At 69.4% G+C, this 57671-nt stretch carries 39 protein-coding genes and 5 pseudogenes (1 of these 44 running past the window's edge); 29 read left to right on the top strand and 15 right to left on the bottom strand.

Translation table 11 applies throughout. The features are described 5' to 3' along the window. The 10 genes and pseudogenes from Q8A52_RS27795 to Q8A52_RS49130 form a co-directional block, all read left to right on the top strand. Positions 1 to 37 carry the final stretch of an FAD binding domain-containing protein gene (locus tag Q8A52_RS27795; protein ID WP_316756340.1) on the top strand. 836 nt of this gene lie to the left of the window's left edge, so the window shows 37 of its 873 coding nt (coding positions 837-873); its start codon lies off the left edge, out of view; its stop codon occupies positions 35 to 37. Position 38: 1 nt separating this feature from the next. Beyond that, positions 39 to 581, top strand: coding sequence for a (2Fe-2S)-binding protein (locus tag Q8A52_RS27790; RefSeq protein ID WP_316756338.1), 543 nt, complete (start codon positions 39 to 41; stop codon positions 579 to 581). Beyond that, a complete protein-coding gene (locus tag Q8A52_RS27785; RefSeq protein WP_316756336.1) occupies positions 578 to 2950 on the top strand; it encodes an aerobic carbon-monoxide dehydrogenase large subunit in 2373 nt (790 codons plus the stop codon). The genes Q8A52_RS27790 and Q8A52_RS27785 overlap by 4 nt, the downstream gene beginning before the upstream one ends. 10 nt (positions 2951 to 2960) lie before the next feature. Beyond that, positions 2961 to 3887 carry an XdhC family protein gene (locus Q8A52_RS27780; protein WP_316756334.1) on the top strand — a complete coding sequence of 309 codons (927 nt, stop codon included), beginning with the start codon at positions 2961 to 2963 and terminating at the stop codon, positions 3885 to 3887. Beyond that, the gene (locus Q8A52_RS27775) at positions 3880 to 4788 is read left to right on the top strand and encodes an AAA family ATPase (protein ID WP_316756332.1); all 909 of its coding nucleotides are present in this window, start codon (positions 3880 to 3882) and stop codon (positions 4786 to 4788) included. The genes Q8A52_RS27780 and Q8A52_RS27775 overlap by 8 nt, the downstream gene beginning before the upstream one ends. Beyond that, positions 4781 to 5929 (top strand): vWA domain-containing protein, encoded by a 1149-nt coding sequence (locus tag Q8A52_RS27770; RefSeq protein WP_316756330.1) that lies wholly within the window; start codon positions 4781 to 4783, stop codon positions 5927 to 5929. The genes Q8A52_RS27775 and Q8A52_RS27770 overlap by 8 nt, the downstream gene beginning before the upstream one ends. 301 nt (positions 5930 to 6230) lie before the next feature. After that, entirely contained in the window at positions 6231 to 6644 is a 414-nt protein-coding gene (locus Q8A52_RS27765; RefSeq protein ID WP_316756328.1) for a hypothetical protein, read from the top strand. A gap of 226 nt (positions 6645 to 6870) precedes the next feature. Then, positions 6871 to 7563: a GAF and ANTAR domain-containing protein gene (locus Q8A52_RS27760; protein ID WP_316756326.1), complete on the top strand. Its 693-nt coding sequence runs from the start codon at positions 6871 to 6873 to the stop codon at positions 7561 to 7563. A gap of 476 nt (positions 7564 to 8039) precedes the next feature. Further along, positions 8040 to 8488: pseudogene (locus tag Q8A52_RS27755) on the top strand (glycosyltransferase); the annotation flags it as partial. 193 nt (positions 8489 to 8681) lie between these two features. Beyond that, positions 8682 to 8900: pseudogene (locus Q8A52_RS49130) on the top strand (AAA family ATPase); the annotation flags it as partial. 99 nt (positions 8901 to 8999) lie between these two features. Here Q8A52_RS49130 and Q8A52_RS27750 read toward each other — a convergent pair. Next, positions 9000 to 9671 carry a maltokinase N-terminal cap-like domain-containing protein gene (locus Q8A52_RS27750; protein ID WP_316756324.1) on the bottom strand — a complete coding sequence of 224 codons (672 nt, stop codon included), beginning with the start codon at positions 9669 to 9671 and terminating at the stop codon, positions 9000 to 9002. 539 nt (positions 9672 to 10210) lie between these two features. Between Q8A52_RS27750 and Q8A52_RS27745 the strand changes: the two are divergent. Beyond that, positions 10211 to 10940: pseudogene (locus tag Q8A52_RS27745) on the top strand (dienelactone hydrolase family protein). A 159-nt stretch (positions 10941 to 11099) separates the two neighbouring features. After that, positions 11100 to 13805 (top strand): NACHT domain-containing protein, encoded by a 2706-nt coding sequence (locus Q8A52_RS27740; protein WP_361616613.1) that lies wholly within the window; start codon positions 11100 to 11102, stop codon positions 13803 to 13805. A 51-nt stretch (positions 13806 to 13856) separates the two neighbouring features. On the opposite strand, the gene Q8A52_RS27735 is transcribed toward Q8A52_RS27740, so the two are convergent. Next, entirely contained in the window at positions 13857 to 14594 is a 738-nt protein-coding gene (locus tag Q8A52_RS27735) for a flavodoxin family protein (RefSeq protein WP_316756321.1), read from the bottom strand. Between the two features lie 210 nt (positions 14595 to 14804). On the opposite strand from Q8A52_RS27735, the gene Q8A52_RS27730 reads away from it, so the two are divergent. Continuing rightward, positions 14805 to 16490: an acetolactate synthase large subunit gene (locus Q8A52_RS27730; protein WP_316756319.1), complete on the top strand. Its 1686-nt coding sequence runs from the start codon at positions 14805 to 14807 to the stop codon at positions 16488 to 16490. 800 nt (positions 16491 to 17290) lie between these two features. On the opposite strand, the gene Q8A52_RS27725 is transcribed toward Q8A52_RS27730, so the two are convergent. Together Q8A52_RS27725 and Q8A52_RS27720 are read right to left on the bottom strand one after the other, a co-directional pair. Then, positions 17291 to 17740, bottom strand: a complete 450-nt coding sequence (locus Q8A52_RS27725; protein ID WP_316756317.1) for an SRPBCC family protein — start codon at positions 17738 to 17740, stop codon at positions 17291 to 17293. A gap of 160 nt (positions 17741 to 17900) precedes the next feature. Then, a complete protein-coding gene (locus tag Q8A52_RS27720) occupies positions 17901 to 18584 on the bottom strand; it encodes a class I SAM-dependent methyltransferase (RefSeq protein WP_316756315.1) in 684 nt (227 codons plus the stop codon). A 93-nt stretch (positions 18585 to 18677) separates the two neighbouring features. Between Q8A52_RS27720 and Q8A52_RS27715 the strand changes: the two genes are divergently transcribed. The 3 genes from Q8A52_RS27715 (at position 18678) to Q8A52_RS27705 (ending at position 22650) form a co-directional block, all read left to right on the top strand. Next, a complete protein-coding gene (locus Q8A52_RS27715) occupies positions 18678 to 19319 on the top strand; it encodes a TetR/AcrR family transcriptional regulator (RefSeq protein ID WP_316756313.1) in 642 nt (213 codons plus the stop codon). Between the two features lie 105 nt (positions 19320 to 19424). Then, positions 19425 to 19604, top strand: a complete 180-nt coding sequence (locus tag Q8A52_RS27710) for a hypothetical protein (RefSeq protein ID WP_316756311.1) — start codon at positions 19425 to 19427, stop codon at positions 19602 to 19604. 922 nt (positions 19605 to 20526) lie between these two features. Continuing rightward, on the top strand, positions 20527 to 22650 hold the full coding sequence (locus Q8A52_RS27705; protein ID WP_316756310.1) for a SpoIIE family protein phosphatase: 2124 nt from the start codon (positions 20527 to 20529) through the stop codon (positions 22648 to 22650). Positions 22651 to 22874: 224 nt separating this feature from the next. Here the strand turns inward: Q8A52_RS27705 and Q8A52_RS27700 are convergent, their stop codons facing one another. Beyond that, a complete protein-coding gene (locus Q8A52_RS27700) occupies positions 22875 to 23465 on the bottom strand; it encodes a TetR/AcrR family transcriptional regulator (RefSeq protein WP_316756308.1) in 591 nt (196 codons plus the stop codon). Between the two features lie 156 nt (positions 23466 to 23621). On the opposite strand from Q8A52_RS27700, the gene Q8A52_RS27695 reads away from it, so the two are divergent. Further along, positions 23622 to 24641: an aldo/keto reductase gene (locus tag Q8A52_RS27695; protein ID WP_316756306.1), complete on the top strand. Its 1020-nt coding sequence runs from the start codon at positions 23622 to 23624 to the stop codon at positions 24639 to 24641. A gap of 79 nt (positions 24642 to 24720) precedes the next feature. Continuing rightward, entirely contained in the window at positions 24721 to 25563 is an 843-nt protein-coding gene (locus Q8A52_RS27690) for an LLM class flavin-dependent oxidoreductase (RefSeq protein ID WP_408649263.1), read from the top strand. A 6-nt stretch (positions 25564 to 25569) separates the two neighbouring features. Here Q8A52_RS27690 and Q8A52_RS27685 read toward each other — a convergent pair whose 3' ends face one another. Together Q8A52_RS27685 and Q8A52_RS27680 are read right to left on the bottom strand one after the other, a co-directional pair. Continuing rightward, positions 25570 to 27450, bottom strand: a complete 1881-nt coding sequence (locus tag Q8A52_RS27685) for a propionyl-CoA synthetase (protein WP_316756302.1) — start codon at positions 27448 to 27450, stop codon at positions 25570 to 25572. Between the two features lie 124 nt (positions 27451 to 27574). Next, positions 27575 to 28183, bottom strand: a complete 609-nt coding sequence (locus Q8A52_RS27680) for a TetR/AcrR family transcriptional regulator (protein ID WP_316756300.1) — start codon at positions 28181 to 28183, stop codon at positions 27575 to 27577. An 81-nt stretch (positions 28184 to 28264) separates the two neighbouring features. Between Q8A52_RS27680 and Q8A52_RS27675 the strand changes: the two genes are divergently transcribed. The 4 genes and pseudogenes from Q8A52_RS27675 to Q8A52_RS27660 all read left to right on the top strand — a co-directional run bounded on the left by Q8A52_RS27675 (position 28265) and on the right by Q8A52_RS27660 (position 32559). Further along, on the top strand, positions 28265 to 28690 hold the full coding sequence (locus Q8A52_RS27675; RefSeq protein WP_316756298.1) for a DUF4345 domain-containing protein: 426 nt from the start codon (positions 28265 to 28267) through the stop codon (positions 28688 to 28690). Positions 28691 to 28888: 198 nt separating this feature from the next. Next, positions 28889 to 30523, top strand: a pseudogene (locus Q8A52_RS27670) (NPCBM/NEW2 domain-containing protein); the annotation flags it as partial. Between the two features lie 33 nt (positions 30524 to 30556). After that, positions 30557 to 30982, top strand: a pseudogene (locus Q8A52_RS27665) (NPCBM/NEW2 domain-containing protein); the annotation flags it as partial. A gap of 104 nt (positions 30983 to 31086) precedes the next feature. Further along, positions 31087 to 32559, top strand: a complete 1473-nt coding sequence (locus Q8A52_RS27660) for a phosphatidylinositol-specific phospholipase C domain-containing protein (RefSeq protein ID WP_316756296.1) — start codon at positions 31087 to 31089, stop codon at positions 32557 to 32559. Between the two features lie 21 nt (positions 32560 to 32580). Here the strand turns inward: Q8A52_RS27660 and sbnB are convergent, their stop codons facing one another. From sbnB to Q8A52_RS27640, 4 genes are read right to left on the bottom strand one after another with little or no spacing between them, the layout of a single operon-like run. Next, entirely contained in the window at positions 32581 to 33615 is a 1035-nt protein-coding gene (gene sbnB / locus Q8A52_RS27655; RefSeq protein WP_408649262.1) for a 2,3-diaminopropionate biosynthesis protein SbnB, read from the bottom strand. 32 nt (positions 33616 to 33647) lie between these two features. Further along, positions 33648 to 34652, bottom strand: coding sequence for a TauD/TfdA family dioxygenase (locus Q8A52_RS27650; protein ID WP_316756293.1), 1005 nt, complete (start codon positions 34650 to 34652; stop codon positions 33648 to 33650). A gap of 23 nt (positions 34653 to 34675) precedes the next feature. Then, positions 34676 to 37189 carry a non-ribosomal peptide synthetase gene (locus tag Q8A52_RS27645; protein ID WP_408649261.1) on the bottom strand — a complete coding sequence of 838 codons (2514 nt, stop codon included), beginning with the start codon at positions 37187 to 37189 and terminating at the stop codon, positions 34676 to 34678. A gap of 36 nt (positions 37190 to 37225) precedes the next feature. After that, entirely contained in the window at positions 37226 to 39790 is a 2565-nt protein-coding gene (locus Q8A52_RS27640) for a Pls/PosA family non-ribosomal peptide synthetase (RefSeq protein WP_316756291.1), read from the bottom strand. Positions 39791 to 40144: 354 nt separating this feature from the next. On the opposite strand from Q8A52_RS27640, the gene sbnA reads away from it, so the two are divergent. Then, positions 40145 to 41131, top strand: coding sequence for a 2,3-diaminopropionate biosynthesis protein SbnA (sbnA, locus tag Q8A52_RS27635; RefSeq protein WP_316756288.1), 987 nt, complete (start codon positions 40145 to 40147; stop codon positions 41129 to 41131). Between the two features lie 58 nt (positions 41132 to 41189). Here sbnA and Q8A52_RS27630 read toward each other — a convergent pair whose 3' ends face one another. The 3 genes from Q8A52_RS27630 to Q8A52_RS27620 are packed head-to-tail and all read right to left on the bottom strand — an operon-like array spanning position 41190 to position 44955. Continuing rightward, positions 41190 to 43160 (bottom strand): phosphocholine-specific phospholipase C, encoded by a 1971-nt coding sequence (locus Q8A52_RS27630; RefSeq protein ID WP_316756286.1) that lies wholly within the window; start codon positions 43158 to 43160, stop codon positions 41190 to 41192. A gap of 29 nt (positions 43161 to 43189) precedes the next feature. Then, positions 43190 to 43630 carry an exonuclease/endonuclease/phosphatase family protein gene (locus Q8A52_RS27625; RefSeq protein WP_316756285.1) on the bottom strand — a complete coding sequence of 147 codons (441 nt, stop codon included), beginning with the start codon at positions 43628 to 43630 and terminating at the stop codon, positions 43190 to 43192. Further along, positions 43615 to 44955 carry an endonuclease/exonuclease/phosphatase family protein gene (locus tag Q8A52_RS27620; protein WP_316756283.1) on the bottom strand — a complete coding sequence of 447 codons (1341 nt, stop codon included), beginning with the start codon at positions 44953 to 44955 and terminating at the stop codon, positions 43615 to 43617. Before Q8A52_RS27620 ends, Q8A52_RS27625 begins: the two co-directional genes overlap by 16 nt. 892 nt (positions 44956 to 45847) lie before the next feature. Between Q8A52_RS27620 and Q8A52_RS27615 the strand changes: the two genes are divergently transcribed. The 5 genes from Q8A52_RS27615 to Q8A52_RS27595 all read left to right on the top strand — a co-directional run bounded on the left by Q8A52_RS27615 (position 45848) and on the right by Q8A52_RS27595 (position 52727). Next, positions 45848 to 47497, top strand: a complete 1650-nt coding sequence (locus Q8A52_RS27615) for a serine/threonine-protein kinase (RefSeq protein ID WP_316756281.1) — start codon at positions 45848 to 45850, stop codon at positions 47495 to 47497. After that, positions 47494 to 48282 carry a hypothetical protein gene (locus tag Q8A52_RS27610; RefSeq protein WP_316756279.1) on the top strand — a complete coding sequence of 263 codons (789 nt, stop codon included), beginning with the start codon at positions 47494 to 47496 and terminating at the stop codon, positions 48280 to 48282. The genes Q8A52_RS27615 and Q8A52_RS27610 overlap by 4 nt, the downstream gene beginning before the upstream one ends. 533 nt (positions 48283 to 48815) lie before the next feature. Further along, positions 48816 to 49421 (top strand): DUF3455 domain-containing protein, encoded by a 606-nt coding sequence (locus Q8A52_RS27605; protein ID WP_316756277.1) that lies wholly within the window; start codon positions 48816 to 48818, stop codon positions 49419 to 49421. Positions 49422 to 49852: 431 nt separating this feature from the next. Continuing rightward, positions 49853 to 51328 carry an alpha/beta hydrolase gene (locus Q8A52_RS27600; RefSeq protein WP_316756275.1) on the top strand — a complete coding sequence of 492 codons (1476 nt, stop codon included), beginning with the start codon at positions 49853 to 49855 and terminating at the stop codon, positions 51326 to 51328. Positions 51329 to 51482: 154 nt separating this feature from the next. After that, positions 51483 to 52727, top strand: coding sequence for an FAD-dependent oxidoreductase (locus Q8A52_RS27595; RefSeq protein ID WP_316756273.1), 1245 nt, complete (start codon positions 51483 to 51485; stop codon positions 52725 to 52727). 117 nt (positions 52728 to 52844) lie between these two features. Here the strand turns inward: Q8A52_RS27595 and Q8A52_RS27590 are convergent, their stop codons facing one another. Further along, on the bottom strand, positions 52845 to 54119 hold the full coding sequence (locus tag Q8A52_RS27590; RefSeq protein ID WP_316756271.1) for a sensor histidine kinase: 1275 nt from the start codon (positions 54117 to 54119) through the stop codon (positions 52845 to 52847). Between the two features lie 586 nt (positions 54120 to 54705). On the opposite strand from Q8A52_RS27590, the gene Q8A52_RS27585 reads away from it, so the two are divergent. Further along, entirely contained in the window at positions 54706 to 57423 is a 2718-nt protein-coding gene (locus Q8A52_RS27585) for an AAA family ATPase (protein ID WP_316756269.1), read from the top strand. The last annotated feature ends 248 nt before the right edge of the window (positions 57424 to 57671 follow it).

Raw genomic sequence — 57671 nt, 5'->3', positions numbered from 1 at the left:
CGCCGCCGCCGCACGCGCCCAGGGGCAGGAGGCGTGACATGCGGATCACCGTGACCGTGAACGGGGAGCAGCACACGAGGGACGTGGAGCCCAGGCTGCTGCTCGTCCACTTCCTGCGTGACGAACTCGGGCTCACCGGCACCCACTGGGGCTGCGACACCTCCAACTGCGGGGTGTGTGCCGTATGGCTGGACGGAATGCCGGTCAAGTCGTGCACCGTGCTCGCGGTGATGGCCGACGGCCATGAGGTGCGGACCGTGGAGGGCTTGGCGCACGGGGCCGAACTCGACCCGGTGCAGCAGGGATTCATCGCCTGCCACGGGTTGCAGTGCGGCTTCTGCACGCCGGGGATGATGATGACCGCCCGCTGGCTGCTCGACCACAACGCGGATCCGTCCGAGGAGGACATCCGCGAGGCGATCTCCGGACAGATGTGCCGCTGCACCGGTTACGAGAACATCGTGCGCTCCATCCGCTGGGCTGCCGAGCACGGCGGCGGGGCGCGGACCGCGGACGCGGGCACCGAGCCGGAGCCCGCTCGCGAAGAGCCGGCGCCCGGCCGCGAGGAGGTGCGGGCATGACGACCACCGAGGAACGGCCGGTCGGCTTCGGACGGATGACCCGCAAGGAGGACGCGCGGTTCGTCCGCGGCCACGGAACCTACGTCGACGACGTCCGGCTGCCCGGCATGCTGCACGGCGCCGTACTGCGCAGCCCGCTGGCGCACGCCCGGATCGTGTCGATCGACACCAGCGCCGCCGAGGCACACCCCAAGGTCAAGGCCGTGATCACCGGGGAGACCCTGGCCGGTCTCGGGCTGGCCTGGATGCCCACGATCTCGTACGACACCGAGGCGGTGCTGGCCACCGACAAGGTGCGCTTCCAGGGCCAGGAGGTCGCCTTCGTCGTCGCCGAGGACCGCTATGCCGCGCGGGACGCTCTTGAGCTGATCGATGTGGAGTACGAGCCGCTGCCACCGGTCGTCGACGCCCTGCGGGCGATGGAACCGGACGCGCCGGTGATCCGCGACGACAAGGAGGACCAGCGCGACAACCACATCTTCGACTGGTCGGCGGGCGACAAGGAGCGCACCGACGAGGTCTTCGCGGACGCCGAGGTCGTGGTGGCCCAGGACATGCTGTATCCGCGAGTGCACCCGGCGCCGCTGGAGACCTGTGGCACCGTCGCGGACATGGACGCCATCACCGGGAAGCTGACCGTGTGGTCCACCACGCAGGCCCCGCACGCGCACCGCACCCTGTACGCGATGGTGGCCGGCATCCCGGAGCACAAGATACGCATCATCTCCCCGGACATCGGAGGCGGTTTCGGCAACAAGGTCGGCATCTACCCGGGTTATGTGTGCGCGGTCGTCGGTTCGATCGTCACCGGCAAGCCGGTCAAATGGGTGGAGGACCGCTCGGAGAACCTGATGAGCACATCCTTCGCCCGCGACTACCACATGCACGGTGAGATCGCGGCGACGCGCGACGGCAGGATCCTGGGCCTGCGGGTCCATGTGATCGCCGACCACGGCGCGTTCAACGCCACCGCGCAGCCCACGCAGTTCCCGGCCGGCTTCTTCGGCGTGTTCACCGGCTCGTACGACTTGGCCGCCGCGCACTGCACCGTGACCGGTGTCTACACCAACAAGGCGCCCGGCGGTGTCGCCTACGCCTGCTCGTTCCGCGTCACCGAGGCCGCGTACCTGGTCGAGCGCATGGTCGACGTGCTCGCCACCGAACTCGAAGTGGACCCGGCCGAGTTGCGGATGCGCAATCTGCTGCGGCCCGGGCAGTTCCCGTACCGGACGCAGACCGGGTGGGAGTACGACTCCGGCGACTACCCGCGCGCCCTGCGGCTGGCGATGGACATCGCGCACTACGAGGACCTGCGCCGGGAGCAGGCCGAGAAGCGCGAGCGCGGGGAGCTGATGGGCATCGGGGTCAGCTTCTTCACCGAGGCGGTCGGCGCGGGCCCGCGCAAGCACATGGACATCCTCGGCCTCGGCATGGCCGACGGCGCCGAGCTGCGCGTCCACCCGACGGGCAAGGCCGTACTCCGGATCTCGGTACAGACCCAGGGCCAGGGCCACGAGACGACCTTCGCGCAGATCGTCGCCGAGGAACTGGGCATCCCGCCCGAGGACGTCGAGGTGGTGCACGGCGACACCGACCAGACTCCGTTCGGGCTCGGGACCTACGGGTCGCGCTCGACGCCGGTGTCCGGAGCTGCGGCCGCGATGGTCGCCCGCAAGGTGCGCGAACGCGCGAAGATCGTCGCCTCCGCGATGCTCGAAGTGAGCCCGGACGACCTGGAATGGGAGAAGGGCCGCTGGTTCGTCACGGGCGACCCCGACCAGGGCAGGACCATGGCCGAGATCGCGCTCGCCGCACACTCCAGCCTGGAGCTGCCCGAGGGCGTCGAGGGCCATCTGGACGCCAGCTGCGTCTACAACCCACCGAATCTGACCTTCCCCTTCGGCGCATACATATGTGTCGCCGACGTGGACGCGACCACCGGCCAGGTGAAGGTCCGCCGGTTCATCGCCGTGGACGACTGCGGCAACCGGATCAACCCCATGATCGTCGAGGGTCAGGTGCACGGTGGACTCGCCGACGGCCTCGGCATGGCGCTCATGCAGGTGATCGCCTTCGACGAGGACGGCAACTGCCTCGGCGGATCGTTCATGGACTATCTCCTGCCCACCTCGGTCGAGTGCCCGTCCTGGGAACTCGGCGAGACCGTCACCCCCTCCCCGCACCACCCCATCGGAGCCAAGGGCGTCGGCGAGTCCGCCACGGTGGGCTCGCCCGCCGCGGTGGTCAACGCCGTGGTCGACGCGCTGAAGCCGCTCGGCGTACGCCACGTCGACATGCCACTGACGCCCGCCGCCGTGTGGCGGGCCGCGCAGGGCCGGCCGCTGCGCACGGACATGGCGATCACCTGAGGCGCCCGCGATGACGAACACCGAACTGCTGACCCGGGCGGACGTGCTCCGGCACCGCCGGACCCCGTTCGTCCTGGCCACCGTCGTCCACGCGGAACGGCCCACGAGCGCCAAGCCCGGGGACAGCGCGCTGGTGCTGCCCGACGGCACCATCGAGGGCTTCGTGGGCGGCACCTGCGCCGAGACGACGGTGCAAATGCAGGGCCTGCGGGTGCTGCAGACCGGCGAGTCGCTGCTGCTGAGGATCACCCCCACGGCGGGCAGCGGACCCGAAGGCGCGCGGGAGCCGGGCGAAGGCCTGGTCACGGTGGCCAATCCCTGTCTGTCGGGCGGAACGCTCGACATCTTCCTCGAGGCCAACCTCCCCCCGGCGCTGGCGCACGTCTACGGACACGCCCCCATCGCCCGCGCTCTGCTCGACGTCGGTCGCATCCTCGGCCTCGACGCCCGGCCTGCCTCGCCCGGGGAGCAGCTGCCACCCGATCTGGACGTCGTCGTCATCGCCACACACGGCCGGGACGAGGAGCCCGTACTGCTCGAGGCCGCACGCGCCGGGGTCCCGTACATCGGGCTGGTGGCCAGTCCGAAGCGCGGCGCGGCGGTGCTCGCCGGGCTGGATCTCACCGAGGAACAACGCGTCCGCGTACACACCCCGGCCGGACTGGACATCGGCGCCCGGACCCCGGCGGAGATCGCGCTGTCGGTGTACGCCGAGATCATCGCCCTGCGGCCGCAGAAGGCCCGAGCCGCACGCCCCGGAACCGACACCGCCGCGCCGCAGGCCGTGGCCGAGGTCGTGGATCCCGTGTGCGGCATGACCGTGGCGATCACGCCCGCCACCCTCTCACTGGACCGGGCCGGCACCACGGTGTACTTCTGCGGGCCCGGGTGCCAGCACGCCTTCGCCGACGACCCCTCCCGGTACGCGCATGCCTGACCTCGACGCCCTCGTACCCGATGTCTCCGCCCTGCGCTCCCGTCTGGACGCCGTCGGCTATCTGGCCGACGACGCCCTGGCCACGGCGCTGCTGCTGGCCGTGCGCATGCGGCAGCCGATCCTGCTGGAGGGCGAGCCCGGCGTCGGCAAGACCGAGGCGGCCCGCGCGCTCGCCACCGTGCTCGAGACCCCGCTGATCCGCCTGCAGTGCTACGAGGGACTGTCCTCGGCCGAAGCTCTCTACGAGTGGAACTATCCGCGGCAACTCCTGGCCATCCGGCTGGCCGAGTCCCGCGGGGAGCCCCTGCGGGACACCGACCTGTTCACCGAGGACTATCTGCTGCCACGGCCGCTGCTCGCCGCGATCTGCCACCCGGGACCGCGGCCCGCGGTGCTGCTCATCGACGAGGTGGACCGCGCGGACGACGAATTCGAGGCGTTCCTGCTGGAGCTGCTCGCCGATGCCGCGGTCACCATCCCCGAACTGGGCACGCGGACGGCCGCGGTACCCCCGGTGGCCGTACTGACCTCCAACCGCACCAGGGATCTGCACGACGCGCTCAAGCGCCGCTGCCTCTACCACTGGATCGACTACCCGGACTCGGCACGAGTCGCCGCGATCATCCGCAGACGGGTGCCGGAGTCGGCCGGGTGGCTGGCCCCGCGGGTGGCACGTGGGGTGGCCCGCCTGCGCGCCCGGCAGGAGCTCACCAAGCCGCCCGGCATCGCCGAGGCGATCGACTGGGCAGGCGCATTGCACACCCTGGGCCTGCCCGTCCTCGACGCCGAGGCAGCCGACCGCACCCTGGGGGCGGTACTCAAGTACGCCGAGGATCTGGAGGCCGTGCGCCGGGCCGGACTGGCTGAGCTGATCGACGCGGAGGCGGGCTCCGATGGCTGACCTGCCGGAACTGGCGGCCTCATTCACCGCCGCCCTGCACGACGCGGGGATCGCGGTGGGCCCCGACCGTACCCGGAGCTTCGCCCGGGCGCTCACCCTGCTGGCACCGGCGACGACGCGCGAGCTGCGGTACTGCGCGCTCGCCACCCTGGTGTCCGACCGCGAGCAGATCGACCCGTTCGACGCGGTCTTCCGCGAGGTCTTCGGCGGCCCGGCCGACGGCGCAGTACAGCGCGGACAACCCGGTGACCCGGCGCGCTCGCTCGCGCGCGCCCTTCCCGGCCGCGTCCCCAACGCTCGCGAGGCCACCACGGACGGACGCAGCCGAGAGGCCGACACACAGCCGCGGGAGGCTCCTGTCCCCCTCACCGCCAGCCCGCTCGACCGGCTCGCCAACCGTGACTTCGCGGACCTGTCCGCCGAGGAACTGGCGCTGCTCTCCGACGTCATGCGCACGATGGTGCTCCGCACCCCGACCCGGCCGTCCCGCCGACGCCGCACGGCACACCACGGTGCGCGCATCGACGTGCGCCGCACCCTCTCCGACAGCCGGCGCACCGGCGGATACCCGCTGCGGCTACGCCGCTTCGTTCCCCGCGCCCGCCCCCGCGACCTCGTCGTGCTCTGCGACATCTCCGGGTCGATGGAGCCGTATGCCCGCGCGATGCTGCAACTGCTCTACTGTGCCGCCCGCGCCACCCACGCCGAGGTCTTCACCTTCGCCACCCGCCTCACCCGCCTCACGCCCGTCCTGCGGCGGGCCGGGCCCGACGACGCCCTGGCACGGGCCGGACGGTCGGCACCGGACTGGTCCGGGGGCACTCGGATAGCGGAGTGCCTGGCTGAGTTCAACGAGCGGTTCGGCCGACGCGGCATGGCGCACGGCGCCGTGGTCGCCATCATCTCCGACGGCTGGGACACCGGCACGCCCGCCGACCTCGCGACCCACACGGCGCGGCTGTCGCGGGTCGCGTACCGCGTCGTATGGGTCAACCCGCGCACGGCAAGCCCGCGCTACCGTCCGCTCGTGGCCGGCATGGCCGCGGCTCTGCCCTACTGCGACGCCGTCGTCAGCGCCCACAACCTCGCGGCCCTGGACGACTTCGCCGCCGCACTGTCCGCCCCGCGCCACCGCCGCTGACCCTGTCCGTTCCGTAACGGAGGGGGTGGCCAGGGTCCACGAGCCTACGTGTGCGGATACGCAGTTTCCCGGATGCCCGGGAGCCTGCACCGTTGCGAAGATCGCGTCGAACAACGCCCGAGAGGGACAGGAAAGGCAGCGCGTGAACCAGCAACACCAGGTGGAATTCCATGCCTCGTGCGGGCACTTGATGTCGGCCCCGGCCGAACGAGCCGGACAGGACGTCCGTTGCCCCCACTGCCACCAGGCGGTCCGTGTGCCCTCGAACGACGTTCCGTACGCCTCTCCTGTGCCGGCGCCCATGCCCGTTCCCCAGGCTGCCGGGGCCGCGGAACCGGCCGCGCTGACCGCCCTCTTCGTGACCGCGCTGATGGCCGGTGTCATGGGCGCCGCAGTCGTGTATCTGGTCAAGTTCAACGACTTCTCCGAGTCCGAGCTGGTCACGATCACACCGCTGTGGTTCTTCCCGGTCGTTTTCGGCCTGTACGGTTTCGTCTCCCAGCGGCTGCTGCGCCGCATCGCCGCGGGGCGCGCGGGAACCCTCGGTGAGGCCGCCCGTATGTCGATCGACGTGGCCGGTCACTGGGCGGCCCTGGTCCTCTTTCCGTTCCTGGTGCTGAAGTGGCGCAGCTCCCTGCTGGTGTCGCTGACGGCGGCGATCTTCTGGGCCGTTCTGTTGTGGCTCTTCTTCACGCTGGTCTTCCCGACTCTCTGAGCACGGAACGCTGCCCGTCCCCGGTCCCGCGATGGCGGGCCCGGGACGACGTTTTTTCTGGGCTCGCCCGGCAATCCGAATATGGTCCGGACCTCTCGGATCGGGTCGGGGCCGTCGGCCGAGTGGATCACGAAGGGCCGCCCGCCGACGACGGGGCGCGTACCGTCATCCAGTACAGGGTCCGAGTGGGGCTGACACGAGCAGCGACCGAGGACAGAGGTGACGGATGGAGTGGCGCGAGTTCGCCGAGCGGATGGCCGAGCTGGCTCGCGATCTGCTGGCCAAGGAGTCGGTGCAAGACACCCTGGACGAGATCGCGGCCGCAGCGGTGAGGCTGATCACGGGATGTGACGCGGCCGGGATCCTCGCCGTGCGCAAGGGTCGTGCCGTGACCCTCTCCTCCTGCGGAGACTGGGTCCAGGAGAGCGACCGGCTCCAGGGAGAGCTGGGCGAGGGGCCATGTTTCGATCTGGCCCGTTACACCCCCCCGGAGCGCGCGTTCCGGATCGAGGACATGACCGAGCCCCAACCGACCTGGCCGCGGTTCGCGGAGGCGGCCCGCACACTGGGCATCGGCAGCATGACCGGCGTACTGCTGTACACCGACGCGGAGGACTTCGGCGCTCTGAACCTGTACGCACGGCGCCCTGGAGCCTTCACCCACGAGTTCGAAACGGCCGGCTGGCTCCTTGCCTCGCATGCCGCCGTAGCACTGTCCAGCGCCCGGACCATCGACCAGCTCGAACACGCCATGGACACCCGGCACGCCATCGGCGAGGCCATGGGCATCCTCATGGAACGCCACAAGCTGAGCGAGGACGAAGCCTTCGACGTGCTGCGCAACATCTCCCAGCACCACAACATCAAACTGCGAGACGTCGCCCAACGCGTCCGGGACGACCATACCGACAGCCCCTGACCCGCATCGCCTGGATGTCAAAGAAGGCAACGACCGGTTCCGCGTCCGCGCGGTGCAGGCGCCGAGCAGCACGGCTGACCTGTCGTAGGGGAGCGTCGCCGCCGGCCAGAGCGCTCGGCCGTCGCGGGCCGCCGCGACGGTGTCGCCGCCGGAGACGAACAGGTGTTCCGGTCCGGCGACGATCTCCGTCGGGCGCCAAACGGCCCGGCCGTCCGGGGCGGTCACCGTCAGCCGCCGCAGGCCGCGCCGCCCGCCGATCGCCGCGTAGAGCCGGTTGCGTCGGGTGACGGCGTACACCCAGTCACTCGGCGAGCGCCGCGCTGCGGTGGCGTCCACGACAACTGGCCGCCTCAGAAATCCGGTTGGCGCGCTCAGCGTCCACAGGTCCTTCGGGCGAGGGAACGGGTGAAGCCAGAGCCTGACTCGCTTCCGTGGCTGCGTCCGTGGGCCCGAGGGACCGTCCGTGCGGATCGCAAATCAAGGCGATCCGCGCGCAGCGCCGCCGTGCTGTCGTTGCCCGCGGCTGGGCCGACCTGGCCCTGATCGACGACCAGGACGACTGCTTCGTCATCGGCGAGGTCAACCAGCAGGCATTGTTCGCCCGGATGGCCGCCGTCATCCACCACGGCGGCGCGGGCACGACGACGGCTGCCGCGCGGGCCGGGGCGCCTCAGGTGGTGGTACCCCAGCTGGCGGACCAGCCGTACTGGGCAGGCCGGGTGGCCGACTTGGGGATCGGTGCGGCACACGGCGGCCCGACCCCGGCCTTCGAGTCCCTGTCGCCCGCGCTCGAGGCGGTCTGACCCCCGAGACCCACGCACGAGTGACGGCCATGGCCGCCAGGATCCGCACCGACGGAGCGACGGTGGCCGCGAAGCTGCTGCTCGACGAGATCAGCCGGGAAAGGCCGACCGTGCCCGCGTGAACCACACGAGATCGCCCGAGCAGTGCCCTGAGCCCAGACACGAGAACCTGCGCCCCTGGCGACCCCTACCTAGAACGACCACGAGGCCCACGCCGACCGCTCGTTGCCCGTCTTGGCCGCCAGATGCGTCACGCCGGTCCGCACGCGCTGCCGCGCGCAATGGTCGTGGCGACCCCATATCGGAGTTGATCACTTGAACCCCCTGACCACCAGCGCATTCGGCCTTCCCGACCACCACTCCCCCAAGGCCGACCCGGCGCTGATCGCCTCCGATGAACAGCACTTCGCGGCCATCGCGGAGTGCCTCGCGCAGTCGATCGCCGTGCTGTCCGACCGCCTCGAAGCCCAGCGAAGACCCGATCCTCGGCACCCGGCTCGCCACGCATGGCGACGGGATCGCCTGTGTCATCGGCGATCCCACCTTCCGCTCGCCGACTCGTCATCCTCACGAGCGCCTGACGTCGGTTACGGGCTCCTCATCCGGCTCCGGTCGTGACCGCAGACATGGGGGCTAGGCCGGGCGGCCGTGGTGCAGTACGGCGAACAGCCCCCGGGCGTGGGTGCCATCCGGCAGGTGCCAGGAGCCGGCGACGTGGCCGGTCGCTCGATGCGGAGGGAGGGACGAGCCTTCAGGGCCGGGCCGCAGCAACCGCCGCAGGCGGAGGGTCGTGCCCCGCGGCGCAAGCAGTTCGAGGTCGGTGCCTTGTTGATCGTCGGCGGCGGTGGGGGTGAAGTCTGTGGCGAGGGAGCCTTCACCGGTGTAAGAGCTGATCACCCCAAGGTCGGGGACGTCGCTGATGTTCTGGTCCTGGGCCTGGACCCTGCCCTCGATGAGGGCCAGCAACTGGGCGACCAGCACTGCGTCGTGGCAGCCGTCGTAGGCCCAGCGCCGCCCGAGCACGCCGTGCTCCATGGTGCCGACGAGGGCGTGCTCTGCCCCGTCGAGCGGGGCACCGCGATAGGTCAGCGGTACCAGGTAGGCGGACGGCTGAGGGCCGGAGGCGTCGGCGACCACGATGAACTCGATCCCGACCTCGCCCTGCGGATCGTCCAGCCGGAAGCCGCCGGCCTTGGCCAACTTCGGTTCGGCCGCGCCACCGCGGTACCACGGACGGGTGGGCAGCCAGGAGGTGAGCAGTTCCAGCTTGGTCGGCTTGAGTTCGGTGTGGTGGATGACAGCCATGCCGAATGTTCCCTTTCGTCGAGTCGATGCGAGCCTGGACTGCGGCGCGTAAGCCACCAGGTCATCGGTGTGCCCGGCGGGCTGAGGTCATCGACCGGGTGGCGGAGTACGAGGCTCGGTGGGGCGGACTCGTGCTGCGAGTTCGGAATCCATGGCGATCGGTGGACGCCGCTGCACGCACGTGTCGAGGGCTGGGCCGAGGCGGTGGCCCTTGCACACCATGCGACGTTGTGGGCAAAGCACATCACCAAGGTGGTCGGGGTGAGGCCGAGAGCTTCGGCAGACCTGCGTTGCTGCGGGCTCATGTCCACGAGGGCCTGCCTGCGCACCCGCTCGGCTTTGACCGCTGATGCCATGTCGGACAACATCGGTTCCGGCGAGGCGCAAGTGATGATCACTGTGATAGCTTCGGCGTCGCCGTGCACCGCTGCAAGTCCGAGGAGGTGAGACCGATCAACACTGTGACACGTCGGGTCTCCCTCCCTTGCATGGCCTAGGGAGCGCCCGCACAAGGCATTCCCGGAAGGCATGAAACGCGGATGCGCTTCACCTCTCAGACGTCATCGGATGGCGTCACCGAACAGTTCTTCACTCTCGACGAGATCCCCGGTGTGCTGTGGACGCCGGAGGGCGCCTGTGGCACGCGTCCCCTGATTCTGCTGGGCCACGGCGGCGGGCAGCACAAGACGGCCCCCGGCACCGTGTCCCGAGCCCGCCGCTTCGCCGCCGACGGTTTCGCGGTCGTCGCGATCGACGCGCCCCACCACGGCGAGCGGCCCAAGGACGAGGCGTTCGGCCGGATCGCGGCGGAGATGCGGGCCGCAATGGCTGCCGGGGAGAATCCGGGCGCGCTGGTCGCCGGCATGCACACGTATCTGGCCGGTCAGGCTGTCACGGACTGGCAGGCGGTCCTGACTGCCGTCCAGTGCCTCGACAAAGTCGGCGTCGGCCCTGTGGGCTATTGCGGCATGTCGATGGGCTGCGGGCTCGGCATCCCGCTCATCGCCGCGGAACCCCGGATCCGCGCCGCGGTGCTGGGCCTGCTCGGTGTGCACGGGCTGGCCGAGGACGCCGGACGGATCACGGTGCCGGTGCAGTTCGTGGTCCAGTGGGACGACCATCTGGTGCCGCGGGACCAGAGCCTGGCGTTGTTCGACGCCTTCGCCTCGGCCGAGAAGACGCTGCATGCCAACCCCGGCAATCAACGGGGATGTGCCGTCGTTCGAAGTGGACAGCTCCGTGCGGTTCTTCGCCCGGCATCTGAGCTGACGGGCATCGCGGTTCTCGACGCGCCGACCGGATCTCGTTTCCGGCCGGCGCGTTGGGCGCAGATCTCGGACGTCCGGCGCGAAGTCCCGGATGGACGGCCGCCGTTGGGGCAAGAATCAGCTCAGTGCACTGGGGAACGCGCGGCTGTCTGGGGGGACGATGGATGCTGGTGCGATCGCAACTCGACTCGCCTCTGGTGTCGTAACCCCGCTCATCAAGAAGCTGTTCATCAGTGAAGGTCCGGGAGCCGGCCTCGTCGACCGACCGGTACGGATCTCCTCACTGGTGTCGTTCACCGGTGAGAAGCGCCGGCTGACGGACGCGGACCTGCACAAGCTCACCCGAGCTCTGCTCCGCAGCGCAGTAGGGTCCGCCCCCGTAGGTGAGCGGCCGGTCGCGCCGGGCGAGGAGGAGGCGGTCGCCCTGGCCCTGGCCCGGACCCTGACGCATCTCGGCGAGCTGGAGATGGACGACGTACAGGCGGTTCAGATGGGCCCGCAGGCGCTGCTCCAAGTATTGAAGGCCGCGGGACCCGACAGTACCCGCGACCTGTCCGCCGACGCTGCCCAACTCCACGACGCCCTCTTGGCAACGGCGTGCGTACACATACTCCACTTCTTCACCCAGCGCTCGACATTCGTCGCACGTACGCTCGTCGAGCACAGCGGCCGACTCGCGGAAGTCATTGCCAAGACGGACCTGCTGCTGGCGCGGAACCCCTCCCCCGTCACGAAGGACACCCTCTTCGAGGAGCGGTACGCCGCGCACATCGCCCAGAAGCACGGGATGCTCACCATCTACGGGATCGACCTTTCACGGTCGCCCGAACAATGGCCGCTCGGGACCGCGTACTTGAGTCTGGAGGCGGACCTCGACCGGGACACCCGCCATGCCATGATCCGGGCGGAGCATGCGTTCAACGGACGTGACCGGGTGCTGCTCCGTGGAGTCGCGGGCTCCGGCAAGACGACGCTGGTGCAGTGGCTGGCGGTCACCACGGCCCAGCAGGATTTGACCGTCCTGGACAGCGAGGCACCGTTGGCGACACTCATCGGACGAGTCCCGTTCGTGTTGCCCATGCGCACTCTGACGCGGCAGCATGACGACCTCCCGGCCCCGGACGAGTTTCTGCATCGCACCCGCTCTCCCCTGGCCGGAGCGCAGCCGACGGGATGGGCGGACCGAGTGCTGGCCTCGGGCCGGGGGGTGCTTCTGATCGACGGAATCGACGAAGTACCGAAACAGATTCGCGAGCGTACCCGCCGTTGGCTGCAGGACCTGCTCGCCACCTACGACAGGAACGTCTGGCTCGTCACCTCTCGCCCCTCGGCCGTGCGCGATCGATGGCTCGCAACGGAGAAGTTCACCGAGCTTTCGCTCGCCCCGATGAGCCGCCACGACGTCACCTCGTTCATCCACCGATGGCACAACGCCGCCCGCAGCGTCAGCGAGCAGGAGGAACGCAACCTTCTCGACGCGTACGAGGCCTCCCTGGTCACCGCGGTCCGCACCAAACAGGACCTCGCCCGGCTTGCCACCAACCCGCTGATGTGCGGCCTCATTTGCGCACTGCACTGCGACCGGCGCGGCTACCTGCCCAGCGGCCGAAAGGAGTTGTACGACGCAGCGCTGTCGATGCTGCTGGCACGGCGCGACCGAGAGCGCGACATGGACGCGCCGGACGGGATCGAACTCACCGAGGAGCCCAAGGTCCGGCTGCTGCAACGCCTGGCCTACAAATTCATCCTCAACGGCAAGTCCGAACTCGACCGCAGCCACGCCGAACGCATCATCGCGGACACTCTGCCCAGCGTGCCGGTCGCGGCAGCCCAGGGAGACGCCGCAGCGATCTTCCAACACCTCCTGCTCCGCAGCGGACTGCTGCGCGAGCCGGCCGTCGGCACCATCGACTTCATCCACCGGACCTTCCAGGACTACTTGGGCGCAAAGGCCGCCGTCGAGGAAGGCGACATGGCCCTGCTCGTCCTGCGCGCGGTCGAATCCCAGTGGGAGGACGTCATCCGCATGGCCGTGGCGCATGCCCGTCCCCGCGAGGGCGCGGAGCTTCTGATGGACCTGATCAGACGCGGAGACGGCTCGACGTCCGCCTACCGCAGAGCCCAACTGCACCTGCTCGCCACCGCGGCCGTCGAACATGCCACAGAACTGGAGCCCCGCGTGCGGGCCGCGATCAGCGAGCGCGCGAGCGCCCTCATACCGCCCCGCGGCCCGTCCGAAGCGTACGAACTTGCCAGCATCGGCTCCGTCGCGCTGGAACTTCTTCCGGGGCCCGACCGGCTGTCGGACGAGGAAGCGCTCTTGACGGCACACACGGCCGTCCTCATCGGCGGAGACGCCGCCATCCCTCTGCTCAGCCGCTATCGGGATCATCCGGACCCGCGAGTACGACAACTCCTGTGCGGTGCTTGGCATCGCTTCGACACCGCTTCCTACGCCGAGGGCGTGCTGGCCGACCTGCCCGAGGACGACGTCTATTTCGAGATCACCACGCCGGAGGAGCTGGCGGTCTTCAGCACGTTGGGTGGCCGCTCGCAGGTGCGCGTGTCGGAGGGCTTCGACGCGGTCCGTCTGGTCCACTCCTTGCACCCTGACCGGGTCACCCATCTGTGGCTGCCGGCCGAACAATCCGTCACCTGGTACTGGCTGGCGGCCTTCCCGCGCCTTGACACCCTCACCCTGGACCCGAACGCCAAGGCCGTGGACATCTCCTCACTGGCCGCCCACCCCAGTCTGCGCCTCCTACGCATTCCGTCGCACCAGCCGGTCACGGGCCAGGAGTCGCTCACCGACAAGGTGCAACTCGCGTCGTACGTACCGGACCCGGGGATCAGCCCCAGCGTGTGACGCGGAGCGAACCTCGGTCCGGATGGGGTACGGGGCGTGAGGTGGGTGGCCCTAGCGGTGCTCGGGGTTTTCGTAGTCGCGGCGGCAGCCGGCGTCCCAGGCGGTGCGCTGGTTACCGTAGGCGGGGATACCACCGAGATCCTTAAGTGCCCGGGCCAGATGGAGCAGGTTCCAGGTCATGAAGGTGGTGTTGCGGTTGGTGAATTCGTTCTCCGGGCCGCCCGAGCCGGGATCGAGGTACGAGGGGCCGGGGCCCGCCTCGCCGATCCAACCGGCGTCCGCCTGGGGTGGGATGGTGTAGCCCAGGTGCTGCAGGCTGTAGAGGACGTTCATGGCGCAATGCTTGACGCCGTCCTCGTTCCCGGTGATCAGACAGCCGCCGACCCTTCCGTAATAGGCGTACTGGCCCGCTTCGTTGAGCAGGCTCGAGCAGGCGTAGAGGCGCTCGATGACTTGCTTCATGACAGAGCTGTTGTCGCCCAGCCAGATGGGGCCGGCCAGGATGAGGATGTCGGCGGCCTGGACCTGCTGGTACAGGTCCGGCCAGGCGTCCGTCCGCCAGCCGTGCTCCGTCATGTCGGGCCACACACCGGTGGCGATGTCGTGGTCCACCGCCCGTACGACATCGACGTGCACTCCCCGCGCGTCCATGATGGCGGTGCTGCGGTCGATCAGCCCCTGGGTGTTGCTGGGCTCCGGCGACCGCTTGAGGGTGCAGTTGATCACCAGGGCACGCAGGTCGTCGTACCGGGCCGGCGGCGCATCGGTGGCGGGCGACGAAGCGGTCACACGGTCCTCCCAGAGCTCTGCCGCCGCACCGGGCGCGGCGGCGCGTCCACAACCGGTTCCAGCGTGCGGGCCGAGCGCGGGAGGCGCCACCACAACGGCTCCGAATGACGCGGAGCCGCGTCGGCTCGGGCGCCGTGCGGTACCCGCCACGGCCACCCCGTCGGCTGCCGATGAGTGGCCGGGGCACAGGGGTGTACCTATGTTCGTCCCATGGGAACCGAAGGCGAGTCGCGGAACACGGCGGCAGTGGACGACGTCGCGCACCTGCTGGTGCGCTGTCTGCGGGCCGAGGGCGTGGAGTACGTCTTCGGAATCCCCGGCGAGGAGAACATCCGCTTCGTCGACGCGCTCAACGGCTCCGGGATCAGGTACGTCCTGGTACGCCATGAACAGGCCGCCTCGTTCATGGCTGAGATCTACGGCAGGCTGACCGGCCGGGCCGGGGTGTGTTCGGCCACGCTGGGGCCCGGTGCGATCAATCTGCTGCTCGGCACCGCTGACGCCATGACCAACAGCGCCCCGATGGTGGCCCTGGCCGCCCAGGGTTCGCTGCGCCGCGTCCACAAGGAGTCGCACCAGGTCATCGACCTGGTGTCGATGTTCGCTCCCGTCACCCAGTGGGCGGCCCGCGTCGAGTGTCCGGACGCGGTGCCGGAGATGACGCGCAAGGCCTTCAAGATCGCCCAGAGCGAGCGCCCCGGCGCCGTCTTTCTGGCGGTGCCCGAGGACATCGAAGCGGAGCGTCCCTCCGAACCGCTCGCCCCGTTGCAGATCTCCGCGGTACAGGCTGACGCACCGTCACCCTCACAGATCGCCCGCGCCGCGGAGGTGCTCTCCTCTGCCCGGCACCCTGTCGTACTGGCAGGCCACGGCGCCGCCAGGTCCGGTGCCTCGGCCGCTCTCGTACGCTTCTCCGAGCGGCTGAACATCCCGGTGGCGACCACGTTCCACGGCAAGGGCGTCTTCCCCGACGACCATCCCCACGCCCTCGGCGCGGTCGGCTTCATGCGCCACGACTACGGCAACTTCGGCTTCGACACGGCCGATGTGCTGGTCTGCGTGGGTTACGAGATCCAGGAGTTCGACCCGGTCAAGATCAACCCGGACGGCGACAAGCGGATCGTGCACGTGCACAGTTTCCCCGCCGAAGTGGACGCCCACTACCCGGTCGCGGTGGGCGTCGAGGGCGACCCCTCGCAGGCGCTGGACGCCCTCGCGGCAGCGCTGCCCGAGGGACTCTCCTACGACTCGGGAAGCAGCGAGAAGATCCGCACCCTGCTCGACGAAGAACTCCGGTACGGACGCGACAGCGACGCGTTCCCCCTGGTGCCGCAACGCGTGGTGGCCGATGTCCGCGCCGCGCTGGACCGCCACGACATCGTGCTCGCGGATACCGGCGCCGGGAAGATGTGGATGGCGCGCCTCTACCCCACCTATGAGCCGGACACCTGCCTGGTCTCCAACGGTCTGTCCACGATGGGGTTCGCGCTGCCGGGCGCCATCGCCGCCAGGCTGGCGCGGCCGGACCGGCGAGTGCTGGCGATGATGGGCGACGGCTCTTTCCTGATGAACTCCCAGGAACTGGAGACCGCCGTCCGCGAACGCGTCCCACTGGTCGTCCTCGTCCTGGTGGACGAGGAGTACGGCCTGATCACCTGGAAGATGGAACTCGAACTCGGCCGCCACAGCCACACCCGGTTCACCAACCCGGACCTGATCGCCTACGCCCAGAGCTTCGGTGCTCGCGGCTACGCGATCGAGACTGCCGACCAACTCCTGCCCGTGCTGCGCCGCGCGCTCGCCGACGACGCGGTGTCCGTGATCGCCTGTCCGGTCGACTACTCCGAGAACCTGCGGCTGACCGACAGACTGGGCAGTCTCCACGGTCCGTTCTGACAAGTGCTCGTGCGCAGGGTCTCGGCGAGCAAGGTCCTGACGCCCGCGCTGAGGCCGGGCACCGTTTGCGCGAGCCTGTCGCGGTCAGACGGGTCCCGTCCGACGACAGTGAGCAGGTTGAGGTCGTCCAGCGACACCTTGAACATGTAGGGGCCTAGTTGCGCGAGGCGCACTCGGTGGGTGCGAAATAGGTTCCTCGGCCGTAGGTCTTGCCGAAGCCGCCCTCGGCGAGAGGGGCGAACTCACCCGCTGTGCTGATGGCCTGGGCGGTCTCCGGGCGGGTCGTGCTGTGCGTGGTACCAGTACGTGTTCTGCCAGGGTGCCTGCCCGTCGCGAAGCGCATCGAAGGGGTCTGGGTACGTGGGGAAGGTGTTGGGCGGATCGAACGGGTTCCGGCTGGGGCGGAGCTCGGGGTGCAGCTCGGCAGAGCCTTGGTCTGGAATGCCGGATGCATGGGCCACTCCTCTGGTACGACGATTCCGGCAGCGTAGCCACGGTCTCCAGCAAGGCGCCCGCAGACGCACGGGGGCGCGGTCCTTCGGCGCCACCCGGATGACTGTCTCGTCCGAGTGGCCGAGTGAGGTTGCCCGACATCGCTGAGCGAACTGCCGTCTCCCGCGGGCGCGGACATCCACACCACAGGCAAGGGGCGGAGGTGGATCGTGTACCGCTACTGCAAGATCACCGGCAAGGCTGCCGGAAACCTGTGCCTCGACGCGGATGCCAACACCATCCCGAACTGGGGAACCACGCCCGTACGCACGCAGTCCCAGCCCCGAGGCACCGGCGGAATGTGCTGTTCAGCGCTTGGCTTCGACGAACTCCTTGAACTGTTCGAGATCGTGCTGGATCAGATGCTGGATCCTGTCGGACTGGGCGAACCCTTTGGGACCGCCGAAGGTCTCACGGGTCTTCTCCGGGTCATACTCGACGCGGAGCTGTATCTGCGTGTGCTGGTCGTCGATCGCCCTTACGGTGAACGCGCCCTTGAGGTCGGCGCCCTCACCCTTGGCGGTGTGCCACATCATCACGCTGCCCTGCGCCCCGCCCTTGGCACGGTCGGTGAACTCGGCGTCGAGTTCCCGCGGTCCCGCGTCGGATTCCAGGGCCAGATGTGCTCGGCGCTTGCCCTCTGGTCGCGCGTCCCGGACTCCGTCCACGAACTGCGGAAGGCTCTCCACGCTGTGCAGGTAGTCCCAGGCCACCTCGGCGGGTACAGCGACGTCGATCTGGTTCTCGATCGTGGACATGTGCAACACCTCCGTGATCATCCGCACAGGTAACGGGCCAGTTTCCACCTCCACCATCGGCCGTCCGGGGGATGCCCGCACCCGGAAGGCGTACACGACCACGCGCGGAGCCGCGAAATGCGGTTCGCCGTCCGGTCGGATGAGCGGTTACGCCCTCAGGTCACGCCTTCGTCGTCTCGGACCGCATCGGCCGCACCGCCTGCACGTAGCACAGCCACGGCCGTACGTCGCCGCTGCTCTGCACCTCGAATCCCGCGTCCGTGATCAGTCCGTCCAGCAGGTCCACGCGGTGGTGTGCCATGGCGCGGCCCGCCCCGCCATGCACGAGGTGCCGGCCGAGCTTGGACCTCGGCGGACGGAACTCGACGACCAGCAGACGCCCGCCGGGCCGCAGCACCCGGCGCATCTCACGAAGTGCGGCAGGCCGGAGCTCCTGCGGCAGGTGGTGCAGCATCAGGCTGGTGACGACCGTGTCGAAGGCAGCATCGGGCAGATCGAGGGACTCGGCGATGCCCTCCCGATAGGTGCAGGGAGCGCTGACCGGCTGTGGCCTGCGACGGCGGGCGTAGTCGAGAACCGGCGGTGACGGATCGACACCGGTCACCGCGCCCTCGGGGCCGACACGCACGGCCATGTGCCGGGTGAGGTAGCCGGTGCCGCACCCCACGTCCAGGACACGGTCACCGGGCTCGGCTCCGCTGAGTTCGGCGAGGCGGGTGAAGGCGCGGTGGCGGCGACCGGCGAAACAGAGGGCGCCGAAGGCCTCGTACGCGCGCGGGGTTGCGATCGTCACGCCGGGTGTGTCGGGGCGCGGCTTGCCTTGCATGAGGTGACCGAGAGACATGGACCCTCCTCCATAACTTAGTCACGACTAAGTACTGCGCATAACTTAGTCTCGACTAAGAGAAACGGCAAGGGGCGGCATAGGATGACGGGCGTGACCGAGCCCGAGCCCCGAGCCCGTACCCGGACGCGCCTGCCCGCAGCGGAGCGGCGTGCGTCGATCCTCATGGCCGCCACGGAGGTCTTCTCCGAGACCGGGTACCAGCGGGGCAAGGTCTCCGACATCGCCAGGCGCGTCGGCGTCACCGAGCCGGTGGTGTTCCAGAACTTTGGATCCAAGGCCGCGCTGTACCGGGCGGCCCTCGACCACGCGACCTCCGCCGTGTCCGAGCTGCTCAACCGGGCCGCCGACGCCGGACGCCCGGTCCCCGAAGTGCTGGCGGCCTTCCTCGATCCGGCCCACATGGACCGCTTCCACCAGCCCGGATCGCATGGGTTCCTCTTCGCCGACGCCACGGCAATGGCCCACGACCCGGAACTCGGGGACGCGCTCCGCCAGGTCCACCAGCACTTCGCCCATACGCTCGCCGACCTGCTCCGCCGCGGCCAGAGCGCCGGCGGCATCCGCCACGACATCGACCCGCTCACCGCAGCCTGGTGGCTCATCTCGCTCTTGGCGGGCCGTTCCTTCCGCGCGGCGGTGGTTACCGACCGGGAGACTGTGGAGGCCGAGGTGACGGACATGGCCCTGCGGTCGTTGCTGCCGGACAGGCACGAAGAGCCGGACGGCCCCTGACCCGGCCCCTGGGTGGCACTGTCGCCTTCACACGCGGGCGCATACGGCGGTGACCGCCGCGTGGCACAGTGCCCCCGCATCGAACCGTCCGCGGGGAGAATCCGCATGACCAGAATGCCGGGCCCAGTCAGGACCGTCCGCGTGCTGCTGCTCCTCGTCGGAACGCTGCCGGCGGCCGCGTCGGCCCTGGCCGCGGCGAAGGTCGCGAACGGTGGCGGTGGCGTACGCATCACCGCGGTCGCAGTCGGCTGGCTGGTCGTCGCCGGCGGCGCCGTCGGGGCGTAACTCAGCACGGACTGTGGGGAGTTGCCGCCGCTCGGGCGCGGTGATGTTGGTTCTGGCCACAGGAGCGGATACCAAGGACTGGTTCAGCCGTCCGCGACGGTGAGTGATGCCGTAGTTCCCGCTACGTAGGCCTGCACACCCGACCCTGCGGCCGGCCCCGCAGATCTCGAAAGCCAGTCGCTGCACCGGACCGGCCGCCGGGTCGATCGGGCCCTCACGACGGCCGAGTAGCGCTGAGCTCGGCCGCCGCGGAGTTTGTTGCATGTGGCGATACAGGCGTGCGCAACAAGGCAGCCGGCCCAGAGCCTGGATGTGTGGTCGGCGCCGGGCGGCGCCTCGGCTCTGCCGGGAGTTCGCCTCCGGTGAGCCGCCGTTGGCCGCCCGTCGTGGTGGCCGCGCGCGGCTTCCCTTCTGCGGCACGTCATACGGGGGGCGCCGCAGAAGGGGCCGGCCGGCCGGATCTGGGCGCCCCGGCCTCGGGCCCGCGCGCCCGGCTCCGACGCACGGACGCATGCACAACCGACCGACACGGTGGAAGGACGAGGTCACGCTCACGGCAGCGGCACCGACGCTGGGGCGCAGGTCTCCTGGCGGCGCCCGCGGCCGTGGCCGTACCGCTGCCACGGCGCAGCCGGCGGCCTACACATGCGCGGGTACGGCGTCGCAGTACTGGTGGGAGGGGACGGCCGACGGAAGCATGGGCCGGACGGCCGGCTTCACCGAGACCTTGACGGCGATTGGGCCGTCACCGCCCGCTGCGGCGGTACCCGGCCGGTCGAGGAGCCGTGGAGCTGCTACCGAGGTGCCCCGTTCCGCTGCCGGGAGGGACCATGGAAGCGCGGGTACGTGCAGTCCCGGCTGGGTTTCGGCCTGGTTCCGCGAGCGGGTCGTACGGCACCTGCGGCTGGAAGGAGGGCCGACGATGAGCGCAAGCTCATCCGGGCAGCCTCCTGCCGACCTCGGACTGGAGAACAGCGGCCGGCCGGAGGACCGAACGTCGGCGCCGAGCGGGTTGATGGACCTGCTCGGTGTCGCGGCGGTGCTGCTGGACGCCGAGGGCCGCATCGTCCTGTGGAGTCCGCAGGCCGAGGCGCTGTACGGCTACACCGCCGAGCAAGCGCTCGGCCAGTACGCCGCGCAGTTGCTCGTCCACGAAGAGAACTGGGACTGGGTGATCAAGACATTCGCCGAGGTCATGGAGACGGGCCAGGCCTGGGCGGGCACGTTCCCCGTCCGCTGTGCGGACGGCAGCACCCGCCTGGTGGAACTGCGCAACATGCGCCTGCTCAACGACCACGGCGACTTCTACGCCCTTGGCCTGGGGACCGACTCCCCCACGCTGCGCGAACTCGAAAAGAGTGTCGCCCTGGCCACGCGGCTGGTCTCCCAGTCCCCCATCGGCGTGGCGATCCTGGACACCGACCTGCGGTACGTGACCGTCAACCCCGCTCTGGAGCGCATGCACGGACTTGCCGCGAAGCACCACCTCGGGCGCCGCTACCGCGAGGTCATGAAGTCCTCGGAGTTCGAGGACGCCGAGGCCGCGATGCGGCGGGTCCTCGAGACCGGGATCCCTCTCGTGGAGGAGTCGACCGTCGTCGGCCGCACGCCTTCCGACCCCGGGCGCACGCATGCGTGGTCGATCTCGGTGTACCGGCTGGAGGACGCCCAGGGCCAGGTTCTCGGGGTGGCCCAGTGGGTGATCGACGTCACCGAGCGCTACGAATCCGCGCTGGCGGCCACCGAGACACGACGGCGTCTGGCTCTCATCGCCGCCGGTTCCATCCGCATCGGCACGACTTTGGAGGTCGACCAGACGGCCCGGGAGCTGGCTGAGGTCACCGTGCCCGACTTCGCCGACGTGGTCGCCGTCGACGTACTCGACTCGGTCCTGGACGAGCACCGCCCACGGTCCCATACCGGCCCGGAGCTCTTCCGTGCCCTGGCGGTGAAGGCGGCCTATCCCACCGACGCCGAACGGGCCGCCGACCCACCCGGAGAGCTGGCGGCGTACGGTGCCGACCGGCTGGCCACGCTGTGCGTGCGCACGGGCCGCCCCATACTCGTCAGCCATGCCGAGGGCAGTGACCTCAGGCGCATGGCCCGTGACGATCAAGCGGCCACCCTGCTGGCCCGCGCCGGGGTGCACTCGTACCTCGCCGTTCCGCTCACCGCTCGCGGTAACACGCTCGGCTTCCTCGGCCTCACCCGCGCCCGCGACCCACGTCCCTTCGACGAGGACGACGTCGCCATCGCGAGCGAGCTCGCCTCCCGCACCGGGGTGTGCATCGACAACGCCCGCACGCACCAGAGCGTGCGCAGCGCCGCCGAGACCCTGCAGCGCAGTCTGCTCCCCGACCTGCCGACGGATCTTCCCGGTCTCCAGGTCGCCGCGCGCTATCGGCCCGCGCAGGCCGCCTACGAGATCGGCGGTGACTGGTACGACGTCCTGCCACTGGAGGAAGCCAGGACAGCGCTCGTCGTGGGCGACGTCATGGGCAGCGGCATCGACGCCGCCGCCACGATGGGCCGCCTGCGCACCGCCACCGCGGCCTACGCCGACCTGGACCTCGAACCCGCCAAGGTTCTGCAGCACCTCGATGTGATCACCGGGCGGCTTGAGCAGTACATAGCCACGTGCCTCTACGCCGTCTACGACCCCCACCGCGGCGAGTGCCGCATCGCCAGCGCCGGCCATCTGCCCCCCGTCCTCGTACGCGACGGTCGGCGCCCCGTGCTGCTCGACCTGCCCACCGGGGCTCCCCTGGGCGTGGGCGGCGTCCCGTTCGAGAGCACCGCCATCAATCTGGCCCCCTACGACCAGCTGGTGCTGTACACCGATGGGCTGGTCGAGACCCGCGACTACCCCATCGACGAGCGCCTCGACACCCTCCTGCACCTCCTCGAGGAATTCGGCCCGCTGGAGGACACCTGCGACCGTCTTCTCCACCGCCTCCGCCACCCCGGCGCCCCCGACGACGTCGCCCTGCTCATCGCCTGCGCACACCCCCTCGGGCCGGACGACCCGGGACAAGGCGGCAGGTGAGTCGGGGGCCGATACCGGCCACCTGCTCTCTGCGACGGTTTCGGCAAGCGAGCTGACGCCGACGGGTGGTTGGCGACTGATCGAGACGACGCCCCCGGTCACCCCGCCCCGGTGCAGCTGGGCCGGCGCAGGTGCCCGACGGCCAGGCGCGCGACCGTGCCGATCACGGAATCGGGCTCTGACGTCCGCGGACGGGGCGCCGGCCGACCGAGCCCTACCGATGGTCAATGTGGGCGGCGCAACCCCGCGATGAGGAGCCCGACCAGTCGGCGTGCGTCGTAGCGGGAATCGCTCTCCGCGCCGATGCAGAGGTTCCCGACGCCTCGCATGAGCTCGTAGGCCTCCAGGTCGGAGCGGATCTCACCGGTGGCGGCCGCGGCTTCGAGCAGTTGGGTGCACACGGGCACCAGTCGGTCGAGGAAGTAGGCGTGCAGCGCGTCGAAGCCGGCGTTGTCGGACTGCAGCACGGCGGCGAGTCCGTGCTTGGTGACCAGGAAGTCAACGAAGCGGTTGATCCATTGCCCCAGTGCGGCGTACGGAGTTGCACTGGTCGCCAGCAGAGCCGGACCCGCCTCGGCGCAGGCGTCGACCTGGTGCCGGTAGACGGCGATGATCAGGTCCGCTCGCGTCGGGAAGTGGCGGTAGATCGTGCCCAGCCCGACGCCCGCCTGGGCCGCGATCTCGCGTACCGGCGCATCCACGCCTGACGCGACGAAGACCGCGGCCGCCGCGTCGAGCAGGGTCTCCTTGTTGCGCCGGGCGTCCTTTCGCCTGGCCGGGGCCGCGTGCCCTGCGCCCTCGTCGCCGTCGTTCATCGCGCCTCTCCTCCGTTACCGACCTTGCAAAAACGGAACAGGGTTCCGTATTGTTACCGGAACAAGGTTCCGTTTGCCCATGATGCCAGGGCAGCGGGCCCGGCACCTACTTCACGCGTTGTCACCACGTTTCACCCGCAATGGAGGAACACGATCATGCAGTACCGCACCTTGGGCCGCACCGGCGTGCAGGTCAGCTCGCTCGCGCTCGGCGCGATGAACTTCGGCAAGATCGGGCGCACCACCCAGGAGGAGGCCACCGCCATCGTCGATGCCGCTCTCGAGGCCGGTATCAACGTCATCGACACCGCCGACATATACAGCCAGGGCGAGTCGGAAGAGATGGTCGGCAAAGCCATCGCCGGCCGCCGCGAGGACATCGTGCTGGCCACGAAGGCTTCCATGCCCATGGGCGACGAGCGCAACCATCGGGGCAGTTCACGGCGCTGGTTGAGCACCGAACTGGACAACAGCCTGCGCCGCCTCGGTGTCGACCACGTCGACCTCTACCAGGTCCACCGGTGGGACCCGAGCACCAGCGACGAGGAGACGCTGTCGGCGCTGACCGACCTGCAACGCGCGGGAAAGATCCGCTACTTCGGCTCCTCGACCTTCCCCGCACACCGCATCGTGCAGGCCCAGTGGGCCGCCCGCGAGCATCACCTGAGCCGCTACGTCACCGAACAGCCCAGCTACTCGATCCTGCAGCGAGGTATCGAGACCCATGTGCTGCCCGTGACCGAGGAGTACGGGCTCGGTGTGCTGGCGTGGAGCCCGCTTGCCTCGGGCTGGCTGTCGGGCGCGATTCGCGCGGGACGGGAAGTCACCACCAACCGCTCGGCGTTCATGCCGGAGCGCTTCGACCTCACCCTCGCCTCCAACCGTGCCAGGCTCGACGCGGTCGAGCGGCTGGCCGAAGTAGCGGACGAGGCCGGCCTCACGATGATCCAGCTCGCGCTCGGCTTCGTGACCGCGCACCCCGGCGTGACCAGCGCGCTCATCGGTCCTCGCACGCTGGACCACCTGCACTCCCAACTCGCCGCCGCAGACACCGTGCTCCGGGCCGATGTACTCGACGCGATCGACGCCATCGTCGCCGCCGGAACCGACCTGGCCCCGCTCGAGAAGTACGACACCCCGCCCGCGCTGCTCGACCCGTCACTGCGGCGCCGCTGATCGTCCGACCAGCTTCGAATGGACCAGCAACTCCATGACTCACTCACCCCGAAGCACACCCCGAACCCGTTTCGGGATCATGACCGCCCCCTCGCAGGTCGACTACCACGACGTCCTGCGCGTCTGGCGCGAGGCGGACACGATCCCGGAGATCGAGCATGCGTGGCTGTTCGATCACCTCATGCCGATCGGAGGAGATCCGGACGGACCGACCTACGAGGGCTGGACACTGCTCTCGGCCCTCGCCGCCCACACCCGACGGCTACGGCTCGGCGTGCTGGTGACCAGTAACCGGTTCCGGCCTCCGGCGCTGCTGGCCAAGATCGCCACGACCGTCGACATCGTCTCCGGCGGGCGGCTCGACTTCGGCATCGGCGTCGGCTCACGCCCCGGCCATCCCCTGGCCCGGCGTGAGTACGAAGCCCACGGCCTGCCGTTCCACGATTCCGCACATGCCGTGGGGAGCCTCGCCGAAGCCTGCATGGTGATCCGGCGCTTGTGGACCGAGGAGGAACCCTTTGACGTCCACGGCACCCATCACCACCTCACCGGAGCGTTCGGCAACCCCAAACCCCTCCAGCGCCCCCACCCGCCGATCCTGATCGGCGGACGCTCGTCGGCCACGCTGCGCGTGGTCGCCGAGCACGCCGACCTGTGGAACATCCCGGGTGGGGACATCGACGACGCCGTCCGCCGCAGCGCACTGCTGGACCGCTACTGCACCGGGATCGGGCGCGATCCCACCTCGGTCACGCGCTCGATCCACCTGCCTGTCTGCTACGGCCGACCCGGCGTCACCCGGGACGCGATGGGCGAGGCGATGGACGCCGGATTCCGGCACATCGTCCTCGGGCTGCCTGCTCCCTACCCTGCCGACGTCGCACGGTGGGTTGCCGACGAACTGATCAGCCCGTCGGCCTGAACACCCCTACCGCGGCCGCAGCATCGGCCGGAGGTTGTCCAGCACACCGGGATCCTCGATGGTGGAGGGCATCGGCACGTCCCGGCCGTCGGCGATGCCCCGCATCGCCTTGCGGAGGATCTTGCCGGAGCGGGTCTTGGGCAGGGCGTCGACCACGGTGACATCGCGGAAGGCCGCCACTGGTCCGATGTCTCTGCGTACTGCCGCGACAAGCTCTTCGCGGAGAGTGGCCTCATCCGGATGCACACCGGACTTGAGCACGACCAGACCGCGCGGCAGTTGGCCCTTCACCTCGTCGTGGACCCCGATCACCGCGCATTCGGCGACTGCGGGATGCGCCGCGAGTACGGCTTCGATCGCGCCGGTGGACAAGCGGTGCCCAGCGACATTGATGACGTCGTCGGTGCGGCCCATCACGAAGAGATAGCCGTCCTCGTCGAAGAAACCGGAATCGCCCGTGGTGTAGTAGCCGTCGTGCTCGGCCAGGTAGGCGTCGATGTACCGCTGGTCGTCGCCCCAGAGCGTGGGCAGCGAGCCGGGTGGCAGGGGAAGCCGGACGGCGATCGCTCCCTCCCGGCCCCGGGGCAGCTGTTCGCTCGTGGCCGGGTCCAGGACCTGGACGTCGAACCCGGGTACGGGCACGGTGGCCGACCCGGGTTTGGCGGGCATCAGTTCCAGTCCGCGCAGGTTGGCCGAGATGGGCCAGCCCGTCTCCGTCTGCCACCAGTGGTCGATGACGGGCACGCCCAGGGTGTCGTGGGCCCAGCGGTAGGTGTCCGGGTCGAGGCGTTCTCCGGCGAGGAAGAGGGCGTCGAATGCGGAGAGGTCGTATCGCGAGAGCTCGGTTGCATCCGGATCCGCCTTGCGGATGGCGCGCAGCGCGGTCGGTGCGGTGAACATCGCTTTCACTCCGTACTCGGAGATCACCCGCCAGAATGCGCCGGCGTCCGGTGTCCCGACGGGTTTGCCTTCGTACAGCACCGTGGTGGCGCCGATCAGCAGCGGGGCATAGACGATGTAGGAGTGGCCGACGACCCAGCCGACGTCGGACGCCGCCCACCACGTGTCGCCGGGACCGACGCCGTAGATGTTGCTCATCGACCAGGCCAGCGCGACCGCGTGACCACCGTTGTCGCGCAGTACGCCTTTGGGCCTGCCGGTGGTTCCGGACGTGTAGAGGATGTAGAGGGGGTCGGTTGCCGCCACGGGCACGGGGTCGGCCGGCTTCGCGGTGGCGACCAGCTCGTGCCAGTCGAGATCCCGGTCGTTCAACTCGGCGCGCGCGGCCTCGCGTTGCAGGATCACGGTGTGTTCAGGTTGATGCCGGGTGGTCTGCAGCGCCTGGTCGATGATCTCCTTGTAGTCGATGATGCGGGTCGGTTCGATTCCGCAGGACGCCGCCACGATCACCTTGGGCTGGGCGTCCTCGATGCGCGCGGCGAGTTCCTTGGGGGCGAATCCGCCGAACACGACCGAGTGAACGGCGCCGATGCGCGCGCAGGCAAGCATGGCGATGATGGCTTCCGGCACCATCGGCATGTAGATGATCACGCGGTCGCCCTTGGCGACGCCGAGCGAGGACAGCGCCCCGGCGAAGACGGCCACGGCATCGCGCAGCTCGGTGTAGGTGTACGAGGTCTTGGTGCCGGTCACCGGGGAGTCGTGGACGAGCGCAGGCTGCGCGCCGCGCCCGGATGTCACGTGCCGGTCCAGGGCGTTGTGAGCCGTGTTCAGTTCGCCGTCGGGGAACCAGCTGTACAAGGGCTCCCGGGAGGCATCCAGGGCTCTGGTGGGTTTGCGGGACCATTCGATGGCCTCGGCTGCCTCCATCCAGAACCCCTCCGGGTCGGTCAGGCTTCGGCGGTGGACATCCGTGTACTTCCCCATCAGGCATCTCCTCGTCGAATCGCCCCGGCACCACGCTGTCCCGCACCGTGCACGTTTCCGTCCTGTCTGATCAGCATCCCACTCCGCGGGCATCCCGCACCGGCTGAACATCGACAAGTCGATGTCAGCGGGGCCAGTCCGGTGCGGGGTCCTCGTCCAGGAGGGGCCGGATGGCGCCCACCGCGGCGCCGATGCACACGTCGCGCAGTTCGGTACGGGTGCAGGTCTCCTCGGTGAGCCAGTCCACGCACAGCACCTGGACGAACACCAACCAGCTCTTCAGGACACCCGACACGGCATCCCGGGTGCTGCCGTCGGCGAGCGGGAGCACGCCGAGCAGGCGCTCCCGCAGGGCATCGAGCTCGTTCGTCATGATCGTCTGGATCAGGCGGTCACCGGCCAGGACGCGATTGGCCGCCAGGACCGTGTTGCGGTTCTCCGCGAAGTACTCGATGTGGGCGTCCAGGCCTTGGGCGAGTTGCTCGACCAGGGTGGCGGCGGGGTCGAGCCGGGTCTTGGCGAGCAGCTCGTCGGCGACCTGCTGGTAGAGGGCGGCGAACAGGTCCCGCTTGCCCGGAAAGTGCCGGTAGAGCAGCGCGCGCGAGACACCGGCGCGCTCGGCGACGTCTTCCATCAGCACCTCGTCGTACGGCTGCGCCGCGAAGAGGTGCGCGGCGACCGTGAGGAGTTGGGCGCGGCGTTCTGCGGGGCTGAGCCGCTGACGGGGAGGCACGACCGCATCTTACTTGACACATGTCTACTAAGGGGCTTTAGCCTAGTAGACACACGTCTACTAGCAAGGGGCGATGACGTCATGGCCAAAGCCAAGGCACTCCGGGGACTGGTTGTCACGATGGGGTACGCCTGCGTGGCGATCGGGCTCTTCCATGTACTGCTCGGCAACGCGGCGATCCCGGGCGAGCGGTCGGCCGGGCCGACGATCGACAGCCTGGGACGGTTCTTCGGTGCGATCTTCGCCGGATACGGTCTGGCCTGGCTCCGGGCGGCCCGGCAGTCGCCGATCCCCGCCGCGACGGTGCGATGGCTGGCCGGTGTGTTCCTGCTGGGTGCCGTGGGGCGGCTGCTCTCGCTGGCCATGCACGGATGGCCGCACGCGTTCCAGGTGGCACTGGGAGTCATCGAACTGGTGCTGGCGCCACTGTTCCTCTGGCTGGCGGACGCCGAGGAGAAGGCGCTTCATGTCCCGACCCAGGGCGAAGCCGTGCGACGGCACGTATGAGAAGCAAGCGCATCCGCACTTCGGAGTACAAAAGCGGTTCCGGCCGAGGGTGGCGCAGGTATTGACATGACCCAGACAGGCCGGTTGGGATGTGGTGACTTTCGTTCGCCCGCGTTTGATCGTGTGCACCACTCACCCCCCTGGGAGCCGCACGTGTCTGCCGAACGACGCCTTCGCAGAAAGCAGTTCGCCATAGCCATGGCCGCGCTGTGCCTGGCCGTCCCGACCCTCGTCGCGGCCAGGCCCGCGTCAGGCCCGGTGACGATGCCGGTCGCCGGACCCGCCGTGGACAACGGCCTCGCCCGCACCCCGCCGATGGGCTTCAACAACTGGAACTCGACGCACTGCCGGGGCGAGTTCAACGAGGACATGGTCAAGGGCATCGCCGATTCCTTCGTCTCCCTGGGACTCAAGGACGCGGGCTATACCTACGTCAACATCGACGACTGCTGGGCGCTGCCGAACCGGGACCCCAACGGCAACCTCGTGCCCGACCCGGTCCGCTTCCCCCACGGGATCGAGGCCGTCGCGGACTACGTCCACTCCAAGGGCCTCAAGTTCGGTCTCTACTCCAGCGCCGGCACCAAGACCTGCGACACACAGGGCTTTCCCGGCGGGCTCGGGCACGAGCAGCAGGACGCCAACCTGTGGGCGTCCTGGGGTGTGGACTACCTCAAGTACGACAACTGCAACAACAACGCAGTGGATGCCAAGCAGCGGTACAAGGCCATGGGGGACGCGCTCAAGGCCACCGGCCGCCCGATCCTCTACAGCATCTGTGAGTGGGGCGAGAACCAGCCCTGGAAGTGGGCGGCGCAGTACGGCAATTCATGGCGTACGACCGGGGACATCTCCGACTCCTGGTCCAGCATGATCGGCATCGCCCACAGGAATCAGCCCCTGGCGCCGTACGCCGGGCCGGGCGGCTGGAACGACCCCGACATGCTGGAGGTCGGCAACGGCGGCATGACCGACACCGAGTACCGCACCCACTTCAGCCTCTGGGCGCAGATGGCGGCGCCACTCCTGATCGGCACGGATCTGCGCAGCGTGTCATCGGCCTCGCTCGACATCCTGAAGAACACCGACGTCATAGGCGTCGACCAGGACCCACTCGGCCGGCAGGGCACGGTGGTGTCCTCGTCCGGCGGTCTCGTCGTGATGTCCAAGCCGCTCGCCGACGGCGGACGATCGGTGACGCTGACCAACGAGAACACGACCGCACGAACGGTGTCGACGACCGCGGAGGCCATCGGCCTGGGCGGTTCGACGTCGTACTCCCTCAAGGACCTCTGGTCCAAGCAGCAGTCCACCACGACGGATGAGATAAGCGCGTCGGTGCCCGCGCACGGCACGGTGATGTACCGCGTGACAACCGGCACGCCGGTCCCGCCGCCGGCGGGCATCCATCAGCTCAGCGACCTGCCGTGGACCTCGGCGGTGAACGGCTGGGGTCCGGTCGAGCGCGACCGCAGCAACGGCGAACAAGCAGCCGGCGACGGCCGCACCCTCACCATCAACGGCACCGCCTACGGCAAAGGCCTCGGCACCCACGCGAGCGGCGACATCACGTACCACCTGGGCGGCACCTGCAAGTCCCTGCGCGTGGACGTCGGTGTCGACGACGAGTCGGCCGCGGGCGGGTCGGTCGCCTTCCGGATCTACCGGGACACGACCAAGGTCGCCGACAGCGGCGTGCGGACGGCCGCCGATCCGCCGATCCGCCTCACGGCAGATCTGACCGGCGGGACGACGCTGCGGCTCGTCGTGACCGACGGGGGCGACGGGATCGACTACGACCATGCGGACTGGGCCGATGCCCGGCTCGCGTGCGGCAGCGGCCCGACGGCCGGTACGCACGCGCTCAGCGACCTGTCGTGGGCCTCGGCGGTGAACGGCTGGGGTCCGGTCGAGCGCGACCGCAGCAACGGCGAAAAGGCCGCCGGTGACGGCCGCACCCTCACCGTCAACGGCACCACCTACGCCAAGGGGCTCGGCACCCACTCGACCGGCGACGTGACGTACTACCTCGGCCGCACCTGCTCACGCCTGATGGTGAACGTGGGCGTGGACGACGAGGCCGGCGGGAGCAACGGGTCCGTCGTCTTCCGCCTCTACAGGGATGACACGCTCGTCGCGGACAGCGGCCGCATGACGGGCGCGGACGCGGCCAAGACGCTCTCCGCGGACCTCACCGGAGGACTGGAACTCCGCCTCTCCGTCACCGACTCCGGAGACGGCAACACCTACGACCACGCCGACTGGGGAGCACCCCAACTGGCCTGCGCCTGAACGGAAACGCACACCTCTGCCCCGGCACCCCACGCGTGCCGGGGGCTCGGGCTCACCGTTTCCTGGTCTGGACCTGTCCGAGAATCCGGCACTATATTGCTGACATGTTCCGGTCAAATAGACCCGCACGGCTTCTACGCAGGGCCGCCCTCGCCGTTGCCCTCACCCTGACGGGCGCCGCGTTCGGCGTGCTGACCACCGGCTCAGCCGCGGCGCAGCCGTCCACTTCGACGGACGCCTTCAACAGCCTGGCCTCCCAGAGCCATCCGGACTGGATGAGCGGAGTGAACGGCGGACTGAGCCTCGGCAGCCTGTCGATCCCCGGCACCCACGACACCCTGGCCATTCACGGCGGTTGGCTCTACCCCTCGGCGTACGAGACCCAGGAGAACCACGGCGACGGCGCCGCGACCCTCACCGCACAACTCAACGCCGGCATCCGGGCGATCGACATCCGGGTACGGGTCGTGAGCGGTGCGTTCGCCATCCACCACACCAACGTCTACCAGAACGCCAACTTCGACGACGTACTGTCCAAAGCCCGCGACTTCCTCGCCGCGCACCCCACCGAAACGGTTCTGATGAACCTGCACGGTGAATGCGATGGAGACACCACCGAGGGCGGCAGCGGCAGCACCTCGATCGGGCACTGCGCCGACGACCCGTCCGACACGACCGCCGCGGACCGCATGCGCATCTTCGGTGACTACGCGGCCCGCTACCCCGGCCTGTTCTACGCGCCGACGGTCACCGGAACCTCCACCGCGACCATGCCCACCCTCGACCAGGCGCGCGGCCACATCGTACTGACCCGGTTCACCGGGCCCCGCGGTCAGATCTACTCCGGCTACGGGCTCACCCAGCTGACGAGCGGAGACTGGGGCCACTACATCACCGACGACTGGAGCCAGTGCGATCTCGGCGCCAAGTGGAACGGGGTCCGGGACAACCTGACCGAGGCGGCGTCCGATACTTCGGGCGCGCTGTACGTGTCGTACACCTCGGCCAACTGTGCGCCGTCCGGGGCGACTCCGGCCGACATGGCCGGCGGGTACGGCGGTGGCACCGGGCTGAACCAACGCACCCTGGACTTCCTCGGCGGAGGATATTCCGCCCGTACCGGCGTGGTCATGACCGACTTCCCGGGACACGCCCTCGTCGCCGCGCTCATCCGCCACCAGCCGGGCGGACTGTCCGGTTACGTGTCCTCGGGGCTGTCCGGCAAGTGCCTGAACGCCTATGGCGGTTCGGGGGCCGATGGCACCAGGGCCGACCTGTGGACGTGCAACGCCGGCGCTGCCCAGTACTGGACCGCAGCCCCCGACAGCACGCTGCGTCTCGCCGGCGCCTGCCTGGACGTGACCGGCGGGAACACCGCCGACGGCACCCCGGTGGAGCTGTGGACCTGTACCGGGGGTGCGAACCAGCGCTGGACGCAGGGGGCCGGGGGCCGACTGGTCTCGGAGCAGTCCGGCAAATGCCTCGACGTTCCGGGATCGTCCACGGCGGACGGGACCCGGCTGGTGATCTGGTCCTGCAACGGCGGCACCAACCAGCAGTGGTTCCTGCGCTCTTAGGTCACGGCGGCGCCGGAGCGGTCACCCGTGCCGGCGCAGGTCGTGGAAGAAGTCCTCGACGACATGGAGTTGTCCGGAGCGCGCCGTCTCGTCGTACACGTATTTGCCGACAGCGAGGTCGAGTACGCCGAGACCGAAGGGCGAGAACACCAGAGGCCGGTCGGCGGGGGGCGTCACTCGTCCGGTCATGACGTCGGCGAGAGTGCCGTGCAAGAAGTCGCGGTTGCCGGTGAGCTGTTCGGCCAGGTGCGGGGAGGTGTCGGCCTTGAGGCAGTGGTCGACGTCGTCGACGATGTTCGTCGAGGCGAGGATGATCCGGGGCGCCAGGTCGCGCAGGGACACATGCAGAACCAGCGGATTGTGGGTGAACCAGTCCGGGTCGCTGACGTGCGGCTCGCCCGCAACGGTGGCGAACACGACGAGGTCGCTCGAGCGGACGAGTTCCTCGGGACTGTCGTGCACGGTGATCTGTCCGGCGCTGTCGGTCTGCCGAAGGTAGTCGCTGAATCCCGTGGCACTCCGCTTGGACAGGTCGTGGACGCCGGTTTCGTCGAAGGACCAGCCCACGGCGGTCAGGAAGGTGTGGATGTAGCGGGCGATCAGGCCCGTACCGAAGAACCCGATGCGCGTGGGGCGTTGCCGGTTGCGGGTGAGCCGGTCGGCGGCCAGTGCCGCGGACGCGGCGGTTCGGGTGGCGCTGATGATGGAGCTCTCCAGGCAGGCGAAGGGGTAGCCGGTGTCATGATCGTTGAGGATCAGCACGGCGGAGGCCCTGGGGATGCCCACCTGGACGTTGTCGGGGAAGCTGGAGATCCATTTGAGGCCGTCCACCCGGTCTTGCCCACCGATCGAGGCGGGCAGCGCGATGATCCGGGAGCTGGGGCGGTCGGGGAAGCGCAGGAAGTAGGACGGGGGGTTGACCGACTCTCCGGCCGCATGCAGCAGATAGGTGGCCTCGATGAGGGCCACGATCTGCGATTCCCGGCCCTGCAGGGCGTGCTGGACCTGTGCGCCGGAGATCACTGCGAACGGTGGCACGGTGTACGGCTGGGACATGGCGGGCTCCATTGCCGTGGAAGGGGCATTGGTCATCGGCTGCTCATCTCGGCGGGAGGCGGGCACGGGGCCGGCGCGAGCGGCTCGGCCATGGCGACGAGTACTTCACGTGGTCCTTGGAATGCCTCCCTGCTGTGTGCCGTGCGCACATTGTCGACGAGCATGAGGTCGCCGGCCCGCCACGGCGCGCGGGCCGTATGGGCGGCGTAGGTGTCGTTGAGGAGTTGGACGATGTCCGGGCCGATGGGGTCGCCGCCTCCGAAGCGGGTGTTGAACGGCAGCGAGTCGGCGCCATAGACGTCGATGAGGTAGTCGCGGATCTCGGGTTCGATCGTCCATTCGTTGAAGAAGGCGATCTGGTTGAACCAGCAGCGGCGGCCGGTGACCGGGTGGACCGTCACGGCGGGGCGGCGCTGGCGGGTGCGCAGACTGCCGTCGGGCTGCCAGGCGGATGCGATGCCGGCTGTGCGGCAGTAGGCCTCGACGGCCCGGCGGTCATCGGTGCCGAAGGCCTCGCTGTAGGGGGCGCCGATCTCACCGTTGTAGGTACGGGAGAGCAGCCAGCCTTCCTGCTCGAAGCGCTCGACCAGTTCGTTCGGCAGCGCCTCCAGCACGGCGGAGGCGTCGGCGATGGCGGTGGCTCCGCCGGTGGCGGGTGCGGTCAGACAGGCGAACAGCATCAGGCCAGGTGGCTGGAGCGTGTGGCTGAGTTCGTGGTGCATGCACATCGGCTGGGTAGGTGGCCAGGCCGAGGAGGAGTACACGCCCGGGGCGTACGTCCGGCGCGGGGCGAAGGATTCCCGGTCGGTCATCAGCGCCGTGGCCAGACGGTGAAGGACGGCACCGGCCTGGTCCGCGTCGTGCAGGTGCAGGCCGCGGACGAGTACCGCGCCGTGCTCGGTGACCAGGGTGCGCAGCGCGTCTCGGTGGTCGGCCGCCCACGCCCGGGCATCGCCGGGAGTGTCCACGTGCAGGATCGGAGGCTTGCCGGGGTGCAGGTCCACCTTGAGGAGGGACGCCGGAGTCGCGTAGGACATGGTGGCTTTCCTTTCGATGTGGTTCAGCAAGAGGTCACTGGTTCGGGCGCGTGGCGCCCGGGTCGGTTGTCGACCAGGGCGGCGAGGTCGGTGAGGACCGGGTGTGCCGTGACGTCCTGGAGGGACACGGCGCGGTCCAGGGCTATGGCGAGCTTCACCGCCGAGAGGGAGTTGCCGCCGCGCTCGAAGAAGTGGTCGCGGCGTCCGATGCGGTCCTGTGGCACGCCGAGGACGTGGCCCCAGGCGGCCGCCAGGCGCTGCTCGGTCAAAGTGGCCGGCGGCTCGTGATCGTCCTCGCTGCCGGCGCGTTCGGTGGCGAGCGCCGTCAGCGCCTTCTTGTCGATCTTGCTGTTGGCGGTCAGCGGAAGGCTTTCGTACCAGTGGAAGGCCGCCGGGACCATGTAGGCGGGCAACGAGTCACCCAGCCGTTGGGCGAGGCTCCCGGCGTCGACGGGGTGCTGAGCGGAGTAGAAGGCGACCAGGTGCCTGCTCCCGTCGGTGCGCTCGGCGACCACCACCGCGCCGTCGCGGACACCGGGGAGGCGCAGCAGGGCGTTCTCGATCTCACCGATCTCGATCCGGAACCCGCGGATCTTGACCTGCGCGTCGCGCCGACCGAGGAATTCCAGCTTGCCCGAAGGATGCCAGCGGCCGTAGTCGCCGCCGAGATGGAGCCGTGTGCCGGCCCGGTGGGGATCGTCGAGATAGGCCGCTCGGGTACGTTCGGGATCGTTGATGTAGCCGCGGCCGACACACACTCCGGAGAACGCGATCAGACCCGGGGCACCGAGTGGCACCGGTGCGAGGTGTTCGTCGACGACATGGATGTGCACGTTGTTGACCGCGCGGCCCAGCAGGATGCGTTCCGGCGCCCGGTGCATGATGTCGTGATTGGTGTCGTCGGAGGTCTCGGTGAGCCCGTAGGCGTTGACCAGCCCTATCCGGGGCTGGGCGGTGAACCAGCGCTCGGCGAGCTCCTTCTTCAGCGCCTCCCCGGTGACCGACACGAACCGCAGGTCGGGCAGTGCGCGGGGGCGCTGTTCGAGCGCGGTCAGGACGGCTTCGAGGTAGGAGGGCACGACCTGCACGACGGCGGCCCTGCCCTCGGTGACGGTGTCGAGGAATCGGGGGACGTCGAGGATGGCGTCCTGTTCGACCAGCAGGGTTCGCCCACCTGTCAGGAGCGCGCAGAGCAGCTGCCACAGGGAGATGTCGAAGCACTGCGGCGCGGTCTGGGCCACCACCTGCCCTTCACCGATCTCAAGGTCGTCGATCTTGGCGTAGAGGTGGTTGAGCAGACCGGCGTGTTCGCACATGGCGCCCTTCGGCTCACCGGTCGAGCCGGAGGTGAAGTAGATGTAGGCCAGCTGGTCGGGTGTGACGTCGGTGCCGAGATCGTCGTCCGCGTGGTCTTCCTCGTACGCCTCCTCGACGAAGAGCCTCTCGACTCCGGGCAGCGAGTCGAGTGCCCGGTCGAGCGTGGTGGTGCTGCCGGGTTCGGTCAGCACCAGGGTGCAGTCTGCACGGGAGAGCATGGCCGCGATGCGTTCGGCCGGGAAGCGCGGCTCGATGGGCAGATAGGCACCTCCGGACTTGAAGACCGCGAGGACCGCGGCCAGCCAGTCCAGGTTGCGTTCGGTCACCACCGCGACGACTCCTTCGCGAGCCTGCCCACGGGCGGCAAGGGCTCGGGCCACCCGGTTTGCCCGGGCGTTGAGCTCCGCGTACGTCCACTGCCGGCCGGCGTGTACGGCGGCGACGGCATCCGGATGCATCCGCACCCGCTCCTCGAACAGTTCATGCACTCTCGCGTCCGGCAACTCTCTTTCGGGGCCAGCGAGTTGCTCCAGCTGGAGGCGCTTCTCCGCGGAGGACAGCAGGCTCTGCCGGGCGTGTTCGGCGCCCGGGTCGGCGGTCATCAGCGCGAGCGCGGTCAGGTGATAACCGGCGATACGGGCGGCACTTGCCGTGTCGAGCGACTCGGTGCGGTAACGCAGTCGCAGCACGAGCCGGCCGTCGTGGTGCCGGATGCCCACTCGCAGCGTGGTGTCCTCGGTGAGGACCCCGTCGATCGCGGTGAGATCGAGGACAGTCTCGAACTTCGGTCCGGTCAGGCCGAGTTCGCGCTTCAGCCGGTCGATGTCCCTGGCCGGAACGGCCTGGTGCGCCTGCAGTTCAGCGGCCGTCTGGTGGGTGGTGTGCAGCAGTTGCCACCATGAGGCGGGTGCGGTGGTGAGCCGACACGGCAACAGACGGCCGTTGTCGGTGATGTAGCCGGTGGTGATCTCGCGCTCCGCGGACAGTGTCGCGAGGACCTTGGCGTGCGCCGCCAGCAGCAGCGAATCCATCGGTATCGCCAGTTCGTTCGCCAGCCGGAGCAGCGCGGCCACGGTGCCGTCGGGGGCGTGTGCCTCGTACTGGCCCACGCCGGGCACCGGGTGGAGGGTCCAGCGTGGCGCGGGGGTGAAGCCGCCGGCTGTCAGCACGCCGCGCCAGTACTCCAGGCCGTCTCGGGTGTGGTAGGGATACGTTGCCATCGGGTCGTTTCCTCTGCTGGTGCTGGTTTCGCGGTGTCAGTTGCCGGGAGCTCGGGTGGCAAGGGCGGCGTCGGTCTCCGGCCGGCTCTCGATGTGCGCCTCCGGGCCTGGTATGTCCCGGGCGGGGTTGCCTGCCCACTGGGCGTACGGGGTGACTTCCTCGCCCTTCATGAGGAAGGAGTCGGGGGCGAGCACGGCACCGTCGCCGATCGTCACGCCGTAGTGGACGAAGGCGCCGACCCCGAGGGTGCAGCCGCTGCCGAGGGTGCTGCGGTCGGACTTGAAGGCGCCGTCCTCCTGCGAGTGGCACTGGACCACGGTCCCGGCGTTCAGCGCGCTGTCGTCGCCGATGGTGACGAGGGTGCGCTCCGGGAAGAAGCAACCGTCGTCGAAGACCCGTTTGCCGATCCGCGCCCCCAGGAGGCGCCAGATCATGGTCTTGAAGGGGGTGCCGTCGAACACCTGGATGTAGTCGACCGAGGCCAACTTCCAGAAGCGTTCGTGGTGCCAGAAGTGGGGCTCATAGATCGAGCAGTACAGCGGCGTCTGCGTCTTGAATCCGGTCGAGGCCCGTTCGATCAGCGCGAAGTAGACGACCGTGAACAGGAGCGTGAAAACACTGGCCAAGGCGATCGCCGGTGCACCGAGCGAGGGATAGAGGGCTGCCGCGCCCATGCCGATGAGGGTGATCACGAAGAGGTGGAGGAACCGCGCCGAGAGGTACAGGCCGGCGGTTGCGGCATTGTGCCTGTTCTTGGCGGCCAGGCGACGGCGCAGTTCGTCGCCGGTCTCCAGATGGTTGAACCTGTTGTCGCGCATCACTGTGCGCGGGATCTCGAAGCTGGGTGAGCCCAGCAGGCCCACGCCCGCACGCACCGGACCGTCGATCGGGACCATGACCTTCGTGGCGAGCAGGCAGTTGTCGCCGGTCCTGCCCTGGGAGGGGTACGCGATGCGGTTCCCGAGGAAGCTCCGGGGGCCGATCGACGTGCGGGACACGCGGAAGGACGTGCTGGAGAACTCGGCGTTCATGACGGACAGTCCGTCGGCGATCATGGTGCCGGTGCCGACAGAGCTCAGGTAGGGGTTGTCGTGCTGTACTTCGGTGCCGAAGTTCGACCCGGTCTGCTCTATGCGCGACAGGTCGTATCCGAGGTAGCGCAGGTAGTGCACTACGGCGGAGCTGTCGCCGAAGAGCGTGGTGAAGAACTTCCTGTTGGTCATCAGCGCGATCACCCGCTGGACGCCGTAGTGGAAGCCGTACAGCGGATACACCTTGCCGGGCTTGATGGCCCGGTTGAGGACGCGCGGCACGGTGCCCACGACAAGGAGGCCGGCGAGGAGGGAGCCGAAGAGGACGACCACGGACGCGGTCAGCGCTTCGAGGTAGAACGACGGGCTGTCCACCGGCCGGGGTTCAAGGAGTGCATGAAACTGCGGTACAGCGGCCAGCAGGGCGCTCGCGCCACCCATCGTCAGCGGCAGCCACACCACCAGCAGGCTCAGCAGTTGCATCGCGCCGTATGTGGCCCTCTTGCGGGTGGTGCAATCGGCGGGGCCGACGGTCCGGTAATCCACGTCGGTCGGCTGTGCGGGCGAGCCGTGCCGGCGTTCGCCGGCGGGCACTGCCTGGCCGGCGTGCAGCGAGGAGGCGTGGCCCAGCTGGGAGCCGTCGCCCATCGACGTGTCGATGTCCAGGACCGTGTGCTCGCTGACGAGCACATTGCTGCCCAGCGTGACCCGGCCGGTCTGGATCAGGCCGCCGTGGGCACGGTAGCAGGACAGCAGCACGTCCTTGCGGATGACCGTGCGTTCCCCGACGGTGAGGAGGTCGGTGCAGACCGGGATCGTGCGCGTGAGGATGGTGACGCCTCTGCCGATGTGCGCGCCGAGCGCCCTGAGATAGAGCACGTAGAGCGGTGAACCGACGAACAGGCGCACGGGGCTCGTGCGGATCAGGGTCTTGACGATCCAGAAGCGCAGATAGGTCATGCCCCACAGGGGGAACTCGCCGCATCGCCAGCGGCCGACGAGCGTCCACTTCGCCACGATCGGGAAGGTGCACAGGCCAAGAAAGCCCGCGCCCGCGAACAGGACCGATCGCAGGTAGAGGTCGAACAGACTTGAGCCTGCGGAGATCCATTCGTAGCTTTCGGCGACAGCGAGGGCGGCGAGGCAGGAATAGGCCAGGAAGACCAGGAACTGCAACATTCCGCAGACGAGATATCGCCGGGTAACGGCCGCGGCCCCGGCGTCGGCCGATGGACGTGCCGTTGCCGACGCATCCGCTGCCGGGGACGGGGCCGGAACGGGAGCAGGCGCGGGCGCGGCCTCGGAAAGCGCGACGGCCAGGCTCCGGAGGGTGGGGTACCGGTAGATGTCCTTCATCGACACCGTCGGCAGATCCTCCCGCTTCCTCACCCGCGCGCAGAACTGCGCCATCACCAGGGAATCGGCGCCCAGGTCGTTGAAGAAGTGACTGTGGGCCGGTACCTGCTCGACTCGTACGACCCCGGCCAGCACCTCGGCCAGAAGCCTCTCGACACCGGTCGAGATGTCGGTCGGAGCGGCCGCACATACGCCCGCGGATTTATCCAGCACGAGAGCTCCTCGAGGACGATTCGGTGAGTGTCGGTCGGTGCGCACGGATTCGTGACGGCCGCCTCTCCAGTAGGCCCGAGGGGGGAATTCCTGTCCCGTCCCTGAATTTCGGGTCTTGACAGCGAACGATGGTCTTGATACTCGACCGCTCCCCATTGCCCGCCCAGTAGCGCCGCCTATGCGCACGCAGGTCGCATGTCAAGCCCCGAATTTCGGTGGCATGACACGGCCGCTCCGAATTGGGCGTACTGGAGATGTTCCGGCGAGTCGAAGCTCGCCGCCGAATTCCTCTCCCATGCGGCACCGAGAGACGGATCAGCGGCCGGAAGGCCTCCCCTGATCGAGGAGACGACCATGCCTGTCATATCCGCCCCCCAGGCCTTCAACGAGGAGGATCTCTACGTCGACCTCGAGGGATTCTTCGAGCACCCCTTGTTCCTCAAATGCGAGGGATTCAATTTCGCCGGCTCGATCAAACTCAAGGCCGCCGCCGAAATGGTCGAGGCCGCCGAACGCGACGGTCGGCTGACGCCGGACTCGATTCTGGTGGAGTCGTCCTCGGGCAACCTGGGCGTGGCCCTCAGCATGATCGCGGCCAACAAGGGTTACCGGTTCGTGTGCGTGACCGACTCCCGCTGCAACCTGGCGACCCGGATGATGATGGAGGCCTTGGGCAGCCAGGTCCACATCATCACCGAGCCCGACCCGATCGGCGGCCTGCTCGGCGCACGTATCGGACACGTCCACGCACTGTGCGATTCGGACGACCGGTATGTGTGGCTCAACCAGTACGCCAATCCCAGCAACGGCATGGCCCACTACCAGAGGACAGCCCCGGCAATCGCCCGGCAGTTCCCGGACCTGGACGTGCTGTTCGTCGGGGCCGGAACCACCGGGACCCTGATGGGCTGCGCACGCTATTTCCGCGAGTGGCACCGTCCGGTGCGCATCGTGGCCGTCGACGCCATCGGCTCGGTGACCTTCGGCGGCGCCCCTGGTCGGCGGATGATTCCCGGCCTGGGCACCAGCAGGCGCCCACAGCTGCTGGACGAGTCGTATGTCGACGATGTGGTGCGGGTGGCCGAGGCCGACACCATCCGGGCCTGCCACCGGCTGGCCAGGCGTGGGTTTTTGTTCGGGGGTTCCACCGGCACCGTGGTCAGCGGCGCGATGGACTGGCTCGCTCGTCAGGGGGAGCGGAGACTCACCGCGGTGGCCATCGCCCCGGATCTGGGTGAGCGGTATCTGGAGACCATCTACCAGACCGCCTGGGTGGAGGACCTGTACGGCGACGACGTCCTCGATTCCCGGCCGCTGAGCATCCCGTCCCAGGCGGCCTGACCACCGGGTGGGACCGACTCGCCCACGACGGCCGGCGAACGGTCCCACCCGGCATGCCTCACCCGGCGTGCACGGTTCCCGCGTATCGCTGGACGAACCGGGTGCCGGTGCCGGCGGTGACGGTGACGTCGTACCGTCCCTCGTCGGTGCGCCACGTCAGCCGCGTGCGGTCTCCGCCCTTGACCCACAGGGTCTGTTCCCGGCCGGCGAAGTCGTTCGGCGTGACCGTGAAGGCCACCTCGGTGCCGCCGTCGTTGCGCAGTTCCAGTTCCACCGACGCGCTCTGCGGGCGCCCGGAGTGCCGCAGCCGCGCCGTGACCGACGGCACCGCCACGTCGTCCTGGCCCTCACGGACGACGGTGCCGGAGAAGCGGCGGACGAATCCGTCGGCACCGTGCACGGAGGAGTCGTAGCGGCCGTCGGTCGCCGAGGCGTCCCACACGTAGGTGCGGGAGGAGCGGGGCGGGACGGTGAACGGGGTGCCGGTGAAGGGCAGGGCCGTGTTGGGCAGCACGGTGAAGTGGTAGCCGACGCCGCCGTCGTTGGTGAGCGTGCAGGTGACCTTGCCGGTGGCCCGGTCGACCGTCGCGTCGGCCCACGGCCGGTAGGGCAGCGCGCGGTGCGGACGTCGGCCCTCCTCCGGCTCGGGCATGGACTGCTGCGTCGGCACCTTGACCGCGGGCAGGGAGCTGCCTGCGTCGGCCTTGGCCATCAGGGCAACCGTGTCGGGCAGTGCGGGGATGCTGTAGTCGGGCTTGGTGAAGTCGAAGCAGCTGGTGAGGTCGCCGCAGACGGTGCGCCGCCAGTCGGAGATGTTCGGCTCCTTCACGCCGGTGACGCGTTCCAGGAAGCGCAGTACCGAAGTGTGGTCGAACACCTGGGAGTTGACCCAGCCGCCGCGCGACCACGGCGACACCACCCACAGCGGTACCCGGCTGCCGAGACCTATGGGCTTGCCGTTCGCGAACTCGTCCTTGGTGCCGGGCTCGGGGAAGGGCGGAATGACGTGGTCGAAGTAGCCGTCGTTCTCGTCGTACATGAGGAGGAAGACGGTGTGCTTCCACACCTCGGGGTTGGAGAACAGCGACTGCAGCGCGGTGTCGACCCAGTGGGCGCCGTAGTCGGGGCTGGCGTTCGGATGCTCGCAGAACAGGTAGGGGGCCACCAGCCAGGAGACCGTGGGCAGGGTGCCGTCCTTGCAGTGCTGGTCGAACGCCGTGAGGTCGAACTTCGTCATGGCGTTGATGTAGCGCGGGTCGTCCTTGGGGAACTCGTGGAACTGCTTGAAGTAGGACAGCGCGTTGTCGTCGTAGTCGCCGTAACGGTCGTCGGAGCCGTCGGGGTTGTGGTAGACGCGCCAGGTGATGCCGGCCTGCTCCAGGCGTTCGGCGTACGTCGTCCAGTCGGCCACCGGGTTGCCGGTGACCGGCGTGTTGTCGGTCCACGGTCCGGTGGTGCCGTCGACGCCGGGGCCCGCGGTGCCGGTCCACAGGTAGAGGCGGTTGGGGTCGGTCGGGCCGTTCAGCGAGCAGAAGTAGCCGTCGCAGAGGGTGAAGGCATCGGCCAGGGCGTACTGGTAGGGGATGTCCTCCCGGGTGAAGTAGCCCATGGTCCGCTCGCCCTTGGCGGAGACCCACTTGTCCATGGCGCCGCCGTTGACGGCGGTGTGGCCGGTGTCCCAGTCGTGCGGGAGGCCGCCCGCGTTCTGCGCGTTGTACTTCGTGGTGTCCATGCGGAAGGGCAGCAGGTAGCCCTCCTTGCGGCCCCTGGCGGGCTGGCGGAACACCGGCTCGTTGCCCGGGAGGACGATCGCCTGGCGGTCGCCGAAGCCGCGTACGCCGCTCAGGGTGCCGAAGTAGTGGTCGAAGCTGCGGTTCTCCTGCATCAGGATCACCACGTGTTTGACGTCCGCGACGCTGCCGTGCCGGGCATCGCGGCCCGCGGCTTCCGCCGTGCCGGGAAGTCCGGCCGCGACGGCGGCTCCGGCCGCGGTGGTGCCGATGAAGGTCCGGCGGCTGATCTCAGTCATGGGAGGAAGGTCCTTCGGGTCGTTCGGGGTCAGCCGCGGGCGGACAGGGAGAAGGTGACGACGGCGGCCGCGTGGTCGGAGGGCCAGCCGTTGGCCGAGGTGTTCGGCACCGGACGGGGCCAGCCGGTGAACAGGCTGTGCGCCTCCAGCACCTTCAACCGCCCCGCGTACTGGACCTGATCGATGCGGTCCTGGGGTTCCGCGCCGCCACCTTCGTGCTGCGGTCTGACGGGGGACCAGGTGATACCCGGGGCCTTCACCGGACTCGGCTGGACATCGCGGAAGGCGTCCACGAGGCCGGCTTTCTCCAGCACCTCGGTCACCGGCCAGCGGACCCGGCCCACTCCCCCGTGCGCGGACGCCGTACGGTTCGTCCAGTCGTGGTGGGACGGCGAGGCGAGGCCGGCCGCCAGCACGACTGGCGTGCGGGAGGCGAACTCCGGCCGCATCGCGGTCACCAGCGTCTGCACCTGCCGATAGCGCGCGGTCGCCTTCTCCGCCGCCTCGACCTGCGCGGGCGTCCGTCCCGCGAGCAGCGCGTACGGGCCGTAGTCGGCCTCGTCCAGCTGGGCCGTCCACAGCCGCACCGTGCGATGCCGGGCAGGTGCAGGGTCGCCGCGGCGGCCGGGAGCGCCGCGGTCGGGGCGACGACGTCGGTGAGCGGGTAGCGGCTCACGATGCCGAGGCCACCGGCCTGGTGCACATGCCAGCCGAGGGCCCTGGCGAGCTTCCCGGCCCCGCTGTCGCCGCACTCCTGGAGCGCGACGACGTCCAGTCCCTGGGTGAGCACCAGCCGCAGCTGCTTCTCCAGGAACCCGTCGACGTGACTGCCGGCGTCCCACAGGTTCATCGAGGCGACCTTGAGCCCGAGCCGCTCCCGCGATGTGCGCACCGGGACTTGCACAGTGACCGTGTCCCTGCCGACGACGCTGTCGGTCACGGAGACCACCAGCCGACCGGGCCTCCGCGGCGCGAAGAGGGGGGCCTTGCCGCTGACCGTGCCGTCCGCGGCCACCGACAGCCAGGAGTCCCCCGTGACACGTTCGAAGGTCGCGCTGCCCGCGGCATTGCCCTCGGGCCTGATCCACAGTCCGCCGAGCTTCACCGAAAAGTCCGTGCCCGAGGTCTGCGGCTCGGTGGTGAGGGCATCCACCACCGCGTACGGCCGCGGGATCACCGGACGGACCGCGAAGCTGAACGGTGCACTGTGGGCGAGGATTCCGTAGCCGTCCTTGGCGAGCAGGTAGGCGGTGTGGGGCCCGCCGCTGAGTCCGGAAGTGTCGATGGTGATGTCACCGGAGGCACCGGGGGTGTACTCCCACGCGAGGGAGGACCCGTGCCCGGGCTGCCGGTCGCCGTCGTACACACCGACCCAGTTCTTCGCGTCGGGTGCGTCGGTCGCCCAGTGGAAGGAGACCTTGTCGCCCTCGTGCGGGTCGGGTGTCGTCAGTGTGATCGAGTTGCCGGCGGGCGCCCCGGCGAAGCTGAACGGCTCCGTCTCGGCGAGGATGTCGTAGCCGTCCTTGGCCAGCAGATACGCGGTGTACGGCCCACCGCTCAGGCCGGAGGTGTCGAGGGTCGTCTGCCCGGAGGCGGCGTCGGGCACGTAGGCCCACACAAGGGAGCTGCTGCCGCTGCGGGGCTGCCGGTCGCCGTCGTAGACGCCGATCAAGTTCTTCGGGTCGGGCGCGTCGGTCGCCCAGGTGAAGGTCAGCTTGTCGCCGCGTTGGGGAGGCGTCGTGGAGCCGATCGCGATGCTGCTCCCGGATGCGACGGCCTGTGAGAGGGGTGGCACGGTGTTGGGTCCTCTCCGCCCCGGGCACCGTCGCGACGGCATCCCGGTGGGCAAAGTTGTCTATATAACTTCGCCCCCCAGGAAGCCGTTCCACGGCGTCATTTCCGTGAACGACGGGTTACCACCGCACGGGAAGCAGACGGAAGTCAGAGGATTCCCTGTAGGGGCAGAGGGGTCGACCTCGAACCCCAACGCCCTTACTGAACAGCAACTTTCGAGGTCAGTTGGGCTTCGCGGCGGTTCACGGAAGCGGGGAGCGCAGGATCGTCCCGCGCGACGGCCCAGACGCTCGCAACGCCACGCGCCGTTCAGCAAGTCACGCCGGTCTGTGCACACAGCGGGACGAGGTGAGCGGACGACGCAGCCTCACCTCTCGGGTGATCAACCTCGCGTCCGGCCGGGACATTTGCCGCGCTCTTCTCATCGGGGTCTCGCTGGGGGCAACGTACGGCGAGTCGGGCACCGGCCGCCGCCGGCCCGCCTACGAGCGAATCAGCGTCGGCTGGTTGAAGGCGCCCCAGCCCTGGACAGCAGGTGCTGCGACCTCTGTCCGGTGCCGTCCGAGGACTCCCGCCCGTGGATCACTCCTTGCCCGGGGCACCGCAGGCACGGCGAGATCCGCGTCCCCGGCCCGCCCGGCATTCCCGCTGATGCCGGCTTGTACGACGCCCGGAAGCAGTGACCCGGGTGAGCCCGCCGCCCGCCACCGGCGGTTACGCCGGAGGAAGGGCCGGGGAATCCGATCTTTCGCGTAGTTACCGCCCGGAATGGCGAACCCGTGACGGCCCCGGCACCGCATCGCAACCGTAGTGGCCGAAACTATGTCTCTCAACGCGTGCCCGAGGCTTTGGAGCGAATGGGATTCCGGTGGCACGGCGGATCGGGGGACGGAATGAACGCATGGGCGGTGCCCGGATACACCGAGTCGCTGGAGCTCGGATCGGGGGCGAGCGGACGGGTCGTACTGGCCGTGCACGAGGAGACCGGCGTTCCGGTAGCGGTGAAGTACCTCAGCGACTCACTGCGGACCCGGCCGGGCTTCGTACACGAGTTCAGGGCTGAGGCTCGACTGCTCGGTGGGCTGGAAAGCCTCTACGTCGCCGAACTGTATGAATACGTCGAGAGCCCGGACGGCGCCGCCATCGTGATGGAGCTGGTGGACGGGGTCTCGTTGCGGACCCTGCTGACCAGGGAGGGTCCGCTGGAGCCCGAGGCCGCGCTCGTCGTCCTCAAGGGATCGCTGCTCGGCCTGGCCGACGCGCACCGCGTGGGCGTCGTCCACCGCGACTACAAGCCGGAGAACGTCCTGGTCGTGACGGACGGATCGTCCAAGCTCGTCGACTTCGGGATCGCAGTGGACACCGGCACCAGTGTCGGCGTCGCGGGCACCCCCTCGTACATGGCCCCGGAGCAGTGGACCGGCGCGCCCGCCTCGCCCACCGCCGATGTGTACGCGGCCACGGCCACGTTCTTCGAGTGCCTGACGGGCCACAAGCCGTACGCGGGCGACAACCTCGCCGAGCTCGCGCTGCGGCACGTGGACGCACCCATCCCCGCGGACGAGGTTCCCGAAGGGGTGCGGGAACTGGTGCGGCGCGGACTGGCCAAGGACCCGGAGGAACGGCCCACCCACGCCGAGGCATTCGTCTCGGAACTGGAGGCCGCCGCCGGCGCCGCCTACGGGCCGGACTGGGAGGAACGCGGCCGCGGCCGGCTCGCCGCGCTGGTGGCACTGCTGCCGCTGCTGCTGCCCTCCGCACGCAAGGCCCCGCAAACCACCACGGACATCGCTCGCACGGTCCTGGCCCAAGAGACGGGCCGCGGCCGGATCGGGTCGTGGCTCCCCGGCCGGCCCGGGATGCTGGTGTCCGCTGCGGCCGTGCTCCTGGGCATCCTCCTGGCCTACGGCGCCCAGCACACCCCGACACCGGATCCGCAGCAGGCGGCACAGGCCCTGGCCACCACCAGCGCCCAGCCCGGCACGCCGTCGCTCGGGCCCACCGCACCGACTCCTTCTTCATCAGCCCACTCGTCCCCGTCCCCGACGTCCACCACGTCCTCCAGCCCGTCGTCCCCGGGCGAGGAGACCTCGGGGACCCCCGGCACCGGCGGGCCCTCGGCGTCCGCCGCCACGGCTCCGTCCGAGACGCCGACGTCCGGCGGGGCGACCACCGACCCGGCGCCGACGACCACTTCCCCCGCCCCGCCGGCCGCTCCCGCCGTCAAGGACGTCGCCGTGTCGGCCTTCCGGCAGACGGGTCCGTCCACCGCCACGGCTACCGTCGACATCACCACGGACGGCACCGGGCCGGTCTCCATCACCGTCTCGTGGTTCACGAGCAATGTCCCCGGCGCGCTCGGCACCCCGGACGGCGCGTCCCAGACCTTCCAGCGCAACGGCGCCACCCACTACACGATCCCCGTCGACCACACCTTCCAGAACACGGGCTGCTACTGGGCGGTGCAGGCCACGACGACCCCGGCCTCCGCCGACGGCGGCGCCTCTCAGCAGCTACTGACCAGGCAGTGTGAGCTCCGATGACCACGCACAACGACAGCACCCCCGCGCCTGCCGAGGACAGCGAGCCCACCCGCGTGCTCAGCTCCGGCGACGAGCACGCCCCGACCGTCCACCTCCCCGCCACCGGGGATGCCACTCCGGCCGACGAACCCGGCCCGGGCGACGCCGAGTACAGCGCCACCGTCCTCGGCAGCCACTGGATCCAGCGGCCCGAGCCGGACGACACCAAAACCCTGGTCGAGAACACCGACACTCTCGTGGAATCATCCGCCACGAAGATCGCGCCGACCACACCGACGTCGCCGGACCGTGTCGAAGGTACCGTGCTGCGTTTCGGCCCGGGAGTGACGGCCGCCGTCGCGCACCGCACGCACAGAACGCTGCCCGCCGTACCACAGGCCCCCGCGCCCCGGCGTCGGCGCCTGCGCAGACACGCCCTGCCCGCGCTGGTACTGATCTGCGTCATCGCGTTCCTGCTCTGGCAGCGCCTCGGGCCGTCGGTGGGGGTGCGCACGGTTGCGGTCACAGCCCGGCCTACGGCTGTCGGGTGCCACGACACCGCGGACATCGTCGGCCTCGTCACCACGAACGGCCGACCGGGCAAGCTCTCCTACCGCTGGATCCGAAGCGACGGCACCACCTCGGGCGTCCTGCGTGAAACGGTGGTCCGAGGCCAGAAGCACGCACGGCTCCACCTCCTGTGGACCTTCCAGGGCAAGGGCCACTTCCAGGCACAAGCCGAACTGCGCATCCTCTCCCCCACACACCGCACGGTTGCCACCCACCTCACGTACGACTGCCCCTGACCCCCGATCAGCCATCCGCGTCCGCGAAGGTCAGCGCTCCGCCAGGGCACTGTGCGTCAGCGCTGACACTCGGTCAGGGCAGCGGCTGCGGCACCCGGCCACAGCCGCTCCTCCTCCGGCTTTCGAATCGCCACGCGGTTTGCCGCAGACACCCCGCGAGATAGCGGGCATGAAACAATAAGGTCCTGAGTCGCGATCCGGCAAGAGCCGGAACCCGCACATCTTAAGGTTTCGGTCTTGCATATCGGTGGTTCGAGAAAAGATTTCGGTGAACCCTGAAGAGGATCTTGAGCCCATTCTCAACATGCCAGCTGACCTGCGGCTTTCCATCACATCGCACCGAAGTCTCACTCGTCCGCGATCCGCTTCTCTTCAGCTCGGACACCAAAGAAACCCGCCGAAAGCTGAGTACCCGCAAAGGGCGGCACGTACATCAGGTCGCCCAACGGCTAGGTTGAAAAAGCTTGACCTTCATGCCGTCAAGGGAACGGAAATAACCCTTCCCATTCGCGACGATCGAGATGAGGATCAGAATGTCCAGAAAGCGAACCGCGACACGAAAGAAGAAGCTCGTCTGGCTGGTCGTCGGCGCCGGCGTGGTCACCGGCGGCTTCGTCGCGGCGACCGGCGCGGGTTTCGCGGCCCAGGACGGGACGACGGCCGACGCCTCCCAGGCACCCGTCGAACGCACCTTCCGTGCCTCCGTCGTCTCCGGCGTGCAGATCTACGCCTGCACTCAGCAGCCGGACGGCACCTTCGCCTTCACCCAGCGCGGTGTCCGTGCCACTCTCCAGGGCGGCATCAAGCACTCGTTCGTCAATCCGGACTCCGGACCGCCACAGTGGGTCGCCCGGGACGGCAGCGCCGTGACCGGCACCGTGACCAGCAAGACTCCGCGGGGCCCGGGCAACATCCCGGAGTTGGAGCTGCAGGCCACCCAGACCGGGCGGCCCACCGGCAAACTGGCCGAAGTGGTGAAGGTCCGCAGGCTGAACACCAGCGGCGGGGTCGCCCCGGCCGGAACTTGTGACCCCGCGGCGACCCCGACCACGGAGGTCCCGTACCGAGCCGACTACGAGTTCGTCAGCGTGTGCCGCAACACACCTGCACCCGAACCGAGGGCGCGCACCCGAGGCTGAGCTGAGTATTCCGGTCCCTCCCATCCTCTTCGCGGCCCACCGACCCGGCGAAGCGGAAAGAAGGACCGTGTGTGTCCGCGCCCGGCACAACTGGGCCGGGCACGCATCCCGTGTGGTGGGGGGCCAATGGCGATCGGCTCGGCCCATGTGCGGGACCGAACAGTTAGCACTCTTCGGTGGAAGCCGTCTGGGCGGCCGCTTGCCGATCTTGTTCGATATGGGGAGCCCTCAGCCGGCCCTGCGGGTACCACCCGTACCGACGCCGCCGCATCTGGGCCGATCCCTATTTGATTCCGTCGAAGGCACAACCACACCTCATGAAGCACCCCGCGCCGTCCCCTTCTGCTCCGCTCTCCCGTCCGCGTCCCGCATGGCAAAGACGCCTCGCATGCGCCGGCCTGAGTCTTCTGGTGCTCGCCGTGCCCGGGTGCATGAGCGCTCCGGGCGGTTCCGCTCCTGCGCACCCGACCCCGCCGAAGTCCCTGACCGGGCAGCAGCTGCGGTGGAACCGGTGCCCCGACCCCGCGCCGGCCCAGGGCCCGGGCCCGGCGCCGGGAAAGGCGTGGGAGTGCGCCACGCTCAAGGTGCCCCTCGACTGGGACCAACCGCGCGACCGGACGATCGGACTGGCCCTCGTGCGCGCCAAGGCCCTCGACCGCGACAAACGCATCGGGTCGCTCATCTTCAACTTCGGAGGTCCAGGCGCCTCCGGGGCCAATATCCTGCCGGCCGTCGAGGACAAGTTCGAACGGCTGCGTCACAGCTACGACTTGGTCGGCTTCGATCCCCGCGGTGCCGGACGAAGCCATGGCATCACCTGCTTGAGCGGGGCTGAACTCGACCGCTTCTATGCCCGGGACGCCACCCCGGACACGCCGGAGGAGCGCGCGGCGAACGCCGCGCAGACGAGGCGGTACGCGGCTGCCTGCCAGAAAGAGTCGGCGGCCGTCCTCCCGCACGTGGACACGGAGAGCGCCGCACGTGACATCGACCTGATGCGAGAGGTCCTCGGTGACCGGAAGACCTCTTACTTCGGAATCTCCTACGGCACTCTGCTGGGAGCGATGTACGTGCATCTCTTCCCCGAGAAAGCCGGGCGCATCGTCCTCGACGGAGCGGTGGATCCCACCCTCGGGCCGGAACAGGCCGATCTGATGCAGACCAGGGGATTCCAACTCGCGCTGGACCACTGGATGAAGAAGTGCGTCATGAGCAAGAAGTGCCCGACAGGACAGAGTGTCGCCGAGGGCAACCGCAGGCTCGCGTCCTGGCTGCGCGGCCTCGACGCACGAGCCCTGCCGACGAACCGCGGCCGGAAGCTGACCGCGGACCTGGCCACCGTGGGCATCGCCGCGGCCCTGTACAGCGAGCAGCTGTGGGACGTCCTGACGAGGGGTCTGGACCAGGCCATGCGGCACGGCCGAGGCGACATCCTGCTCGCCCTGTCCGACCTCCACAACGAACGAGATTCTCAAGGGCGTTACAGCTCCCGCCAGGCAGCGCAGACCGCCGTCAACTGCGCCGACACCAGTGATCATGTCAGCGAGGAGCGGATCACCGAGCTCGTGCCGAGATTCCGCGAGGCCTCCCCGGTGTTCGGCCAGTACCTCGCGTGGACGATGGGGGCCTGCAACGGCTGGCCGGTGCACGGCAAGTCCGTGCGCCTGGACGTGCGGGCGCCCGGAGCCGGTCCGGTTCTCGTCATCGGAGCCACGGGGGATCCCGCCACACCCTTCGCCGGTGCCAGGCGGCTGGCCCAAGCCCTGGGCAAGGACGTCGGGGTGGAGATCGGCATGAGGGGTGAGGGGCACGGTGCCTACGTGTCCGGCAATGCCTGCCTGACCCGGCTGGTGGACGACTACCTGCTGTGGAACATCGTTCCCTCTCGCGGAACGTACTGCGAATAGGCCTGCCCGGGGACGGCCCGTGCCCGATGCCGTCCCCGCACGCAGTCATGGAAGGTGTGGGCGCCGTCCCGCCGGGACGGCGCCCCTCGTACGGCTCACTCGATGGAGAAGTGTGGTGCCCACCGGCAGTTCAACCATGCAAACAGGTCATGTCGTGGTGGTAGGGGCGGGCCCGGCCGGGCTGCTGTGCGCCCATGTACTCGCGGCGTACGCCGACAAGGTGACGGTCGTGGAGCGTGACCGGCTCCCGCAGACCCCCGTCTCCCGTCCCGGCGTACCGCATGACCGCCATCCCCATGTACTGCTCGAGGCAGGCCTGGACGCCCTGGAGTCCCTGCTGCCCGGAACAGTGCGGGAGCTGCGTTCCGTGGGCACCCCGTGGCTGGGCCTGCCAACGGACCTGCTGCAGTGGCAGAACGGCGGCTGGTCGTCCCGGCTGCCCGCCACGACGGGCATCCACACCGGCTCACGTGCGCAACTGGAATGGCTCATCCGAAGGCGGGTGCTCACCCATGCCTCGGTCAGTGTCGTGGAAGGCGAGGTCACCGGCCTGCTGGGCGACAAGGGCCGGATCAACGGCGTCACGCTGCGCCGGTCCGGCGTGCGAGGGGCGTCTCGTATGCACGACGTGTCGCACATCGAGGCCGACCTCGTCATCGATACCTCGGGGAGAACGTCGAAGGCGCCCGGGTGGCTGCGGGCGATCGGCGTGGAGCCCGCGGGCGAGGACGTAGTGGACACCGGACTCGCCTACGCCTCACGTCTCTACCGCAGTCCCCAGGGCCGTGGCCCCGGCAGTGCCCCGGGCTGTTACCTGATTCCTGGGCCGGGTCAGCCCACAGGTGCACTCGTCCTCCCACAGGAGTGCGGTGGGTACGTGGTGGCTCTGTCGGGAGTGCGGGGTCATGAGCCTCCCGTGGACCACACGGCGTTCCTGGCGTTCGCGCGGCAGCTTCCTCATCCCCTGGTCCATGAGTGGCTCAGCACGGCTGAACCGTCTTCGCCGGTGTTCGGCTTCCGCCACACCGCGAACGCACGCCGCCGCTACGAGAACTCCCAGGTGCCGGCCGGATTCCTCGCGGTCGGCGACGCGCTGTGCACCTTCAACCCGGTGTACGGGCAGGGAGTGGCGGCGGCAGCGCTGGCGGCCGTCGCCCTGCGCGACACACTGCGGGGCGCCGAAGGGCGGCTCGACCATCAGCGGATTCGGCGCGCTCTGGCCAGGGTGTACGAGCAACCCTGGGCGATCTCGGCAGGCGCGGACAAGCAGATGCCGGGAGCCGTCGGGAACGCGGCAGCACCGAACGCGGCGGAACGGTTTCTGGGGCTGTATCTGCGTCGGATCCAGCGGCGCACGATCCGCAGATCGGCCGTGTGTTCCGTTCCGTGCTGGCCCTGACGAAGCCGCTGTACTCCCTCCTGGCGCCCCCGATGCTCCTCGCCGCCCTGCGGCCCGAGCCCGCGCTCCTCGCCGAGCCGCCCTCGGCACCGCGGCAACCATGAGCGCCTTGTGACATCACGGGTGGCCTGTGCCGGAGAGGCTCTTCAGCGGAAGGAGCGCCTGCACCAGGAACTCTCCCTGCGGTGTGCGTGTGGTCGTCACCTCTCCACCCAGGCTCTGGGCCCGCTCGCGCATGCCCATGAGGCCGAGTCCGCCGCTGCCGGCGGCCGGCCGGGGCACATCGCTCCGCTCGGTTCGAAGGTTGCGCACCGTCAGCTTCAGGACGTCGCCCTCTGCGGTCGCCTCGATGTCGACCTCGGCCCCGGGCGCGTGGCGGCCCGCGTTGGACAGGGCCTCCTGCACGATGCGGTAGAGACCTTGCCGAAGGGGCGGATCGCAGTCCGCGATCCGTGGGTCCACTCTCCAGGAGACGCGCATCCCGGCTTCCTGAGCACTGCTCAGCAGCCGGGCGAGGTCCGGTTCGAAGGGTTCCTCCCCTGCCCGGCTGAGTGCCGGGCGCGGTCCCGTGGCATCGGTGCGCAGCACATGCAACAGGTCCCTGAGCTCCTGCATCGCCCTGCGGCCCAACTCACCTATGAGCCGCGCGGTGTGACCGTCGGCCGACTCCTGGTCGGCGGTCACCTCCAGGGCGCCGGCCCGAAGGATGATCAAACCGACGTAGTGGGTGACGACGTCGTGCATCTCCCGGGCGATACGGGACCGCTCGGTCAGCACGGCGTTCTGGGCGACGAGTTCCTGCTCACGCCGCAGCTGCGTCGCCAGTGTGCGGAGGCTGTCGATGCGCTGCCGGTGTTCCCGAACGGTGACGGCCACGAGAGCCGGAACGATGACGAAGGGCACCAACTGCCGTATTCCGATCTCCTCGAATCCGCGGACCACTGCCAGCGGCAGGCCGATGCCGGGCTCGTAGTACAGCATCTCCTTGAAGTCGAGGACGAAGGAGGTGCACACGGCCCCCGCGGCGACCGCGGCCCACCCGTAGCGGCGCTGGGAGATGAGCGTGTAGAAGGCAATGGGGACGGTCATGACGGACCCGGTGACAAAGCGGGCTGTCGCGGCGGCCAACGCCAGGGGGACGGGCCATCGGCGACGGGTCAGGATCGCGGCTCCGGCCACGACGTCGGCGCTCACCCAGGAGACGAAAATCCAGTCCAGGCACGGCTGTTCGCCGGACACGCCCTGCGAGGTGTCATTGGGGATGATCGCGAAGTAGACCAGCAGTGCGTAGCCGACCGCCAGAGCCGACAGGCTCGTGTCCGTGAGTGTGATCTTCTTCGGGGCGCGACGGGTGGCGCGCACCGGTCGCTTGGTCGCAGCGGGAAGTCGCATGTGAAGGTCCATGGGGCGCGTCATCGGCCCGCGATCGTGTCCTGTCAGTGGGCGGGCCAACAGCGACGGGCTCCCGCGTTGCACTCGAGCGTATCGTGCATGGCGGCACTGTGCCGTTCACCGGCCACTTCCCATCGCCGCTGGTTCGGCGAAGTCACCGTCGGAAACTGTACGTGACCATGCACGCACCGAGGAATGAGCCCATGGCAGGAATGGTGAAGGAAAGCAGGGATTCGGGGCCGTACACCGCTCCCATAACCAACGCTGAGAATATGACCGACCCCGCGAGCGTCCACGCCCCTGCAATATACGGTGGCATTCTTCTCGCTCATCCGTCGCTCCCCCGTATCGTGCTTCGCCCTGAGCCTGCCGGACCGTAGGGTCTCGGTCACAGCCCGTACAGACGGAAGCCTCCGCCGGCTGGGCTGTCGTTGTCGCAGGTGAGTCCACCACGGAAGCAGAGCCGCCGAAACCCGTGGCCTACCGAAGCATCGCAACACTTCGGTCCGGCGGGCATCCGGTCACCCGTCTCGTATCCCGGCGCGCCGGGGTGAGCGCGGCCTCCGAACCCGCATAATGGGCAACCGTGTTGATAGGAAGACAGCGGGAACTCACGGACCTGGATGAACTCATATCCTTGCCCGCCCACGGAAGCAAGCTGGTTGTGCGCGGTGACAGAGGGTTCGGAAAATCGGCGCTTCTTCGCGCTTTCGCAGAGGGAGCGACGAAACGCGGGCTCCGGGTGCTGCGTGGAGCAGGTGACCCGGAGGACCGTGAGTTCGATCTGATCCGTCGCATGTTCGCCTCCTGGAGCGCCTCCTCGGACCTCACGGACGTGGCGGAAGTGGACGACCCGGTACGGGCCGAGGAGCGCCTGTGTGCCTCGGGGAAGGGCCCGTCGGTCCTGGTGATCGACGACCTCCACCTTGCCGACAGTGCCTCGCTGCGTCTGCTGGGCCGTCTTCTTCTCCGCTCTCCCGGGGCACGGCCCGCCGTTGTCGCCGCACTGGTGCCGAACGCCGGCGCCGACCCGGACCGCGAAGTGATCGGGGACCTGCTCCCCCGCTTCGACCATCAGATGACCCTGGCCCCGTTCGGCGCGGACGAGGTGCGCGTGATGGCAGCGCAGGAACTGGGCACGGATCCCGAACCTCCCTTCCTTCGCGCCTGCTTGGACGCCGCCGCGGGAATCCCCTCCGTCCTGCACAGCGTTCTGGGCTCGGTGCGTGCCTCGGGAACCGTTCCCGACGCCACCACCGCCGCCCGGATCCTGCAACACGTGCCCAGGGAACTGGGGCGGGCCGCGCTCGCCGACATCGCATCGCACGGCGAGGAGGTCCGCAACACCGCCGTCGCGGTCGCGGTCCTGCCCGACCGCCCCTCCGTGCCTCTCCTCGCCCAGGTGACAACCCTTGACGAGGGTGCCGTCGAAGACGCGGTGCACACGCTGGACCGTATCGGCATCGTGGTGCAGACCCCGCACGGGCCTCGTTTCCCGGCCCCCGCTCTGGCCACCGCGGTCGCCAATGAGGTTCCTCCCGGCACGCGGCGGGACCTGCACACGCGTGCCGCGCGCTTCCTGCTCGACACCGGTGCGCCCTGGGACACGGTCACCCCTTATCTGCTCCGCAGCCATCAGGGAGAGGAGTGGGTTGCCGAAGCACTGCTGCAGGCGGCCGAGGAGGTCAGGGGACACGACAGCGACAGCAGCATCGCCTGCCTGCGACAGGCTCTGCGGGAGCCCCTGCGGGACGACGTCCGCGCGTCGGTCCTGATCTCGCTCGGGGAGGCCGAGCTGGAGCGGTGTGCGCGCACGGCCGTCCGCAGCCTTCGCGGCAGCCTGCAGTTGAGCCTGCCGCCCCACGCACACGCGAAAGCCGCTCGGTCACTCGCCGGCGCCCTCTTCGCCCTCAACCGGTATCCGGAGGGCATCGAAGTGCTGCGCGGCACCATCGAACAACTGGGACCGCTCGCTCCCGATCACGCCCTGCGAGCCGAGATCGACCTGTTGTACGCCCAGGTCACCTGCGGCACCTTCGAGGCCTCGGTGCCGGGCCGCCTCCGGGAACTCAGCGCCTCATCGGCCCTGGGCCCCACAGCCGAGAGCGCCCTGGAAGCCCTGCTCGCCCTGCGGGAGATCATGACCGGCGGCACCGCCGAGCTCGCCCTTGCACACGCACAGCGGGCCCTGGCCCACGGGGTGACACCGAAGGGGGACGAGTCCTTCGTCTACACCGGCGCGGTGCTGGCCCTGGCGGTGGCCGGCCGACCGGAACTCGCGCTCTCCCGTGTCGACGCCAGCATGGAACGGGGGCGGGGCAAGGACTCCAGACTGGAGCGGGGATACGTACATACACTCAAAGCAGGTGTGCACTACCGCCTCGGCAACGTGGACGACTGCGTTCGCGACGCCCGCACGGCGCTAGACGCGCTGCGCAGCGTGGGCGCGCAGGCGCAGGTGAGCCACAGCGTTGCCATGTGGGCGGATGCCCTGGTCAAGCAGGGACATGCTGACGAGGCTGATCGACTGCTGGAACGGCAGGGTCTCAACGGCCCTCTGACGCCGCACTGGGCGAACGACTTCGCGACGTTGGTCCGCGGCAGGGTACGACGGGCACAGGGCCGACTCCGTCAGGCGCTCGCCGACTTCCTGGACAGCGGGGAACGCGCCTGCGCACGCGGTATGGGACACCCGGCCGTTCTGCCATGGCGCTCGGAAGCGGCGTTGACCCACGCCCTGCTGGACGAGCAAGCTGACGCGCGTCGGCTCGCCGACGAGGAGCTCCGGCTGGCTCGCGCCTGGGGTGTCCCCGAGACGGTCGGCTCGGCACTGCGCGCGGCAGGACTGATCGCCGGTGGCGATGAAGGGGCACGTCTGCTCGGTGAGGCCGTGGCACTCCTGGAGACCACGAACTGCCGGCACGCCTACGCTCAGGCGCTCCTGGACTGCGGCGCGCTGCTCGTCCGGCAGGGAGCGCCGGACGCCGCCCGTACCCATCTGCAACAGGCCCTGAAAGTCGCCCAGCGGTGCGGAGCGACCGCCATCGTGCGGGAGGCCGAGGACGAACTGCGCGACAGCGGCTACCGCCCGGCGGCGCAGGGCACGCAAGGAGCGCAGGGAGCGGGAGCGCTGACACGTGCCGAACTGCGTGTCGCCCGGCTGGCCGCTGAGGGTATGACGAACAGGGCGATCGCCGAGGAGCTGTTCGTGGAACTGCGCACCGTGGAGCTGCATTTGAGCCGCGCCTACCGGAAGCTGGGCATCACGGGCCGGGCGGGACTGGCCGACGCCCTCGGCGCCTGAGGACGAAGACGAGCGGTGCCGGACGGCGGTGAATGCCGTCCGGCACCGTCGTGCCTGCCCGGGCGTGCCAGGCTCAGGCCCGGGAGGCCGCATGCGCCGCCGAAGCGGTGGGCTATGGCTGGTCCTCGTTGGGTGCGGCGGGCAGTTTGTCCTGGATGAGGTCCATGACCGTGGAGTCGGTCAGGGTGGTGACGTCTCCGAGCTGGCGGTTCTCGGCGACGTCGCGCAGCAGTCGGCGCATGATCTTG

The sequence above is a fragment of the Streptomyces herbicida genome, from assembly GCF_032656585.1.
Taxonomy (GTDB): domain Bacteria; phylum Actinomycetota; class Actinomycetes; order Streptomycetales; family Streptomycetaceae; genus Streptomyces; species Streptomyces herbicida.
This window is presented reverse-complemented; position numbering and strand designations above follow the sequence as displayed.

Coding starts and splice junctions, on each gene's coding strand:
- Q8A52_RS27615 (WP_316756281.1), top strand. CDS start 45,848: ATGAACGCATGGGCGGTGCCCGGATACACCGAGTCGCTGGAGCTCGGA.
- Q8A52_RS27730 (WP_316756319.1), top strand. CDS start 14,805: ATGGGAACCGAAGGCGAGTCGCGGAACACGGCGGCAGTGGACGACGTC.
- Q8A52_RS27780 (WP_316756334.1), top strand. CDS start 2,961: ATGACGAACACCGAACTGCTGACCCGGGCGGACGTGCTCCGGCACCGC.
- Q8A52_RS27705 (WP_316756310.1), top strand. CDS start 20,527: ATGAGCGCAAGCTCATCCGGGCAGCCTCCTGCCGACCTCGGACTGGAG.
- Q8A52_RS27645 (WP_408649261.1), bottom strand. CDS start 37,189: ATGGCAACGTATCCCTACCACACCCGAGACGGCCTGGAGTACTGGCGC.
- Q8A52_RS27710 (WP_316756311.1), top strand. CDS start 19,425: ATGACCAGAATGCCGGGCCCAGTCAGGACCGTCCGCGTGCTGCTGCTC.
- Q8A52_RS27750 (WP_316756324.1), bottom strand. CDS start 9,671: ATGGCTGTCATCCACCACACCGAACTCAAGCCGACCAAGCTGGAACTG.
- Q8A52_RS27650 (WP_316756293.1), bottom strand. CDS start 34,652: ATGTCCTACGCGACTCCGGCGTCCCTCCTCAAGGTGGACCTGCACCCC.
- Q8A52_RS27720 (WP_316756315.1), bottom strand. CDS start 18,584: ATGTCTCTCGGTCACCTCATGCAAGGCAAGCCGCGCCCCGACACACCC.
- sbnA (WP_316756288.1), top strand. CDS start 40,145: ATGCCTGTCATATCCGCCCCCCAGGCCTTCAACGAGGAGGATCTCTAC.
- Q8A52_RS27605 (WP_316756277.1), top strand. CDS start 48,816: ATGTCCAGAAAGCGAACCGCGACACGAAAGAAGAAGCTCGTCTGGCTG.
- Q8A52_RS27740 (WP_361616613.1), top strand. CDS start 11,100: ATGGATGCTGGTGCGATCGCAACTCGACTCGCCTCTGGTGTCGTAACC.
- Q8A52_RS27700 (WP_316756308.1), bottom strand. CDS start 23,465: ATGAACGACGGCGACGAGGGCGCAGGGCACGCGGCCCCGGCCAGGCGA.
- sbnB (WP_408649262.1), bottom strand. CDS start 33,615: ATGTCCCAGCCGTACACCGTGCCACCGTTCGCAGTGATCTCCGGCGCA.
- Q8A52_RS27725 (WP_316756317.1), bottom strand. CDS start 17,740: ATGTCCACGATCGAGAACCAGATCGACGTCGCTGTACCCGCCGAGGTG.
- Q8A52_RS27685 (WP_316756302.1), bottom strand. CDS start 27,450: ATGGGGAAGTACACGGATGTCCACCGCCGAAGCCTGACCGACCCGGAG.
- Q8A52_RS27765 (WP_316756328.1), top strand. CDS start 6,231: ATGCCCGTTCCCCAGGCTGCCGGGGCCGCGGAACCGGCCGCGCTGACC.
- Q8A52_RS27760 (WP_316756326.1), top strand. CDS start 6,871: ATGGAGTGGCGCGAGTTCGCCGAGCGGATGGCCGAGCTGGCTCGCGAT.
- Q8A52_RS27785 (WP_316756336.1), top strand. CDS start 578: ATGACGACCACCGAGGAACGGCCGGTCGGCTTCGGACGGATGACCCGC.
- Q8A52_RS27630 (WP_316756286.1), bottom strand. CDS start 43,160: ATGACTGAGATCAGCCGCCGGACCTTCATCGGCACCACCGCGGCCGGA.
- Q8A52_RS27695 (WP_316756306.1), top strand. CDS start 23,622: ATGCAGTACCGCACCTTGGGCCGCACCGGCGTGCAGGTCAGCTCGCTC.
- Q8A52_RS27660 (WP_316756296.1), top strand. CDS start 31,087: ATGTTCCGGTCAAATAGACCCGCACGGCTTCTACGCAGGGCCGCCCTC.
- Q8A52_RS27600 (WP_316756275.1), top strand. CDS start 49,853: ATGAGCGCTCCGGGCGGTTCCGCTCCTGCGCACCCGACCCCGCCGAAG.
- Q8A52_RS27770 (WP_316756330.1), top strand. CDS start 4,781: ATGGCTGACCTGCCGGAACTGGCGGCCTCATTCACCGCCGCCCTGCAC.
- Q8A52_RS27675 (WP_316756298.1), top strand. CDS start 28,265: ATGGCCAAAGCCAAGGCACTCCGGGGACTGGTTGTCACGATGGGGTAC.
- Q8A52_RS27610 (WP_316756279.1), top strand. CDS start 47,494: ATGACCACGCACAACGACAGCACCCCCGCGCCTGCCGAGGACAGCGAG.
- Q8A52_RS27690 (WP_408649263.1), top strand. CDS start 24,721: ATGACCGCCCCCTCGCAGGTCGACTACCACGACGTCCTGCGCGTCTGG.
- Q8A52_RS27790 (WP_316756338.1), top strand. CDS start 39: ATGCGGATCACCGTGACCGTGAACGGGGAGCAGCACACGAGGGACGTG.
- Q8A52_RS27590 (WP_316756271.1), bottom strand. CDS start 54,119: ATGCGACTTCCCGCTGCGACCAAGCGACCGGTGCGCGCCACCCGTCGC.
- Q8A52_RS27775 (WP_316756332.1), top strand. CDS start 3,880: ATGCCTGACCTCGACGCCCTCGTACCCGATGTCTCCGCCCTGCGCTCC.